Source organism: Streptomyces sp. NPDC001093 (genome assembly GCF_040298985.1).
In the GTDB taxonomy this organism is placed as follows: Bacteria; Actinomycetota; Actinomycetes; order Streptomycetales; family Streptomycetaceae; genus Streptomyces.
In genome coordinates, this window is sequence record NZ_JBEPBF010000008.1 from 1 (window position 1) to 54927 (window position 54927).

The following is a 54927-nucleotide window of genomic DNA, read 5'->3' on the forward strand; positions in this document are numbered from 1 at the left end:
GGCGCCGGAGACGGGCGGCGGCGGGGTGGGGGAGGGCTGCCGGTACGGGGCGGCGACCGTCGGGGCGGTGTACGGCGGCACCGGCAGCGTGGCCGCCCGGGGCGTGCCTCCCGCGGCGACGATCCGCAGCTCGTGTTCCGCCCGCTCGCCGTCCAGCCGCTCGGCGGGGTCCTTGCGCAGCAGCCCCTCGATGACCGGAGCCAGCGGACCGGCCCGGCGCGGCGGCGGCAACTCCTCGTCCACCACGGCACGCAGGGTGCTGATCGGGGTGTCGTACCGGAACGGTGAGACGCCCTCCACCGCCGCGTACAGCAGCACGCCCAGCGACCACAGGTCCGACTCCGGCCCCGGTGTCCGCCCCAACGCCCGCTCGGGAGCGAGGAATTCGGGTGAGCCGATCACCTCACCGGTCATGGTCAGCGCGGAGCTGCCCTCGACCGAGGCGATCCCGAAGTCGGTCAGCACCACCCGGCCGTCGTTGGCGAGCAGCACATTGGCCGGCTTCACGTCCCGGTGCAGCACCCCGGCGGCGTGCGCGGCCCGCAGCGCGGACAGCACCTCGGCACCGATGTGCGCCGCCCGCTGCGGCGACAGCGGACCCTCCGCCTCCAACTGGTCGGCGAGCGACAGCCCGCGCACCAGCTCCATCACGATCCAGGGCCGGCCGCCCTCCATGGCCACGTCGTACACCGTGACCACGTTGCGGTTGGCGACCCGGGCCGCCGCCCACGCCTCCCGCTCCAGGCGCGCGTACATCCGCTCCACGTCGGAGGAAGGCAGCCCGGCCGGGGCCCGCACCTCCTTGACGGCCACCTCGCGGTGCAGCACCTCGTCGCGGGCGCGCCACACGGTGCCCATGCCGCCCTCGCCCAGCGGGGACAGCAGACGGTAGCGGCCCGCGATCACACGTTCGCGGCCCGGCTCTTCGGACACGGGCGCCCCCAAGGCAAGTCGTGTGATTTCTCCCCGTCGCGTGATTCACCCCAAGTTAGCTCAGCCGAGGGCGGATGCGGCCCCTTTGAGCACCAAACCGGCGCCCAGAGCCATGACGACCAGCGCGGACGCGAGCGGTACGGAGCGGCGCACCAGCCCGGTCACCGGGTGGGCGGTCCAGCGCGGACGCCGCTCCAGCACCCGGCTCACCCCGGAACCCAGCCGCACCACGGCGAACCCGGCCGCGGTGAGCGTCAGCGCGAGCCCGGCGCCGTAGGCCACGACGAGCAGCAGCCCGAACCAGGCCTTCCCGAGCGCGGCGGCACCGACGAGCACCACGACGGCGGAGGGGCTGGGCACCAGGCCGCCGGCGAAGCCGAGCAGGAGGGTGCCGCGGAGGGTGGGGGCGGTCGGGTGGGTATGGGTGTGGGTGTGGCCCCCGTGCGTGTGCGTGTGGCCCCCGTGGCTGTGGGTGTGCCCGGGATGGGGGTGAGGGTGGCGGGTCGGCCACACCCTCCGTACGAGGTTCGCGCCGGCCGCCAGCACCAGGGCCCCGCCGGCGATGCCCAGCCAGGCGATCACCGAGGGCGTGGCGGCGGAACCGGCGGTGACGAGCAGGCCCAGGGCGACCACGCCCAGGGTGTGGGTCACGGTGACCGAGGCGGCCAGCGGCAGTACGTCCCGAAGCCTCGCCCGGCCCCCGCGGGCCGCCGCTGCCGCGGCCATCAGGGTCTTGCCGTGGCCCGGCGCGAGCGCGTGCATCGCGCCCAGGACGACCGCGACGAGCAGCGCGAGCGCGGCGAAGCCGACGGTGAGGTCGTGGCGGGCCACCAGGTCGTCCAGCGCGCGGGTCCAGCGGTCGGCGCCCCGCGGCAGGATCGCGGCCCCCGGTTCGGCCTGCCGCTCCTCGGCGAGGGCCGGGCCGCCGGGGCGCAGGCGTACGGAGGCGGTGGTGGTGTCGGCCGGCGAGGACAGCAAGTCCTTCGGATACGTGGTCAGTTCGTGCGAGACCGATGTCCCCGGTACGTCGGTCCCGGTCAGTGTCATCCGGTCGCCGCGCGCGGTGATCTCCCGCCAGCCGGGTCCGCCGGTGGCCTCCGCGCTGTGGAAGCCGAGGGTCACGGTGGCGCCGCGGGGGAGCGGGGCGGTCAGCCGGCACTCCACCCGGAGGGTGTGCAGCCCGGCCTGACCGGGACGCAGTCGCGCCGAGGAGCCGACGGCGGTCAGCGTGGCCGTACGGCCGTCGACCGTGAGCCTGCTGTCCTCGGCGGCCCGCGCACACCGCTGCCGGGCCCACTGCGCCGTGCCCAGCCGCTGCAGGTCGGGCCCGGCCTGGGTCGCCGGGATCTCGGCGAGGTCCTCCACATGGTCGATGCGGAGCTGCCCGGGAGCGGCGACCAGGCCGTCGTAGCGGTTGACGGTGAAGTTCCCGAGCGGATGCGCGCTCGCCGGGCCGGCCGGCAGCAGCGCGAGCGCGCTCATGGCGAGGAGCAGGAAGGGGAGGCGGAGCTTCACTTCGTCGCCTCCAGGGCCGTGCGGGCCTCGGCCGCGCCGAGCGGGGAGAAGCCGGGGTTCAGGCGCAGGGCCGCGGTGAGGGAGGCGCGGCCGGCCGGGCGGTCGCCCGTGGCCAGCTCGATCACGCCGCGGTGGTACAGGAAGGCGGCATTGCGGTAACCGGTGGCGGTGGCCTGGCGGGCGTACGGCAGCGCCTCGGCGTCCCGGCCGTTCACATGCAGCGCCCAGGCCAGCGCGTCCGCGGTGTGCACGGTGTGCCGGCGGGCCCATTCGGCGCGGGCCGCGCGCAGGGCGGCCGCCTTGTCGCCGTGGTCCGCGGCGGCCAGCGCGGTGTCGAGGTCGGCGTTGACTCCGTTGGCCTTGGCCAGGGCGATCCAGGCGTCCACGAGGGCGTACTGCCGCCGCGCCCGCGCCTGGTCGCCGGCCGCGCCCCGCGCCTCGTACAGCTCGCCCAGTTCGACCAGCGGACCCGGCAGCGGATACCGGGACACCACGGTCTCCATCCCCTTGATCGCCGCGGCGCGGTCCCCGCTCGCCGCCTGCGCCCGCGCCCGGCCCTCCAGCGCGGGCAGGTAGGTGTCGTCGGCGGCGAGTGCACGGGCGTAGTACGCGAGGGCGGTCCGGTAATCGCCCTGGTTCCAGGCGAGTTGGCCGAGCTGGGCGGCCACGTACGCGATGTCGCCGGGCGACGTGGCGCCCGCCAGTGCCTGCTCGAGTACCCGGCGTGCGGTCGCCACGTCGCCTCGCAGCTCATGCACATACGCGTACCGCGTGAAGACCGGCACCCCCGGTTTGCGTGTGTCGGCGGTCTCGGCGGCTTTCCACGCCTCCGCATACCGGCCGAGTTCGACCAGGCCGTCGATGCGGGAGGACAGCGCGCGCTCGCTGTACGGGTTCTGCCGCAGCGCCCGGTCCGCGTACGCCAGGGCGTCCTTGAAGTCGTGCCGGGCGGCGGCGAGGGCGGCGCGGCCGGCCAGCGCCTGGTCGTTGTCCGGGGCCAGCGCGAGGGAGCGGCTCAGCGCCCGCTCCGCCTGCGGGTAGCGGGCGGGATCGCCCTTGGTCCGCGCCTGCTCGACGTAGGCCAGGCCCAGCGTCGCCCAGCTTCCGGAGTCCTTGGGCTGGGTCCGCAGATGCGCCTGGAGAGCGGCGATGCTCGCGTCCAGGTCACCGCCGCCGAGCACCCCGGGGTCCACGGCGGCGGAGGCCGCCGGCACGGTGACGGGCGCCCGACCGGCCCCCAGGGCGATGGCCCCGCCGGTCAGCGCGACCGCCAACAGGGCGGCGCACCCCACGAGTTGCGCGCCCCGCCACCGCCGCCCCGCAGCGGCGAACCGCCGAACGGCCGCCACGCGCTGGTCGGGGCCGGAGACGACGGAGGGCGCCTCCGAGGGCTCATCTGGCGCGGGTTGCGGGGAGTCGGCGGGTGAGGGTTTTGCGGGGCGGTGGGTGATGTCCTCGGCGGAGGGGGAGCGGGAGCCGCTGACGGCGGGCTCTGCGCGGCCGGGGGTGGCGCGGTCGTCGACGCTGCCCGCCCGCCCGTCCATCGCCTCCTGCCCGGCGCCGTTTTTCCGCTCGCTGTCGCCCTTCCGCCCTGTGCTGCCCTTCCGCCCGTCCATGGCGTCGTCGTCCTGTCTGCGCGGGCCCATGCCGTCTCCTGCGTGCCTCGGTCGTGTCGGATGGCGCGGCCCGCCGTGGGGGAGGGGAAGATGCGGGCCGCGCCGGTCTGGGTGGGGGCGGGGGTCAGTACGGGCGGCGTATGCGCCGGCGCCACCAGCCCACGGCGGTGCCGAGGAGCAGGATTCCGGCCGCGCCCGAGGCCGCCGACGCGGCGATCAGCACGGTGTTGCCGGAACCGGAGCCACCGGAGGACCCGGCCGGTTGCAGGGCGTCGCCCAGCTGGCTGCGGACGTCCGTGCCCGCCGTCGTGCCCTTGGCGAGCGGGCCGCGTGAACCCGAGGTGGGCTCGGCGACGTACGGGAAGTACTTCTCGAAGCCCTTGTCGTTCTGGTCCACCGCGTCGCCCAAGTCGTTCTTGGAGCCGACCAGTTCGCCCTCCATGACCTGCAGTGCCTCGTCGACCACGTCGTCGGTGAGCCGGCGCCCGTTCGGGAAGCCCGCGTTGTCGCCGTCGAGGACGCCGAGCCGCTTGGGGTGCATGGCCGGCTTGATGGAGGTGTTCAGGCGCAGTTCCTCCGAAGGGCGCACGTTCGGGGGCTGGTTGAGGCCCTTGACGCCCTTCAGGAACACGTCGACCAGGTCGTTGCGCGGCTCGCTCGGCGCCTTGATCTTGTAGATCGACTCGATGAGCTTCGGCAGTTCGGGGTGGGTGACGTTCTTCAGGAACTGGGCGTCGTACGCGGGCTGCGAGGCGTTGAACCTGTCCTTGTCCTTCTGTGGGTTCACCACCTCGTTGACCAGGGGGTTGCCCAGGCGGGAGACCTGTGTGTAGTAGCCCTGCGCGTTGCGGCGCTGGGTGGTGGACCAGATGCCGACGACCGGCTGCCCCGCCGACTCCCGGATCAGGTCGTTCGGCACCTGCAGGGCGATGGTGTTGACGTTGTAGCCCTTCAGGGTGTCCCGGCCGACCTCGCTGAGGTTCCCGCCGTACAGCAGGTCGAAGACGCGCAGGTCCGCGAAGAACGGGTCGTCCGCCTGCCCGGCGAAGGTCGCGGCGCCGCCGGCCGTCTTGTACACGGCCTGCGCGCGCAGTTTGCCGTAGTCCGGCATGGACGCCTTGCCGACGTCCGACGGTGCCACCGGCACCTTGTCCGCGAGTCTGGTCCTGTACGCCTCGCGCCCGTGCTTCAGCCGGATCAGATCGATGTCGTACGTCTGCGTGACGTTGAGGTTGGGGTCGTCGAGGCTCTTCACGGCACCCGTGTTGTACAGGAACGTGTTGCCGTTCCTGGTGTGCGTCTTGAACGTGTAGCGGAACACCATGTCGTCCTGCGCGTCACCGTTGCTGTCGACATGGATGTCGTACTGGGCGTCGTCGGCGAAGGTGTAGAAGTTCGGCCCGCCCGCCGGCTCCTCGAACGGGATCCAGTTCGCCACGATCGTCGTCGTGTCGGGCTTGTCCGGGCTGACGAACGCGTACAGGTCGGTGTTGTCGTACTGCGGGGTCCCCGAGATCAGCGGGGCCTCCCGGTGGGAGGAGGCGGAGGCCGCCCCGGGTTCCAGCGTGGCGACGCCGGCGGCCGCGAGCCCTCCGACCGCCAGCGCACCGCACAGGAGCGCGGCCAGGCCCGTACGTCCCCCGTTGCTTCCGCAGAGGGGACTCCTGGAGAAGAGAGGTGTCATGCGTCCGTCCTCAGTGCCGAACTTGCCTTTGACGGACGGGTCTTCGGAGCGGGCCCGCCGGACGGATTGGTCGGACGGAGAAAATCCGCGGAAAAAACTTCGGGCCCGTCCCGACCCGCGTTTTCGGCCCGCTGATCCGTATCTCCCGCGGGAGGTGTGCCTACGTGCGGATGCGAGGGGTGCGCGGAAGGGCCGGCTGCGGCCACGGAGAGGGGGCCCGCATGCGGGCGGACGAGCTGCTGGTGCTCGTCGCGGGCGGCGACCAGAGGGCGTTCGAGGACCTGTACGCACTGGTGTCCGGGCCGGTGTACGGGCTCGTACGACGGGTGGTGCGTGACCCGGCACAGTCCGAGGAGGTCGCCCAGGAGGTGCTGCTGGAGACCTGGCGCTCGGCCGCCCGGTACGACCCCGGCCGGGGCAGCGCCCTGTCCTGGATCCTCACCCTCGCCCACCGCCGCGCCGTCGACCGGGTGCGCAGCGCCCGCGCGGCCGGCGAACGCGAGCAGCGGGAGGCCCTGCGCAGCGGGGAGCCCGCCTTCGACCAGGTCGCCGAGGAGGTCGAGGCCGGCATGGAACGCGAGTGGGTGCGCCGCTGCCTGCGCCGGCTCACGGACCTGCAGCGGCAGTCCGTGACCCTCGCCTACTACGACGGCTACACCTACCGTGAGGTGGCCGAGCGGCTCTCGCTGCCGCTCGGCACGGTCAAGACACGGATGCGCGACGGGCTCACCCGGCTCCGCGAATGCCTGGGAGGCGCCGCATGAGCATCCTCGGCAAGCTGCTGCGCCGCGAGGACCTGCACTCCCTCGCCGCGCCCTACGCTCTCGACGCCCTGGAACCCGGCGAGCGGCGCCGGTTCGAGAAACACCTGCAGGGCTGCGACCGGTGCGCCGCCGAGGTGCGGGAGCTGGCCGAGGACGCGGTGCGCCTCGCCTGGTCCACGGCCGCCCACGCGCCCCCCGACCTGCGCCGCCGCGTGCTGGCCGCCGTACGCACCATCCCGCAGGAGCAGGCCCGGACCCAGGCCCAGGCACCGGCCCGGGAGCGCACGCCCCAGCTGCCGCCGCACGTCTGGGGCACCCAGCCCCCGCCGGGACGCACCCGTACGCCCCGCACGCGCCCCCTGTTCGTGCCGTTCGCCACGGCCACCGCGGCGGCGGCCCTCGTCGTCGCCTCGCTCTTCGCCGTGCAGGCGCAGCGCACCGAGGACCGGCTCACCGCGGAGAAGGCCCGGGGACGTGAGATCGCCCACGTTCTGGCCGCGCCCGACGCCCGCGCCACCACCAGCAAGGACGCACGGGGCCGCGCGATCGGAGTGATCGCTTCCGCCTCGCAGGGAGAGGCGGTCGTCACCCTCAGCGGATACGGCAGCCCGCCCGCCGGCCGCGTCCGCCAGCTCTGGCTCATGCGCCCCCGGGCGCAACCGCGCTCCCTCGGGCTCCTCGCGGGCGACACGCCCTTGGTCGCGAGAGGTCTCGCCACCTCCTCGACGTCACTCGCCGTAACCGTCGAGCCTGACGGTGGCTCAGCCCAGCCCACCAGCCAGCCCATTGTCCAACTCACCCTGAAATCGGTCGGATTCGGAGAGTAGTCAACGTGGGATGGTCAACCTCCTTGCAGGGAAGGTGAATCCCGTGGACGCGATACACGCGTGCCCCCCTGGGGCGATAGGGTTACTCTGCCCGGGCCGGGTGGACTCGTACGGGTGGGGAGTGACATGGAGCAGATAACAGTGCGCAGCAGGGCCAGGGTCCCTGCGATCACCTGTGGCAGCAGCGCGACCAGTTCGCGCCTCGACCGCCATCTGTCGGTGCTGGCGGGTCCCGCCATACCGCAGCGCGAGACGGTCGAGGCGACCTCGCTGATGCGCGAGCTGACGGCGCGTGACACCGCACAGCAGCGCAGCGACCGGGGCAGGCGGGTCAGCCGCGTCTCCCTCTTCGCACCGCTGCGCCGGCTGCGCCGCTCGCTGTTCGGCGGTCACTGAGCGGCTGCCGGCCGGCTGCTGACCGGCCACCGAGCAGCCGCTGACCGGCCGTCGAGCCACCACCGAGCCGCCGCCGACCCGGCCACACGCGGCCCCTGGACCCCTTCCGGGTCGCCGGCGCTCAGGCCGCCACACCGTCCCGGCGCATCGCCGCGATCTCGTCGTCCGTCATCCCCACGGCACGCAGCAGCGCCCCGGTGTGCTGCCCGAGCGCGGGCACATCACCCATCCGTGCCTCGTCCCCGCCCGGCAGCGTGATGGGAGGCAGCAGCGCCTTCAGCGGCCCGACCGGCGAACCCACCTCACGCCACCGCTCCCGGGCCGCCAGCTGCGGATGCCCGGCCAGTTCGTGCAGATCACGCAGCCGGGCGCAGGCGATGCCGGCCTTCTCCAGCCGGGCCAGCGCCTCCTCGGCGTCCAGCGCGCCGAGCGCCCGCGCCACCAGCTCGTCCGTCTCCTCCCGGTTCGCGACCCGTGACGCGTTCGTCGCGTACGCCGGGTCCGTCCCCAGTTCCGGGCGGCCCATGACCTGTTCGGCCAGCCGCCGCCACTCCCGGTCGTTCTGCACGGACAGCAGCACCCGCCCGCCGTCCGCCGTCGGATAGGCGTCGTAGGGCGCGATGACGGCGTGCGCGAGGCCGGTGCGCGCCGGGGGCTCACCTCCATGCATCGCATGGTGCAGCGGATGCCCCAGCCACTCGGCGAGCGCCTCCAGCATCGACACCTCCACCGGCCCGCCCCGGCCCGTCGTCCCCCGCCGCACGAGGGCCGCCAGCACGCCCGAGAACGCGTACATGGCCGCCGCGATGTCCGCCGCCGGGACGCCCGCCTTCACCGGCTGCTCCGGCGTCCCGGTCACCGACACGAGCCCCGCCTCGCACTGCACGAGCATGTCGTACGCCCGCTTGTCCGCGTACGGCCCCGAGGAGCCGTACCCGGAGATGTCCACGGCGACCAGCCGCGGATGCGCCGCGCACAGCGTGGCCGCGTCGAGACCGAGCCGGGCCGCCGCCCCGTGGGCGAGGTTCTGCACGAACACGTCCGCGTCGGCGATCAGCCGCCGCACGGCATCCAGGCCGCGCGGGTCCTTCAGGTCCAGCGCCAGGGACTCCTTGCCGCGGTTGCACCACACGAAGTGCGAGGCGAGACCGCGGGCCGCCGTGTCGTAGCCGCGCGCGAAGTCGCCGCCGTCGACGCGCTCCACCTTGATGACCCTGGCTCCCAGGTCGGCGAGCTGCCGGGTCGCGAAGGGCGCGGACACGGCTTGTTCGACGGCGACGACGGTGATGCCCGCAAGAGGCAGGGGCTGGCTGTCCATGGGCTGTTCCATGACCGGATCATGGCCCGTGACCGGCGGGTTTGTCAGCAGCCCGTCAGCGGCCACCCCGGCCGTACCGGCGCACGGCGAGCGGCAGGAACACCGCGGTCAGGACCAGGCACCAGGCCAGCGATCCGGCCACCGGGTGCGCCACCGGCCAGGCGGAGTCGCGCGGGGCCGTCGCGTTGCCGAACAGGTCCCGCAGGGCGGTCGTCACCGCGCTGATCGGGTTCCACTCGGCGAGGGTGCGCAGCCAGCCCGGCAGGTTGCCGGTGGGGATGTAGGCGTCGGACAGCAGCGGCAGCACGAAGGAGGAGGCCCCGAGCTGCCCGGCCGCGTCCTCGCTGCGGGTGAGCAGCCCCAGCCAGATCCCGGCGCAGGTGCAGGCGAACCGGAAGAACAGCAGCAGCCCCACCGCGCCGGCGGCGTCGATCGCGGACCCCTCGACCCGCCAGCCCACCGCGAGCCCCACGAGCAGCAGGGGCACGGTCCCCGCGGCCGTCACGACGAGGTCCGCGAGCGCCTGCCCGAGCGGTACCGCGGCCCGGCTCACCGGCATCGTGCGGAACCGGTCCATCACGCCCCGGTGGGTGTCCGCGGCGGCCTGGAACATGCCGGTCATCAGCCCGCCCGCGGCGGTCGCGACCAGCAGCCCCGGCACCAGGAAGGACCGGTACTCGCGGCCGGGCATGGCCAGCGCGCTGCCGAACACATAGCCGAAGAAGAGCAGCATGTTGACCGGCATCATCTGGGTGAGGATCGCCAGCCCCGGACTGTTGCGGACCCGGCGCAGCTGCCGGCCGGTCATCGCCAGTCCGTCGTGCGTCAACGCGGGCACACTCATGCGGCAAGCTCCTTGGTCCGCGTCGACTCTCCGGTGAGCTGGAGGAAGACGTCGTCGAGGGTGGGCGGGCGCAGGCTCACGTCGAACAACGGCACGCCCGCCGCGTCGAGTTCGCGCACCAGGCGGGGGAGCGTCAGGGTGGAGTCGGTGGTGACGGCGCCGACGGCGTTGCGCTCGCGGTCGAACACGGGCTCGCGGCCCGTGAGCCGGTCCAGTACGGCCGCCGCCTTCGGCAGGGCGTCGCCGTCGGTGACCACGGCCTCCGCGTAGGACCCGATGAGCGCCTTGAGCTCGGCGGGCGAGCCGGTGTGCGCGACCCGGCCCCGGTCCACCAGGGCGATGTCGTCCGCGAGCTGGTCCGCCTCCTCCAGGTACTGGGTGGTCAGCAGCACGGTCGTACCGTCCGCCTGCAGCGCGCGCACCGCCTGCCAGATGCGGGCGCGGCTGGCCGGGTCGAGTCCGGTGGTCGGCTCGTCGAGGAACAGTACGTCGGGGCGGCGGACGAGGCTCGCCGCGAGGTCCAGCCGGCGCCGCATGCCGCCGGAGTAGGTCGAGGCCTTGCGGCCGGCGGCCTCGGCCAGTCCGAAGCGCTCCAGCAGCTCGTCCGCCCGTGCGGCCGGCCCGCGCACCCGGTGCAGCCGGGCGAACAGCCGGAGGTTCTCCCGGCCGGTGAGGTCGCCGTCGACCGAGGCGTACTGCCCGGTCACGGCGATACGGCGGCGCACGGCGTCCGCCTCGCGGACGAGATCGTGCCCGGCGACCCGCGCCGAGCCGGCGTCCGGCCGCAGCAGCGTGGTCAGCAGCCGCACGGCCGTGGTCTTCCCCGCACCGTTGGGCCCGAGCAGCCCGCAGACCGAGCCCTCGGCCACGGCCAGATCGAGCCCGTGCAGGGCGTGCACAGCGCCGAAGCGCTTCTCCAGCCCCTCACTAAGTACAGCGTACGTAGTTGTCATGCCGCGACCCTACCGCACTACGTACGCTGTACGGAACTAGGATGGTGGCCGAGGTGATGACCGATGGCAGTCCGAGGGGCCGTCCCCGAAGTGATCTGGGCGCGCCCCGAGCGCACCGGCCGGGGTCCGAAGCCGGCGTACACCCGCGACGACATCGCGGCGGCCGCCGTCCGGATCGCCGACGAGCGGGGACTCGACGCGGTGTCGATGCGGCATGTCGCGGGCGAGGTGGGCTGCGGCACGATGTCGCTGTACAACTACGTCCCCCGCAAGGAGGACCTGTACGAGCTGATGATGGACGCGGTCAGCGCGGAACACGTCCCGTGGGAGCCGAGCGGCGACTGGCGGGCCGACATGCTCCGGGTGGCCCGGGACACGCGGTCGCTGATGCGCCGCCATCCCTGGGTTCCGCGGCTGATGTCCCCGGTGTACGGCTTCAGCCCGCACGCCCTGCGGTACCTGGAGCACTGCCTGGCCTGCCTGGATCCGCTGGAGGCGTCGTACGGCACCAAGCTGGAGCTCATCGCGATGCTGAACGGCGTCGTGACGGCCTACGTCCGCAGTGAACTCGACACGGCCGAGCGGGTCCGGGCACTGCCGTGGTCGGAGGACGAGGAGAACGCGGTGCGGATCGCCTATCTCGGGCGGCAGGTGGCCTCGGGTGCGTATCCGAGGATGGCGGCGGCGTTCGCGGAGGACGCGGGGCCGATCGACCTGGAGGCGGTGTTCGAGCGGGCGTTGGGGAGGGTGCTCGACGGCTTCGACCCCGGATGCGCCGGCGGGTGAACCGCGGACGACTCGGCTCGCGCCCGGATCGAGGACGTCGCACGGCCGGACGCGCTCCCAAGCCCCGCTAGATCAGCGCGAACTGGCCCTCCGGGCCCTCCTCGTGGTGGTCCAGGACCGAGGCGGGGCGGCGGGAGGACTCCGGGGCCGGGAGGACGCCCGCCTCCCGGAGGCCGGTCGCCGTGATGGAGGTCGTCACCTTCAACTCGGCGCGCTGCGGCCCCAGTTCCGCCAGCAGGGCCAGGACCGTGATCAGTTCCAGCAGTTCCGACGTCCAGGTCTGCGGCCAGCCGGGCGGGCGGATCGCGGCCAGGGTGCCGGGTTCGGCCGGTGCCGTACGGGCGGTGAACCAGGACTCCAGGACCCGGACCCCGGCCACCTCGTAGTCCCAGGCCTCCGGTGGTACGGGGGAGATGCGGCCCTCGTCGACGTGGAGGGTCTCGTCGTCGGCGTCGTAGAGAAGAGCGACGGGCCGGGCCGGCAGGGGTGCGCGGACGTAGGGGCGGCGGCCGCCCGGCAGCTTGGGGCGTTCGCCGTCACGGCGCATCAGCCACAGCATGCGGCGGCCCAGTTCGACCCCGGTCGACCACAGGTCCGGGTCGTCGGTGAGCGGGACGGTCAGCGCGGGAGTGGTGGCCGCCAGGATCCAGGAGAGGACGTCGACCGGAGTGGGGGACTCGCCCAGGCGGGCGGCGAGGTGGGCCGTGAGGCCCGGCGCGAGGTTCGGTTCCCTGCCGCCGGGGCGGCGGTACAGCGGGCGGACGCGGCCGGTGCGGAGGGAGGGCAGCAGCGAGGTCGCCAGGAGCGGGCCGGCCTCGTCCCCCGTCTCCACCGTGAAGACCTGGTGCGCGTCCGCCACCCGCCACAACTCCGGGCGCGCGGCGTCGATCAGCCGGTGGTCCGGGATCAGCCACTGCGCGTCGAAGGGCGCCGCCAGGACGCGGACCGGCTCGGCGCAGGGGCCCTCGGCGCGGGCCAGCCGCTCGGTACCGGTGGCCTGGCCCGGGAGTTGGCCCACCGCGGAGTTCGGCGTGCGGGCCCGGGTCGGCTCGAAGAGGGCCTCGCGGTCCGGTCCCTCGGCCTTGAGCAGGGCCTCCCAGCGGGCCTTCAGGGAGCCGGGATCGGGTGCCGTCGGCCAGGTGCGGCCGGGCCGCAGCGGTGCGACGGACCACGGCATGAGGTCCGCCAGCAGCGGAGCGTCGTCGTGCGTCACGCAGGGCATGGTACGGCCTGTCCCCGGCCCGGTATCAGGTCGCGTCCAGGGTGACCGTGAACGAGAACCGGTCCCCCCGGTACTGGATCACCGCCACATCCAGCACCCTCCCACCGCTGTCATACGTCACCCCCGTGTAGTGCAGGATCGGACTGAGCAGCGGCACCTGCAGCAGCCGGGCGGTCTCCGGGTCCGCGAGCCGCGCCTCCACCGTGTCCGTGATGCGGCTGATGTCCGCCCCGACCACGTCCCGCAGCACCTTCGTCATCGGCCAGCGGACCAGGTCCTCCAGGTCGATGCGCGCGGCGAGTCCGGGGCGGACGTGGTTGACGGCGTGGTTGGTCGGCTCGCCGGTCTTCTCGTCGCTGCGGAGGCGGTGGTACGTCATCACCTCCGCGAGGTCCGGGAAGTACTCGGTGACACCGGCCGGCACCGGTGTCATGCCGTGGTCCAGCAGCTCGGTGGTCATCCCGGACTGCTGGGCCACGATCGCGTCCACCGAGCCCAGCAGCCGGACGGGCGCGCCCCGCCGGACGCCGGGCTCGATGAACGTGCCGCGCCGACGGTGACGGCTGATCAGCCCCTCGTCCTCCAGCTCCTTCAGCGCCTGCCGCATGGTCAGCACGCTCACGCCGTAGTGCTCCGCCAGCTGCTCCTCGGTGGGCAGCCGCAGCGGGTCCTCGGGAGAGCGGCCGAGTATCGAGGCGCGCAGCGACTGCGACACCTGGTACCACAGCGGCAGCTTGCGGTTCAGGACGATCGAATCCGGGGCGAAGGAGGTCACTCGGCTATCCGTACCTGTCGATGAACGTCAGGCGCAACAGAGGCGTCATGCGCGGAAGTGGCGCTCGAGCCCCTGCCACACGTCGTCGTAGCGCTGCTGGAGGTGGTCGGCTCCGGCCGCGTGCGGGGTGAGGGTCACCGGCCAGCGGGTCTCGAACATGAAGGCCAGACCGTCGTCGATCCTCTGCGGCCTGAGCTCGGCCGCGCTGGCCCGGTCGAAGGTCTCCCGGTCCGGGCCGTGCGCCGACATCATGTTGTGCAGCGAGCCGCCGCCGGGCACGAAGCCCTCCGCCTTGGCGTCGTACGCGCCCTCGATCAGGCCCATGTACTCGCTCATCACGTTCCGGTGGAAGTACGGCGGCCGGAAGGTGTCCTCGCCCACCAGCCAGCGCGGGGCGAAGACGACGAAATCGACGCCGGCCAGGCCCGGGGTGTCCGACGGGGAGGTCAGGACCGTGAAGATCGAGGGGTCCGGGTGGTCGTAGGAGATGGTGCCGATCACATTGAAACGGCGCAGGTCATAGACGTACGGCACATGGTTGCCATGCCAGGCGACCACATCGAGCGGGGAGTGGTCGTAGGTGGCCGTCCAGAGGTTGCCGCAGAACTTGTTCACCACCTCCACCGGGCCCGCCACGTCCTCGTACGCGGCGACCGGTGCCTGGAAGTCCCGGGCGTTGGCGAGGCCGTTGGCGCCGATCGGGCCGAGGTCGGGCAGCTGGAAGGGCGCGCCGTAGTTCTCGCACACATAACCCCGCGCGGTCGGGCTCTGCCCGCCATCGGACGCAGTGTCCAGCAGCTCCACACGGAAGCGCACCCCACGGGGAATCAGCGCCACCTGTGCCGGCTCCACGGCGAGGCGGCCGAACTCGGTGTGCAGGAGCAGCCCGCCGCGCTCCGGGACGATGAGCAGTTCCCCGTCGGCGTCACTGAACACGCGCTCCATGGAGGCGTTCGCGTGGTACAGGTGCACGGCCATGCCGGTGCGCTGGGTGGCGTCGCCGTTGCCGCCGAGCGTCCACAGGCCGGCGAGGAAGTCGGTGCCGGCCGGCGGCTCGGGCAGCGGGTTCCAGCGCAGCCGGTTGGGGTCGGGCACGGTCTCGGTGAAGGGGGCCGTGCGGAGCGCGCCGTTGCCGGCGCGGGTGAACGCCGGGTGCGCGGCCGAGGGGCGGATGCGGTAGAGCCACGAGCGGCGGTTGTGCGCCCTCGGCTCGGTGAAGGCCGTACCGCTCAGCTGCTCCGCGTACAGCCCGAGCGGCGCGCGCTGCGGCGAGTTGCGGCCCTCGGGCAGGGCGCCCGGCACGGCCTCCGAGGTGTGTTCGTTGCCGAACCCGGTCAGATACGACAGTCCCGCGGCGGTCTTCCGCGCGTCCCCGCTCATGATCGCTCCCTTGCGCTCCTGATCGCGCTGTTGATCGCGCTCCCGATTCCTATGCAACACCGTAGGAATAGGTGGGGGCGGGCGCAAGAGGGCCGCGGCACTCCGTCGGCGAGCCGACCGCGCGTACTCCGTCAGGGGGACCCCGTGGGGCGGACGGAACCAGACTTCAGGCGGATTCGGGGGACCGGAGGGTTGTTCTACTCTCCAGGCATGCCGAGGACGTCATGGATCCGCAGGACGCTCGCCGCGCTCGCGGCGGGCGTCCTGCTGCCGCTCGGCGCGGCGGCCTGCGCGTCCGGGCACACCCACGACGGCACGGTCTCGCCCTCGCCGGTCGGCAAGGTCCTGGACGACACCGACTCCACCGGACGGCATCTGCGCGAGGTCGGCAGGAAGGGCGCACCGCAGGTCGGTGTCGAGGTGACCCCGGACTCCGGCGGCGGCTGGGACGTCCGGCTGACGTTCCACCGCTTCCGCTGCTCCGCACCCGGTGCCGGGCCGGCGGCGGTCGGCGGGCGCGGGCTCGTGTACCTCTTCGTCGACGGCCGCGGGATCACCCGGCTGCGCTCCCGCGAGTACCACCTGCCCGACGGTCTCGTCCCGCACGGCACCCACCATGTCACCGCCCGCCTGTACGCCGACGACGGCACGGTGTGGGCCGTACACGGAATGCCGGTGCAGAGCAGCGCCGACATAACGGTGTCGGACGCGCGGACGGCGTCGGGCGAGCGACCGGGCGGCGCGGCCGCCCCGGCCGCCGGGAAGTGAGTGCACCGGCCACTCTTCTCCGTACGGGAGGGCGAGGTTCACCGGATCCCGGCGGAGAGGCATCATGAAGCCCGTGCCCCACGCGACATCGCTCCGCCGCGCGCCCGTCCAGCGGCGCAGTGCCGAACGGCTGACCAGGATCCTCGACGCCTGCGCCGAACTCCTCGACGAGGTCGGCTACGACGACCTGAGCACCCGCGCGGTCGCCCTGCGCGCCGGTGTGCCCATCGGCTCCGTCTACCGCTTCTTCGGCAACAAGCGGCAGATGGCCGACGCCCTGGCCCAGCGCAACCTGGAGCGGTACACCGAGCGGGTGACCGAGCGGCTGAAGAAGACCGACAGGGGCGACTGGCGGGCCGCGATGGACGCCGTCCTGGACGAGTACCTGGCCATGAAGCGCACCGCACCCGGCTTCTCCCTGGTCGACTTCGGCAACCAGATACCGGTCGGCGCCCGCCACGCCGAGCCCAACACCCGCGTCGCCGACCGCCTCACCGACCTGCTCTCCGGCTATCTCGGCCGTACCCCCGACGACGACCTGCGCCGGGTCTTCCTGGTCGCCGTGGAGAGCGCCGACGCCCTGGTCCAGCTGGCCTTCCGGACCGACCCGGACGGTGACGAGGCGATCATCGCCGAGACCCGGGAGCTGCTGCGGGCGTATCTGGCCCGCGTCCTCGACTGACCTTCGGCGGTCATCGTTCACGTGAAGAGACCTCCCCTCCATGCATACCGGTCGGTATGCTCACCCCGAGCCACTCCGCGCTCGCCCGGCACCGCCGCCGACCTCCGGGAGGACCCGTGTCCCGCACCGCCCTGCGAATCTGCCCCCTGTGCGAGGCCACCTGCGGGCTGACCCTCACCATCGAGGGCACCCGTGTCACCGGCGCCCGCGGTGACCGCGAGGACGTCTTCAGCAAGGGCTTCATCTGCCCCAAGGGCGCCTCCTTCGGGGCCGTCGACTCCGACCCCGACCGGCTGCGCGGCCCGCTCGTGCGCCGGGACGGCGAATTGTGCGAGGCCACCTGGGAGGAGGCCTTCGACGCGGTCGCCGCAGGGCTCCGCCCCGTCGTGGAGACCCACGGCGCGGACTCCGTCGGCGTGGTCCTCGGCAACCCCAACGTGCACACCGTGGCCGGCGCCCTCTACCCGCCGGTCCTCCTCGCCGGACTGCGCACCCGCAGCCTGTTCACCGCCTCCACGGTCGACCAGATGCCCAAGCACGTCTCCAGCGGGCTGCTCTTCGGCGACGCGAACGCCATCCCCGTGCCGGACCTGGACCACACCGACCACCTGCTGCTCATCGGCGCCAACCCGCTGGAGTCCAACGGCAGTCTGTGCACCGCCCCCGACTTCCCGGGCAAGCTCAAGGCGCTCAAGGCCCGCGGCGGCCGGCTGACCGTGGTGGACCCGCGCCGCACCCGTACCGCGCGGCTCGCCGACCGGCACCTGGCGATCCGCCCCGGCACCGACGCCCTGCTGCTCGCGGCCATGGCGCACACCCTCTTCGCGGAGGACCTGGCCGGCCTCGCCGACCTCGCCCCGCACGTCCAGGGCCTCGACGAACTCCGGGAGGCCATACGGGACTTCACTCCCGAGGCCGTGGCCGAGGCCTGTGACATCGACGCGCCGACCATCCGTACCCTCGCCCGCGAACTCGCCGCCGCCCCCACCGCCGCCGTCTACGCCCGCATCGGCAGCTGCACCGTCCCGCACGGCACCCTGGCCAGCTGGCTGGTGGACGTCCTCAACATCCTCACCGGCAACCTGGACCGGCCCGGCGGCGCCCTCTTCCCGCAGGCCGCCACCGACAGGACGCCCCGCCCGGCCGGTCCGGGCCGCGGTTTCACGCTCGGCCGCTGGCACTCCCGGGTACGGCAACTGCCCGAGGCCAAGGGAGAGTTGCCGCTCTCCGCGCTCGCCGAGGAGATCGACACCGCGACCGACGAGGGCGAGCCGGTCCGTGCGCTGATCGTCGTGGCCGCCAACCCGGTGCTGTCCGCGCCCGACGGCGACCGCCTCGACAAGGCCCTGGACTCCCTCGACTTCATGGTCAGCGTCGACCCGTACCTGAACGAGACCTCCCGCCACGCCCACGTCGTGCTGCCCCCGCCCCCGCCCTCGCAGAGCCCGCACCACGACTTCGCCTTCAACACCCTCGCCGTGCGCAACCAGGTCCGCTACACCCGCCCCGCGGTCCCGCTGGAGCCCGGCCGCATGGCCGAGAGCGAGATCCTCGCCCGGCTGATCCTCGCGGTCACCGGCATGCACGGCGCCGACCCGGCCGCCGTGGACGCGATGGTCGTCGACCAGACCCTCGGCAAGGCCGTCCAGGAGAAGCACTCGCCGGTGTACGGCCGTGACCCGAAGGAACTCGCCGGGCAGCTCACCGGAGAGACCGGCCCCGAGCGGCGGCTGGACATGATGCTCCGCCTCGGCCCGTACGGCGACGGCTTCGGCGTACGGCCCGACGGGCTGACCCTGGCCGGGCTGCTCGCCCGACCGCACGGCATCGACCTCGGCCCGCTGCGCCCGCGTCTGCCGCAGCCGCTCAGGACCCGCAGCGGCAAGGTCGAACTGCTGCCCGAGCCGATCGCCGCCGACCTGCCCCGGCTGCGCCAGGCCCTGCGCGAGCGGCCCGAAGGCCTCGTCCTCGTCGGCCGCCGCCACCTTCGCTCCAACAACAGCTGGATGCACAACGTGCCCGCCCTCACCGGCGGCTCCAACCGCTGCACCCTGCACATCCACCCCGAGGACGCGGCCCGGCTCGGCGTCCGGGACGGGGCGGACGTGCGCGTGCGGGGCGCCGGGGGAGAGGTGGTGGCACCGGCCGAGGTCACCGACGCCGTACGACCCGGGGTCGTGAGCCTGCCGCACGGCTGGGGCCACGACCGTCCCGGCACCCGCCTCGGCCACGCCGCCACCGCCCCCGGCGTCAACGTCAACCAGCTCCTCGACGGCAGCCTGCTGGACCCGCTCTCGGGCAACGCGGTGCTCAACGGCGTACCCGTCGAACTCGCCGCAAGCCTGTGACCCGCCCTCTCTGGACGTTCGCGTTGCGCCACACGAGCGAAATCTGACGGCACGCCGGGTGTCGATGCGTCAGTAGTGGTGGACATCGAGCACAGTCCCATCGAAAGAACGATTTGTATGAAAATCGTCTGACTCGGAGGAATGTGCATGCCCACCACAACCTCACCACGTGCCTTCCGCTCCCGTGCCGGCGCCACCGTCGTCCTCACCGCCCTCGCCGCGGCGGGTGCGTCGTGGGTGGCGCCGACCGCTGCGGCCCAAGGGGAGAACGGCGACATCAGGGTGCACAGCGTGGGCGTTCCCTACGGTGTGACGAAGGACGAGCCGACGGTCTGCAGGTTCTACCTGGACGCCGTCAACTTCGACATCCTGCCCAACATCCCCTACATCATCCAGGCCCAGCCCCCCCTGCCCAGCGCCGCCACCGTCACCGGCGTCATCCAGCTCGCCGGCGGCGCCGGACACACCGACGCGATCGGCCTGACCGACGGCCAGTACAAGCTCACCTGGGTCGCGGCGGGTGCCGTCAAGGAGAAGCTCTTCCGCGTCAACTGCCATGACCGGCACGAGGAGGGGCACGACGAGGGGCACGGTCCGAACGGGCAGATCGAGGACCACCGCGACCACGACCACAGGGACCAGGACGGCCCGGGCTGGGGCAGGAGGGACGACTTCGATCCGCCGAGGGGCGGTGTGCACGCGGGCGGCGGCGGACTCATGGACACGGCCGCCGCGTACTCGCCCGTGGCCGCCGCGGGTGCCGTGGGTCTGATCGCGGTCGCCGGTGGCGTGTACGTCCGCCGGAACCGCCGCCGGCCTCATGGCGCCGCGTAGACGGAGAAGAAGGCCCTGGTACCGGACCCGCGCCTACCGCCTCTCCAGGACCGCCCTGCTGGTGGCCGTCCTGGTGACGGTGGGCGGCCGGTGCGGGGGCGGGCACGCCGGCCCCGGCCGGTCGGGCGACCCGGACGCGGTGGCGGCCGCCGGCGGACCGGGCGGCAGCGGGAAGGCGTCCTGCGAGCCCCCTGCCGGGCCCCCGCCCGGCCCGCTGCCCCGGTCCCGGCCGACGTCCTTGCGCATCCCCTCGCTGGGCATCGACGCACCGATCACGGCCATCGGGCTCGACAAGGAGCGACAGCTGGAGACCCCGCCCGTGGACAAGCCCAAGCTGATCGGCTGGTACGAGGGCGGCCCCACGCCGGGCGAGTCCGGCACCGCGATCGCCGTCGGCCACCGGGACACCAGGACCGGCCCCGCCGTCTTCGCCGCGCTCGCCCAGGTGAAACCCTGCCAGGTCATCGAGGTCGGCCGCGCCGACGGCCGTACCGCCGTCTACACCGTGGACGGGATGAAGGTCTTCGACAAGGCGGGCTTTCCGGACAAGCAGGTCTACGCGCCGACCGACCGACCGGAACTCCGCCTGCTGACCTGCGGCGGCTTCTACAGCCGGCGCACGGGCTACACCAGCAACGCGGTGGTCTTCGCGCACCTGACCGCGACCAGGTGACGGGACGGGCCGTGCGATGTCTTCCCCCCGCCCGCCACTTTCCGTTAACTTCCGTGACCGACAGGCCCCGTTCGACCCGCGGGGTCTTCGGACCACGGAGCAGCGGCGCTCCGGACAGCCCCCGAGGGCGGCACGCATGACACGCGCCATCGCACTGCACGACGTGAGCAAGGCCTACGCACGCGGCCCGCGCGTGGTCGACGGGCTCTCGCTGGACATCGCGCCCGGCGAGTTCCTGGTCCTGCTCGGCCCGTCCGGCTGCGGCAAGTCCACCGTGCTGCGGATGATCGCCGGCCTGGAGGACATCGACGCGGGCGAGCTGCTGCTCGACGGTGAGTACGCCAACCACTGGCAGCCCTCCGAGCGGGGCATGGCCATGGTCTTCCAGAACTTCGCCCTCTATCCGAACATGTCCGGCCGCGACAACATCGGCTTCCCGCTGCGCATCGAGGCCCCCGGCGCCGACCCCGCCCCGCGCGTCTCGGCCACCGCCCGCATGCTGGGCATCGAGGACCTGCTCGACCGCTTCCCCAGCCAGCTCTCCGGCGGCGAGCGGCAGCGCGTCGCCATGGGCCGGGCCATCGCCCGCCACCCCTCCGCCTTCCTGATGGACGAGCCGCTGTCCAACCTCGACGCCAAGCTGCGCAACCACCTGCGCGCCGAAATATCCCAGCTCACCCGCGAGTTGGGGGTGACCACGGTGTACGTCACCCACGACCAGGCCGAGGCGATGTCCCTCGGCGACCGGGTCGCCGTGCTGCGCGGGGGAGTGCTCCAGCAGGTCGGCACCCCGCGCCAGGTCTACGCACTGCCCCGCAACGTCTTCATCGCCGCCTTCATCGGCACCCCGCGCATCAACCTGCTGCGCGGCCTGGTGCGCGCCCCGCTGGACGGCGCCATGACCATCAGCCTCGGCAAACAGGCCCTCCGGCTGCCCGAACCGCTCTGTCTGGACCACCAGTTGCTGCGCGTGCAGCAGGGCCGCGAGGTCATCGTGGGACTGCGCTCGGAGGCGGTGCGCATCGCCAGGCACAGCTCCGCCCGGCCGGGGGAGGTGGCCATCACCGGTCTGGTGGAGCACGTGGAGTTCCAGGGGCACGAGATCCTCGTCCACTTCAACACCGGCTCCCGCCCCGCCGTCGTACCCGAACTGGAGGCCCCGCGCCCCGCCGCCCGGCCGGCGCGACGGCGGCGCAGGGAAGGCGCGACCGTGCTGGACCGGCTGCGGGAACGGGCCGGTTCACGGCGCGCCGGGCCGGTGGTGGTGCTCGAACACCCCGGGGACACCGCGCCCGAACCCGCGCCGCCGGAGGGCCGGCTCCCCGGCGACCTGGTGGTGCGCACCACCCCGGACCTCCGGCTGCACCACGGCATGCAGGTCCCGCTCCTCGTCGACCTCGCCCATCTCTTCGTCTTCGACCAGCAGGGCGACCGCATCTGCCCGTCCCCCGACCGGCTGCCCGACCTGGACGAGTGAGCTGCCCCACCTGCACGAGTGAGCATCGGCCGCCCCGGCGATGATGTCCTGGTACGTCTGGCGCCAAAAAACTAACGTCGCTAGTTTGTGTGCCGGACGACCCAGACCCGCCGGGAGGCAGCAGCATGAAGGCACACGACGGCCTGTACATCGACGGCGCCTGGCGCCCCGCCGAGAACACGGAAGTCATCGAGGTCGTGAACCCGGCCGACGAGCAGGTCATCGCCAGGGTCCCGGCGGGCGGTGCCCTCGATGTCGACACCGCCGTGCGCTCGGCCCGCGCCGCCCTGCCCGCCTGGGCCGCCACGCCGCCGGCCGAGCGTGCCGCGCGCCTCACCGCCCTCCGCGACGTCCTCGTGGCCCGCAAGGACGAGATCGCCGAGACGGTCACCGCCGAGCTGGGCGCCCCGCCGCAGTTCTCGCAGGCCGTGCACGCGGCCGTGCCGATCGCCGTCGCCGGTTCCTACGCCGAACTGGCCGCGACCCACTCCTTCGAGGAGAAGGTCGGCAACTCCACCGTGCTGCACGAGCCCGTCGGGGTGGTCGGCGCGATCACCCCCTGGAACTACCCGCTGCACCAGATCGTCGCCAAGGTCGCCCCGGCGCTCGCCGCGGGCTGCACGATCGTCCTCAAGCCCGCCGAGGACACCCCGCTCACCGCCCAGCTGTTCGCCGAGGCCGTCCACGAGGCGGGCGTGCCGGCCGGTGTGTTCAACCTGGTCACCGGCCTCGGCCCGGTCGCAGGCCAGGCCCTCGCCGAGCACCCCGGCGTGGACCTGGTCTCCTTCACCGGCTCCACCGCGGTCGGCAGGCAGATCGGCGCGGTCGCCGGCGCGGCCGTCAAGAGGGTGGCCCTCGAACTCGGCGGCAAGTCCGCCAACGTCATCCTGCCGAGCGCCGACCTCGCCAAGGCGGTGAACGTCGGCGTGGCCAACGTGATGTCCAACTCCGGACAGACCTGCAGCGCCTGGACCCGCATGCTGGTCCACCGCGACCGGTACGACGAGGCCGTCGAGCTGGCCGCCGCTGCGGCCGCCAGGTACGGCGACCGGATCGGCCCGTTGGTCAGCGCCAAGCAGCAGGCGCGGGTGCGCGGCTACATCGAGAAGGGCGTCGCCGAGGGCGCCCGCCTGGTCGCCGGCGGCCCCGAATCCCCGCAGGAGAAGGGCTACTTCATCAGCCCCACGGTCTTCGCGGACGTGACCCCGGAGATGACCGTCGCCCAGGAGGAGATCTTCGGCCCGGTCCTGTCGATTCTGTCGTACGACGACGAGGAGGACGCCCTGCGCATCGCCAACGGCACGGTGTACGGCCTCGCCGGCGCCGTCTGGGCGGGCGACGAGGCCGAGGCGGTGGCCTTCGCCCGGCGCATGGACACCGGCCAGGTCGACATCAACGGCGGCCGGTTCAACCCCCTCGCCCCCTTCGGCGGCTACAAGCAGTCCGGAGTCGGCCGGGAACTCGGGGCGCACGGACTCACCGAGTACCTCCAGACCAAGTCCCTCCAGTTCTAAGGAAGTACGCGAGCCATGGCCGTACGAGCCGCCGTCCTGCCCGCCATCGGCGCACCCCTGGAGATCACCGGCATCGAGCTGCCCGACCCGGGTCCCGGACAGGTCCGGGTCCGCCTCGCCGCCGCCGGTGTCTGCCACTCCGACCTGTCCCTGTCCAACGGCACCATGCGCGTCCCGGTCCCGGCCGTCCTCGGCCACGAGGGCGCCGGCACGGTCGTGGCCGTGGGCGAGGGCGTCGCCCGTGTCGCCGAGGGCGACCCCGTGGTCCTCAACTGGGCTCCGTCCTGCGGGAGTTGCCACGCCTGCACGCTGGGCGAGGTCTGGCTGTGCGCCAACGCCCTGAACGGCGCCGCCGACGTCCATGCCCGCACCGCCGACGGCACCGACCTGCACCCCGGCCTCAACGTGGCCGCGTTCGCCGAGGAGACGGTCGTCTCCGCGTCCTGCGTGCTGCCCCTCCCGGAGGGCGTGCCGCTGGTGGACGCCGCCCTCCTCGGCTGCGCCGTCCTCACCGGCTACGGCGCCGTCCACCACTCGGCGAAGGTCCGCCCGGGCGAGACGGTGGCCGTCTTCGGCGCGGGCGGGGTCGGCCTCGCCACCCTCCAGTCGGCGCGCATCGCGGGCGCGTCCAGGATCATCGCCGTGGACGTCTCCCCGGCGAAGGAGGAGCTGGCCCGCGCGGCCGGCGCCACCGACTTCGTCCTCGCCTCCGAGAACACCCCCCGTGAGATCCGCGCCCTCACCGGCAGGCAGGGCGTCGACGTCGCGGTCGAGTGCGTGGGCCGCGCGGTGTCGATCCGCGCCGCCTGGGACTCCACCCGCCGGGGCGGCCGTACGACGGTCGTCGGCATCGGCGGCAAGGACCAGGAGGTCACCTTCAACGCGCTGGAGATCTTCCACTGGGGCCGCACCCTGTCGGGCTGTGTGTACGGCAACACCGACCCCGCCCGCGACATCCCGGTGCTCGCCGAGCACGTGCGGGAGGGCCGTCTGGACCTCTCCGCGCTGGTGACGGAGCGCATCGCCCTGGAGGGCATCCCGGCCGCCTTCGAGAACATGCTCGCGGGCAAGGGCGGCCGGGCGCTGGTGGTGTTCTGAGGGTCAGGTGACCTTCTCGGGTCGCGGCTCCGCACCGGCCGCGACCCGGACCGTCCGGCCACCACGGGCCCGGGACCGCGACACCGCCACGCCCGCGAGACACAGCACACCGCCGCCCAGCGTGAGCGCGCCCGGCACCTCGCCGAGCACCAGCCACGACATCAGCACCACCAGTGCGGGCACGGCGTACGTCGTCACGCCCATCCGGCTGGCGGTCGTGCGGGCCAGGGCGTAGGCCCAGGTGGTGAAGGCGAGGGCGGTCGGGAAGACGCCGAGGTAGACCATGTTCAGGGTCGCCGACGCGGGTGCGTGCGCGACCTCGTGCACCAGCTGCCCGGCGAACGGCAGACAGGCCACCGCTCCGACCAGGCACCCGAACGTCGTCACCTGCAGGGCACTGGCGTGCCCCAGGGCCGGCTTCTGCGCGACGACGCCGGAGGCGTACGCCACGGCGGCGAGGAGGCACAGCACCACGCCGAGCAGCGAGTTGCCGCCGCCGCCCGACATCGACAGCCCCACGGTCACCGCGCCCGTGAACGACACGGCCATCCCGGCCAGCAGCCGCGGCGGCATCGGATCACCGAGCAGCCGGGCGCCGAGCAGGGCGATCAGCAGCGGGCCGACGTTCACGACGAGGGCGGCGGTACCGGCGTCCACCTGCTGCTCGCCCCAGTTCAGGACGGCCATGTAGAAGCCGAACCAGAGCAGCCCGGAGAGCAGGATGCCGCGCCAGGCGGCCCTGGGCGGCAGCCCCTCCCGGCGTACGGCCCATATGACACCCAGCGCAAGGGCCCCCGACGCCAGCCGCCCGAGGGCCAGCGCACCGGGGGAGTACTCCTGCCCCGCACTCCGGATCGCCACGAAGGCCGACGCCCAGAGGACGACGGTGACGACGGCGGCACCGGCGGGCAACAGGCGGTGGCGTGGGACGGCGTTCATCATGCTCCCGAGGTTAGGTGGAGGACATTGTCTTGGCTGGCGGAAAACGGACAGGGCGCCTGCAGCGCCCCGAACTCAGCACAGGGCGCTGGAAGGAATACCGAGCAAGGCGGACAACTCCCGCTCCCCCGACGGAGTCACCTTCACCGCCCGCTCCGACCCGATCCGCACACACCACCCCACCTCCAGCGCATGCCGGCACAACGCGGCCCCCGCCGCTCCCGCGAGATGGGGCCGCCGTTCGGTCCAGTCCAGGCACGTACGGGCCAGCGGACGCCGGCTCGAGACGTCCAGCGGAATCCCCGCCGTACGGAACCACTCCACGCCCGCGTCCGTGAGCGCGAACCCGGTGTCCTGCCGCAGCAACCCCCGAAGGGTCAGCGCGTCGGTGACCGCGATCCCGAGCCGCCCGGCGAGATGGTCGTAACAGGTACGCCCCCGAGCCATCGCGGAGCCGGCACTCGATTCGCGCAGCGTCCGCGGAGGGCGCCGTACCGCCGCCGGAGGCAGCCGCGCGGCGAGGTCCTCGACGAGCTCCGCCGCGCGCGCGTCGGCGAGCCGCACATACCGGTGGCGGCCCTGCCGTTCCTCCACGAGCAGGCCCCCGGCCACCAGCTTGCCCAGGTGCTCGCTGAGCGTCGACGCGGCGACCCCCGCGTGCCGGGCCAGCTCACCGGCCGTCCAGGCCCGCCCGTCGAGCAGGGCCAGCAGACACGCGGCCCGGGTCTCGTCGGCGATCAGGGCGGCGAGCGCGGCGAGGCCGGCGGCCTGCGGATCCTTGGCGGTCATACCGCCCAGCATGCGACACGGACACTTCGGCCCCCACCGAATTATCGCTGCACGCTCTGCTGTACCTGCTGCCGTACCTGCTCGTACTGCTGCGCCAGCCCGTCCAGCAGCGCCGTGAGGCCGGTCTCGAAGGCCCGCTCGTCGATCTTCTCCTGCTGCTCGGCGAGCAGATGGGCCTGGCCGAGGTGGGGATAGTCGGCCGGGTCGTACGCACTCGCGTCGTCCACGAAGCCCCCGGCGAACGAACCGAGCGCGGAGCCCATGATGAAGTACCGCATCAGCGCGCCGATGGAGGTCGCCTGGGCCGGTGGCCAGCCGGCGTCGACCATCGCGCCGTACACCGCGTCCGCGAGCCGCAGGGCGGCCGGGCGGCGGCCCGGGCCCCGGGCCAGCACCGGGACGATGTTCGGGTGGTCGCGCAGGGCGGCCCGGTAGGAGACGGCCCAGTCGTGCAGCGCGGTGCGCCAGTCCCGGCCGTCCTCGAACATCGACAGGTCCACCAGACCGCTCACCGAGTCGGCGACCGCCTCCAGGATCTCGTCCTTGGTGCGGAAGTGGTTGTAGAGCGAGGGCCCGCTCACCCCCAGTTCGGCGGCGAGCCGGCGGGTGGAGACGGCCGCCAGGCCCTCCCGGTCCACGAGTTCCCGGGCCGTCTCGACGATCCGGTCGGTGCTGAGGAGGGGCTTGCGCGGTCGGGCCATGGCGCACATAGTAGGGCTGCGGAAAGAAACTAGCAGTGCTAATTTAAATGTACGGCTTTCAAGATCCGTCGATGGATGTCTTCTGTGTGGGGTGATCGCGTGGTGAACCTGGAGCTGAGCGAGGAGCAGGCCGCCGTACGGCAGCTCGCCCGGGACTTCGTGGCGCGCGAGATCGCCCCGCACGTCGTCGCCTGGGACCGTGCCGAGGAGGTCGACCGGGGCATCGTGAAGAAGCTCGGCGAGGTCGGCTTCCTGGGGCTGACCATCGACGAGCGGTACGGCGGCTCCGGCGGCGACCACCTCGCCTATTGCCTGGTCACCGAGGAGCTGGGCCGGGGGGACTCCTCGGTCCGCGGGATCGTCTCGGTCTCCCTCGGGCTCGTCGCCAAGACGATCGCCGCCTGGGGTGACGAGGAGCAGAAGCGGCGCTGGCTGCCGGGGCTGACCGCGGGCGAGTACGTCGGTTGCTTCGGTCTCACCGAGCCCGGCACCGGCTCCGACGCGGGCAACCTCACCGCCCGTGCCGTACGTGACGGCGACGACTATGTCATCAACGGCACGAAGATGTTCATCACCAACGGCACCTGGGCCGATGTCGTGCTGCTCTTCGCCCGCTCCACCGACGCCCCCGGCCACAAGGGCGTCTCCGCCTTCCTCGTGCCCGCCGACACCCCCGGGCTGACCCGCCGCACCGTCCACGGCAAGCTCGGCCTGCGCGGCCAGGCCACCGCCGAACTCGTCCTTCAGGACGTGCGGGTGCCCGCGTCGGCGATGCTGGGGGAGGAGGGCAAGGGCTTCTCCGTCGCCATGTCCGCGCTCGCCAAGGGGCGGATGTCGGTGGCGGCGGGCTGTGTCGGGATAGCCCAGGCCGCGCTGGACGCCGCCGTGCGGTACGCCGGCGAGCGCGAGCAGTTCGGCAAGCCGATCGCCCGCCACCAGCTGGTGCAGGAGCTGATCAGCGACATCGCCGTGGACGTGGACGCCGCGAGGCTGCTCACCTGGCGCGTCGCCGATCTGATCGACCGCGGCCGGCCGTTCGCCGTCGAGTCCTCCAAGGCCAAGCTGTTCGCCTCCGAGGCCGCCGTCCGCGCCGCCAACAACGCCCTGCAGGTCTTCGGCGGTTACGGCTACATCGACGAGTACCCGGCCGGCAAACTCCTGCGCGACGCCCGCGTGATGACCCTCTACGAGGGCACCAGCCAGATCCAGAAGCTGCTCATCGGGCGTTCCCTGACCGGGGTTTCGGCGTTCTGAGCACGTCCCGGACCCAGGTCCCTGAGTACGTGTCTGAGTACTTCGGCGGATGTGGCGCGGGCCGCGTCCGCCGATGCTTCTGCCATGAGTGACACACCGGTCAAGCAGCAGAGCACGGCCGCGTTCTACGGGCAGGCCGTCGCCTCCTTCTCCATCGCCATGGCGGCCACGGCCGTCGGCATCTACCAGCTGGACACCAGCGCCTGGGTCCGGGCCTTCCTCGCCATCGCCGTCCTCTACCTGGTCACCTCCGCCTTCACGCTCGCCAAGGTGGTCCGGGACCGCCAGGAGGCCGGGCAGATCGTCAGCCGCGTCGACCAGGCGCGGCTGGAGAAGCTGCTGGCCGAACACGACCCCTTCGAGAAGCTCTGACCGGCTGCGCTAAGCGCTCGCTCACCGTCGGCGGTATGGTGGTGCTCCTGCCATCGAGAGGGGCGAGCGAGCGATGAGTACGGCGGAGGAGACGACCGGCGGCGAAGTGGAGCCGTGGGAAGAGGTCACCCCGGACGCGGCCCGGCGGCTGCTCGTCGCCGCCGTGGAGGCCTTCGCCGAGCGCGGCTACCACGCGACGACCACCCGCGACATCGCGGGCCGGGCCGGCATGAGCCCGGCCGCGCTCTACATCCACTACAAGACCAAGGAAGAGCTGCTCCACCGGATCAGCCGGATCGGCCACGACAAGGCCCTCGACATCCTGCGCACGGCCGCGCGCCGGGAGGGCACCGCGACCGAGCGGCTGGCCGACGCCGTCAGCTCCTTCGTCCGCTGGCACGCGGGGCGGCGCACCACCGCCCGGGTCGTGCAGTACGAACTCGACGCCCTCGGCCCCGAGGCCCGCGCCGAGATCGTCGCGCTGCGCCGCCAGGTCGACGCCGAGGTGCGCGGGATCATCGAGGACGGCGTGGCCTCGGGCGAGTTCGACGTGCTGGACGTGCACGGCACCACGCTCGCCGTGCTGTCCCTGTGCATCGACGTGGCCCGCTGGTTCACCGTGGACGGCCCGCGCACCCCCGAGGAGGTCGGCGCGCTCTACGCCGACCTCGTGCTCCGGATGGTCGGGGCGAAGTAGGGGCCCCTGGTCTCAGATGTAGTACCGGGCGACCGACTCCGCGACGCACACCGGCTTGTCGCCGCCCTCGCGCTCCACGGTGAAGGCCACGGTCACCTGGACACCGCCGGTGACATCCTCGACGCCGGTGATCCTGCCGGTGGCGCGCAGCCGGGAGCCGACGGGGACGGGGGAGGGGAAGCGGACCTTGTTGGTGCCGTAGTTCACGCCCATCGTCACGCCCTCGACCCGGATCAGCTGCGGGCCGAAGAGCGGGAGCAGGGAGAGCGTGAGATAGCCGTGGGCGATGGTGGTCCCGAAGGGGCCCGCCGCGGCCTTCTCCGGGTCCACGTGGATCCACTGGTGGTCGCCCGTGGCCTCGGCGAACAGGTCGATGCGCTTCTGGTCGACCTCCAGCCAGTCGCTGTACCCCAGCTGCTCGCCGACGGCCGCCTTCAGCTCGTCGGGGGAGGTGAAGGTCCTCGGTTCTGCCATGTTCCCGGCCTCTCGCTCGCATCTCGCTCACGTCTCTAAGCAACTGCTTAGCATGGTCGTGTGAGGGGCGCCTGTCAACGATCGGACCGGCATCGGGCGACTAGGCTCTGAGGGGTGCCCCAGCTTCCCGAGAAGATCCACGAGCTGACCGTCGGCCAGTTGTCCGCGCGCAGCGGCGCCGCGGTGTCCGCCCTGCACTTCTACGAGTCCAAGGGCCTGATCACCAGCCGCCGCACGTCCGGCAACCAGCGCCGGTACAGCCGCGACACCCTGCGCCGGGTCGCCTTCGTACGGGCCGCGCAGCGGGTCGGCATCCCGCTGGCCACGATCCGGGACGCCCTGGCCGAGCTCCCCGAGGAACGCACGCCGACCCGGGAGGACTGGGCACGGCTGTCGGAGAAGTGGCGCTCGGAGCTCGACGAACGCATCAGGCAGCTGAACCGTTTGCGCGACCACCTGACCGACTGCATCGGCTGCGGGTGCCTGTCCCTGGAGAACTGCGTGCTGTCCAACCCGGACGACGTGTTCGGCGAACGGCTGACGGGGTCGCGGCTGCTGGCGGAGGGGCGCTGAGTTCCGGGGAACCGCAGCGCCGCTGCCTCACTCGTACTCGGTGCCGCCCTTACGCGTCAGGTACGCCGGACTGACCGCCTTCGCGATCGCCCGGCCCCCGGTCACCGCGCTGTACCGCTCCACGGCGGGCCGTATCACCACACCCTCCCGCAGATGCAGCCCCCGCCCGGACACCGTCTCGCGCCCGCTCGCGAACTCCCGCACCCGCTCGATGCCGTACGGCCCCGCGTACAGCCGGGGCACCACCGCCAGCTCCCCCTCCAGCAGCTCCGCCGCGTCCAGCCAGCGCACGGCGCCGTCGATCTCCGCCGAGACGTCGAACGCCGCGTACCCCAAGGTGTCCCGCCGCCCGTCGGCGCCGTACGACAGGTCCTGCACCCCCGCGCCGTACACCTCCCCGAAGATGCCGACGCGGCGCGCCCCGAGCCGCTCGGCCAGCCGGGCGGCCACCTCGGCGACCCCATGCCCGCGCACCGCCCGCCAGTACAGGTTGCCCGGATCCTCCTTCAGGGCCAGCGACCTGGCGCCGAAGCCCTTGGAGGAGACGTACACCCGCCCCTCGTCGGCGACATACGTCAGCAGGCAGGCCGAGCCGTGGAGCTTCTCCGTCAGGACTACCGGCTCGCCCGGGGTGAAGATGTCCGGGTAGCGCTGGATGTTCTCGATGTCGACCCACGGCAGCAGGCCGGGAGCGGACTCCACCTCGCCGTTCATGGTCGGCGGGATCGGCGGCACCCACTTGGTGATGCCCAGCCGCTCCGCGAAGTCCGTCCCCTCGGCCGCCGCCCGCGCCAGGTCGACGTCCGCCAGTGCCTTCGGCCGGCACACGATGCCCTGCGACAGCTCGCCGCGCAGCCGCACCGCCTTGACCCGGTTGGCCTCGCCGCCCGCCAGCCGTCCGGTCAGCCCCAGCTCCTCGATCAGATCGGCCGGGAGCACGGACTGCTCGGGGACGTAGACGGCGGCCTCGCCGGTGCGGTACGCCCCCTTGGCGACGACGGCCCGGTACAGGCCGACCTGGGCCAGCTCGAGCGCGTCGGCGTTCGGATGCTCGTGGACGGTCAGCACTTCGGCGGTGACCCGCAGGGTGGACATGGGACTCCCCGTGTTCATCGGTTCGGTTTCATCGGCTCCACTGTCCGGGCCGGAATCCGGTGGAGCGAACGGATTTGCGGCTGGTAGCGTCGGCCCCTTCGGCCGGCCCCGGCGCCGTGCACGGAGTATCGAATGGGGCCCAACTCCCCTGCGACCTCCGGCACTTGCCGACCGACGGTCCTGGCCGGCCGAGCAGGCCTTTGCCGTCGGGGCGTTCGTGCTCGCCTGGTGAGAGGACGTGCTCGCGGCGCCCGAGCCGCCGTACCCGGCCGAGTACGTCTTCGACACGTGCGCCTCGATCCTGCACGCGGCTGCGCGCCCAGGGCGGGCCGGACCTGGCGATCCCAGCCCGGCTCGTCGGCCTGTCCTACGACGACCGCCGCCACGACCCGTACTGGACCAGCCCCTCCGCGACCAGCTGGGCATTGCCTGCCGCCCGTCGGCCGTCCGGCAGGAACAGGGTGTCCTCCAGACCGATCCGGGTGGCGAGGCCCAGCCGTCCGGCCAGCCGCAGCACCGGCCAGGTGCCACCCTCCTCGCCGTGCAGGAGCACCGGCCGGCCGTGGGCCGTGCCCAGCCCGGCCAGCAGGGTCCGCGCCGAGGCCTCGGCGGTCGCCGGGTCGGGGTCGGTCACCTCCGCCAGCACGCGGAGCACCCTCGGCCCGAGCGGCGAGGCCGCGAACCGGGCCGCGCCGTCGGTGCCGGACCAGATGCCCGCCTCGACGCCCACGCCCATGGCGATGAGCTGTCCGGCGACCGCTTCGGCGCCCGGCTCATGCCAGTTGACCGAGGCGAAGTCGGGCAGCACGGACCAGCCGCGCACCCGGGCGAGCCGGGCTTCGGGATCGGGCTCCGCCCAGGCGCCGGTCGTCACCCCGACCGGCACCGGCACCCGCGCCCGGATCGCCTCCAGGGCCGGAGCGAGGACGCGCGGGGAGAGACTGTCGTGTCCGCACGGCGTCTTCGGGTGGACGTGGACCGAGGTGGCCCCGGCCGCCACGGCCTCCGCCGCGCAACGGGCCATCTCCTCGGGGGACATCGGCAGCCCCGCACCCTCGGCAGCCGAACGGCTTCCGTTGAGACACACCTGCATCATGCTGTCGATGGTGCCTGCCACCGCTGACAACGGCCCCCCGGTCCCCGCACCGCAGGGGGGCGCGGCATCCCCCACGCACCCCCCGGACATGCCCCCCGTTGGTACAGCACTGCTCAGGCCGACATCAGCAGCCGCCCCCGCCTCGCGAACTCCAGTGCCTGCGGCGTCAGTACCGGACGCGGCACGAGGATGCCGCAGTCCGTGCAGACCGGGCCGGACGACGGCTCGTGGTCCAGGCCGTACCGCCAGACCAGGCGGTCGGCGCCGCACACCGGGCAGCCCGAGCCCGGCTCGCGCTCCAGGGCGGCGATCAGCCGGCGCAGCACCTCGGCCAGCGGCGCGCCGGGGTGGACCCGCGGATTGTCGCACCAGGCGACCCCGAACCCTCCCCAGGTCAGCCGGTGCCAGTCGTCCACACTGCCGGGCCGGCGCAGCCCGTCGTGCTTCTCCTTCCTGCGCCGCTCGGTGAAGTCGGTCTCATAGGCGAGCCAGACGGACCGGGCCTCCTCCAGCTCCTCCAGTGCGGCCACGAGCCGCGCCGGGTCGGGGGAGCGGTCCTCGGGGCCGAAGCCCGCCCGGGAGCACAGATGGTCCCAGGTCGCCCGATGCCCGTAAGGGGCGAACTTCTCAAGGCACTTGCGCAGTGAGTAGCGCCGCAGTGCCAGATCGCAGCCCGGATCGCGTACCTGTCTCGCCAGACTCCGGAAACCGGCCATCGCCCTGCACCTCCGTCACACCTGCACCTGCACTTCGGTCACTTCGGCGTCGTCGCACGGACGTCGCCGAATAGACGTATCGACAGGCGATTCGGCTCCATCTCTTCGCGTGCTGTCTTCTGCTTCCTGCTTGCGGACTCCGGAAAGTGACGCATGTTCATCTTTAAAGCTGGGGATACCGGCGGTAACGTTCGGCCACCTCTGTCGCTAGGAGCTGCCATGCCACGGCGAACCCCACGTATCACCCTTGACAGACTGAGAACGTCCCGCCGCTTCAACGGGTTCCTGAAGACGGCGTCCATATGCGTTCTCGTCGCCGGACTTCTCTCTCCCCTCACCCAGACCGCGTCCGCCGCCGCGGCCACGGCCTCGAACGACTACTGCGGCGGCCAGTGCTCGGACATCCTTCCGCCCGGCGAGAACGGCAACGCCACGCTCGCCCAGATCCTGCTCAACCAGGCCTTCGGCACCCAGCCCTCGCACGCCGAGGACCAGCTCGGCCCCTACGCGGGCCTGGCCGGCGGCTACAAGGGCCTCACGGACGCCTCGATCAACAACTTCTTCAACGACGCCTCCTTCGGCGTCCCGTCCGACCAGGTCGCCTCCACCGAGCAACCGGGCGGACGCGGTGACGTGACGATCGTCCGGGACAAGAAGTCCGGTGTGCCGCACATCACCGGCACCACCCGCTACGGCACCGAGTACGGCGCCGGGTACGCGGCGGCCGAGGACCGGCTGTGGCTGATGGACGTCTTCCGGCACGTCGGCCGTGGCCGGCTGACCTCCTTCGCCGGCGGCGCGGCCGCCAACCAGGGCCTGGAGCAGCAGTTCTACCGTAACGCCCCCTACACCGAGGCCGACCTGCAGGCGCAGATCGACAACGCCGTGGCGAAGAACGGGGCCCGCGGCCAGCAGGCCCTCGCCGACGTCAAGGCCTATCTCGACGGCGTCAACGCCTACATCGACGCCTCCGACAGCGGCCGTTACTTCCCCGGCGAGTACGACCTGACCGGCCACAAGGACCCGATCACCAACTCCGGCACCATCGACCACTTCAAGGTCACCGACCTGGTGGCGCTGGCCTCCGTGATCGGCTCGCTGTTCGGCGCCGGCGGGGGCGGCGAGGTCAGCAACGCCCTGTCCCTGCTCGCCGCCCAGGCCAAGTACGGCGTCGAGGAGGGCACCAAGGTCTGGGAGTCCTTCCGCGAGCGCAACGACCCCGAGGCCGTGCTGACCGTCCACGACGGCGGGAGCCTCCCCTACGGCGGCAAGCCCGCCGACGCCAAGGGCGAGGCGCTGCCCGACGCCGGCTCGGTCACCCAGGAACCGCTGGTCTACGACCGTACGGGCAGCGCGGCCACGGTGGCCGCCAAGAGCACGTCCGCCACCGCCGCCAAGGCCACACTCGGCTCGGCCAGGCGCGGGATGTCCAACGCCCTCGTCGTGAGCGGCAAGTACACCGCGAGCGGCCACCCGATCGCCGTCTTCGGACCGCAGACCGGCTACTTCGCCCCGCAGCTGCTCATGCTCCAGGAGATCCAGGGCCCGGGCATCAGCGCCCGCGGCGCCTCCTTCGCGGGCCTGAGCATGTACGTCGAACTCGGCCGCGGCCAGGACTACTCCTGGAGCGCGACCACCTCCGGCCAGGACATCATCGACACCTACGCCGTCGAGCTGTGCCAGGACGACTACCACTACCTGTACCACGGCACCTGTACGGCGATGGACAAGGTCGAGCAGAAGAACTCCTGGTCGCCGACCATGGCCGACAGCACGCCGGCGGGGTCGTACACCATGCGGGTGTGGCGGACGAAGTACGGCCCGGTCCAGTACCGGGCGACCGTCGGCGGCAAGAAGGTCGCCTACACCACCCTGCGCTCCTCGTATCTGCACGAGGCCGACTCGATCATCGGCTTCCAGATGCTGAACGACCCCGGCTTCGTCAAGGGCCCGCAGGACTTCCAGAGCGCGGCCCAGCACATCAACTACACCTTCAACTGGTTCTACGCCGACTCCCGGCACACCGCGTACTACAACAGCGGTGACAACCCCGTCCGGGCGGCCGGCGTCGACGCCGAGTTCCCGGTCTGGGCGCAGCCCGCGTACGAGTGGCAGAACTGGGACCCGGCCACCAACACCGCCGACTACACCCCGGCCTCCGCCCACCCCAACTCCGTCGACCAGGACTACTACGTCTCCTGGAACAACAAGCAGGCCAGGGACTACACGACCGCGTCCTGGGGCGACGGTTCGGTGCACCGCGGCAATCTGCTGGACGACCGGGTGAAGAAGCTGGTCGCGGCCGGTGGGGTGACCCGGACCCAACTGGTGCAGGCCATGGCGGACGCGGCCCTCGCCGACCTGCGCGCCGAGGACGTGCTGCCGAAGCTGCTCAAGGTGATCGACTCCTCGGCGGTGACCGACCCCACGGCCGCCGCGGCGGTGAGCAAGCTGCAGGCGTGGGTGGACGCGGGCGCCAGGCGCACGGAGACGTCCGCGGGTTCGAAGACCTACGCCGACGCCGACGCGATCCGCATCCTGGACGCCTGGTGGCCGCTGCTGGTCAAGGCGGAGTTCGAACCGGGCCTCGGCAGCGACCTGTACACGGCCTTCACGAACAACCTGTCGGTCGACGAGGCCCCGTCCGCCGGTCACGGCCCGACCGGCTCGCACGCCGGAAGCTCCTTCCAGTACGGCTGGTGGAGCTATGTCGACAAGGACATCCGGGCGGTGCTCGGGGAGAACGTGCAGGGCGGGCTCGCCGAGAAGTACTGCGGCGGCGGCAGCCTCGGCGCCTGCCGGGACGCCCTGATCAGCACCCTCGACCAGGCGGCCGGGACGACCGCCGCCCAGGTCTACCCGGGCGACAGCCTGTGCTCGGCGGGCGACCAGTGGTGCGCCGACTCGATCGTCCAGCGCACCCTGGGCGGCATCAAGCACGGCAACATCAGCTGGCAGAACCGGCCGACGTTCCAGCAGGTGGTGGAGTACACCTCGCACCGGTGAACCGATCGGGGTGAGGTGGGCGGCGGGTCACGCGATGCGGCCCGCCGCCAGCACCAGCCGTGCCAGTTCGGGGTGCACGATGTCGCTGTGCGCCCCAGCCGGCGGGCCGCCGTGGCAGACGACCGCGGCCGCGTCGACGTTCACGCACCCCGACGCGGGCAGCGGTCCGGCGAGGGCCGCCGCGAGGTCCAGCCGGGCGGTGCCCGGCACCGCCTGCACCCCGTCGTGGCCCAGGGCGCCCCACTCCGGCCCCAGCACGGCCGCGATCTCGCTGCCCGCGCACGAGCGGTCGTCCCCGGCGAGCCGGGAGGCCAGCGGATAGAACGTGCCGAGTGCCGCGTCGAAGTGCGAGTAGCAGCACACCAGCGGGCCGTCGATCCGCCGCTGCCGGTCCTTGAGCGCCCCCGCCTTGCCCGGGTCCTGCGGCAGCCGGTCCGCGAACGCGTAGTGCGAGAAGGCGCCTTGAAGGAGCGTCACGGACTTCACCGTGCCCACCCCGTCCGGCAGCCCGCGCAGCGCGAACGACACCAGCCGCCCGCCGAAGCTGTGCCCGACCAGGTGCACCCGCACCCCGGGCGCCGCCTGCGCCAACTGCCCGATCACCGGCCCGAGTCCGTGCTCGCCGACCGTCCCGCCCCGCCGCTTCATCGTGTAGTACGTCGCCTGTCGCAGCAGCTCCTTGGCGCCCTCCCAGGGGTTCGGGATGCTGAAGTCGGCCGGTGCGCCGGGCGACCGGACGGCGGCCAGCGCCTCGGCGAACGCGGCGCAGGCGGTCGCCGGGTCCTCGGTGAACACCACCGGCTCGCCCTCCTGTCCGGTGTCGGCGACCCCGGACCGCTCCCCGTCCACCAGCAGCCGCACCAGCCGCCCGAACTCGGCCAACCGGCCGTCGCCGTCCGGTCGTTCGTCCAGCATCCGGGCCAGCTGGTCGATCACCGGGGCCCGCCCCGGGAAGACCGCCGACAGGGCACTCCGGGTGTCCTTGTCCAGCGCCGGACCCGGTGCCGGCTGCGCAGCCACGGCCGCCACCGACTTCGGGAAGTCCGGGATCGGCTCGTCGCTGAACCGCATCGACGGCCAGATCACGCCCACGTATCCGAGCCGGGCCCGTGGCGCGAGCGCGGGGACCGGTGCGAAGAAGCGCCGGTACAGCGCGGTCGCGCCCGAGCGGTCGTTGTTCCAGCCGTGCGCGAAGACGATCAGGTCACGGACACCCTGTGCCGTGACCTGCGCCACCAGCTGGTCGCGTTCGGGGCCGTCCACGTCCCCGTCCGCGTCGAAGGTCAGCTCCCAGTAGGGAGTCACGCTCATCCCGGGATCCGCCATGCCAGGCTCCCTCGTCCCGCCGGAAACGGTGCGTCACGATGTGGTGCGCACGCATCGTCCTGCGCGGGCGCGGCGTTGGCCATACACCGTGCCTCACCTGTACAGGAGATATTCCTTCGCACCCGCCGGAACGCGGCCAGCTCCTCCTGCCAGGCGCCGGTCACCTCGTCGGTGGCCGCCCCCGCGTCGATCATCGTGCGTACCCGGGTGGAGCCGGTGAGCTTGTCGATCCAGTTGTCCGGCCGCCACGCGAAGCCGGCCCAGACCTTCCGCACGGTCACCAGCAGCGCGATCCCGGTGCGCACGGGGTCGTAGGCGGCCCGGTCCTGCACATGGATCTGCACCCCGCCGACCGTCCTGCCCTGGAACTTGGAGAAGGTGGGCGCGAAGTACGCCTCCCTGAACCGCACGCCGGGCAGGGCGAGTTCGTTCGCCGCGGCGGCCCAGCGGCCGTCGACGCCCTCGGCGCCGAGCAGCTCGAACGGCCTGGTCGTGCCCCGGCCCTCCGACACGTTGGTGCCCTCGAACATGCAGGTGCCGGAGTAGACGACAGCGGTGTCCGGGGTCGGCATGTTCGGGCTCGGCGGCACCCAGGGCAGCCCCGAGGCGTCGTAGAACTGCGTGCGCCTCCAGCCCGTCATCAGTACGGTGTCCAGCGCGACCGGACTGCTCAGGAACTCCCCGTTGAACAGCCGCGCGAGCTCCGCGACGGTCATCCCGTGCGCCTGCGCGACCGGCTGCCGGCCGACGAACGTGGCGAACTCCTTGTGCAGGACCGGCCCCAGCGCCTCCCGGCCGGTCACCGGGTTGGGCCGGTCGAGGACGACGAACCGCTTGCCCGCGAGCTGCGCGGCCTCCATGCAGTCGTAGAGCGTCCAGATGTAGGTGTAGAAGCGGGCGCCGACGTCCTGGATGTCGAAGACGACCGTGTCGACGCCGGCGGCGGTGAAGATGTCGGCGAGTTGCCGCCCGCTCTTCAGATAGGTGTCGTAGACGGGCAGGCCCGTCGCCGGATCGTCGTACCTGCCCTCGGAGCCGCCCGCCTGAGCGGTGCCCCGGAAGCCGTGCTCGGGACCGAAGACCGCCGTCAGCCGCACGCGGGGGTCCTGGTGCATGACGTCGACGATGTGGGCGGTGTCCCTGGCGATGCCGGTGGGGTTGGTGACGATGCCGACGCGCCGGCCCTTCAGCAGGGAGTAGCCGTCGGCTGCGAGTCTTTCGAACCCGGTGCGCAGCTCCGTACGGTGTGCGGGCGTGGGGGCAAGGGCGGCCATGGGTGCGGATGCGAGCAGGGTGCGTCGGGACAGATGCATGGCTAGAGGTTGGTGCGGTGGCCCTTCCTTCACACATACCGACCGGTTAGTCTGGCCCGGTCAGAGCCGACGCGCGCCGCGCGAAGTCGTGTCGAGGGAGACCGATGGTGGAAGCCGTACAGGATGCGGGAGTGGTCGTCACCGGGGCCGGCGGGGGAATCGGGGCCGCGCTGGCCCGGCGGTTCGCCGTCGAGGGCGCCCGGGTCGTCGTGAACGACCTGGACGGCGAGCGGGCCAAGGCGGTGGCCGGGGAGATCGGCGGGATCGCCGTGCCGGGCGACGCCTCCGCGATCGTCGGCGACGCCCGTGACGCGCTCGGCGGCACCATCGACGTCTACTGCGCGAACGCCGGTGTCGCCTTCGAGGACGGCGGCGAGGGCGGGCCGCTCGACGAGAGGTCCTGGGCGACCGCCTGGGACGTCAACCTCATGGCGCACGTCCGCGCCGCCCACGCGCTGCTGCCGTCCTGGCTGGAGCGGGGAGCCGGGCGGTTCGTGTCCACGGTGTCGGCCGCCGGGCTGCTCACCATGATCGGCGCGCCCTCCTACAGCGTCACCAAGCACGGCGCCTACGCCTTCGCCGAGTGGCTGTCGCTGACGTACCGCCACCGGGGCCTGAAGGTGCACGCGATCTGTCCGCAGGGCGTGCGCACGGACATGCTGGCCGCCACCGGCAGCGCCGGGGACCTGGTGCTGCACCCGACCGCGATCGAACCGGAGGCCGTCGCCGACGCCCTGTTCCGGGGCATCGAGGAGGACCGCTTCCTGATCCTGCCGCACCCCGAGGTGGCCGAGTACTACCAGGCGCGGGCCACCGATCCGGACCGCTGGCTGAGCGGCATGAACCACATCCAGCGCAAGTGGGAGGAGACCAGGTGAGCGCCTCCCGATACGCGGCACGCCCCTGGCTGACCCTGCTCGACGACGCCCAGCGCGGCCCGGTCGACCCCGCCGACTCCCTGGTGCACGCCCTGCGGACCGCCGTCGCCGAGGCGCCCGAGCGCACCTTCCTCGCCTACTTCGACGCCCGGCTGAGCTACCGCGAGGTGGACGAGCTGAGCGACTCCGTCGCCGCCCACCTCGCCGCGCGCGGGCTGGAGCGCGGTGACCGGGTGGCGGTGCTGCTGCAGAACTCCCCGCACTTCGTGCTCGCCGTCCTCGGCGCCTGGAAGGCCGGCGCGACCGTCGTCCCGGTCAACCCGATGTACAAGTCGGCTGAAATGGGCCACATCCTGCGGGACGGCGAGGTCGCCGCGCTGATCTGCTCCGACCGGGCCTGGGAGGGGTACCTGCGCCGGACGGCGGCCGAGGCGCCGCTGCGGATCGTGCTCACCGCAAGCGAGTTGGACTTCCAAACCCGCAACGACGCGCGCGTGCTCGGTTTCGAGCGGCTGCCCCAGGCGCCGGACGCGGACGACCTCGTGGCCGTCGCCCGCCGGGGCGGCAAGGTGCCCGAGGGCCGCGACCCGCGCCCCGACGACATCGCGCTGATCAGCTACACCTCCGGCACCAGTGGCACCCCCAAGGGCGCCACCAACACGCACGGCAACATCATGCACAACGCCGAGCGGCAGCGGACCGGGCTCGCGCTGCCCGAGGCGCCGGTCTACTACGCGCTCGCGCCGCTGTTCCACATCACCGGCATGGTCTGCCAGTTCGGTGCCTGCCTGAACAGCGCCGGCACCCTGGTGCTCGCCTACCGCTTCGAGCCCGGCCTCGTCCTGGAGGCCTTCGCCGAGCACCACCCGCACTACACGGTCGGCCCGTCCACCGCCTACATGGCGCTCGCCGCCCACCCGGACGTCACGCGCGAGCACTTCGCCTCCTTCGTGAACATGTCCTCCGGCGGCGCGCCCGTGCCCCCGGCCCTGGTGGAGAGGTTCCGCGAGCGCTTCGGGCCCTACATCCGCGTCGGCTACGGCCTCACCGAGTGCTCGGGCCCCTGTGCCGCCGTCCCGCCCGGCCTGGAGGCACCCGTGGACCCCGTCTCCGGGACGCTGTCGGTCGGCGTGCCCGGCGCCGACACGCTCGTGCGGATCCTCGACGAGCAGGGCGCGGAGGTGCCCTTCGGGGAGCAGGGCGAGATCGTCGTACGAGGACCCCAGGTGATCCCCGGCTACTGGCGGCGCCCGGACGCCACCGCCGAGTCCTTCCCGGACGGCGAGCTGCGCACCGGCGACATCGGCTTCATGGACGAACAGGGCTGGCTCTACGTCGTCGACCGCAAGAAGGACATGATCAACGCGTCCGGCTTCAAGGTGTGGCCCCGCGAGGTCGAGGACGTGCTGTACACCCACCCGGCGGTGCGCGAGGCGGCCGTCGTCGGCGTCCCCGACGGCTACCGTGGCGAGACCGTGAAGGCGTACATAAGCCTGCGTCCGGGCGCCGTGGCGGCCCCGGATGAACTCGCGGTGTACTGCAAGGAGAGACTGGCCGCCTACAAATACCCCCGGCAGGTGGAGATCCTGCCCGACCTGCCCAAGACGGCAAGTGGGAAGATCCTCCGGCGGGAACTGCGTTCCCGCGTGCAGGGCCTCGCGCAGGACCTCGTGCAGGACCTCGCGCAGGACATTCGGTAAGCATCATGGAAAGGCAGGTGGCGGCAGTGCCCAGGACGACGGACGGAGACGGGACGCCCGTTCCGCAGCGGCTGCTGGCCGCCGCCACCCGGCTCTTCGCCGAGCAGGGCTACGACCGCACTTCCGTGCAGGAGATCGTGGAGGCGGCCGGCGTCACCAAGGGGGCGCTGTACCACTACTTCGGCTCCAAGGACGACCTCCTGCACGAGGTGTACGCGCGCGTGCTGCGCATCCAGCAGGAGCGGCTGAACCACTTCGCCGGGATGGACGCGCCGGTGGAGGAGCGGCTCAGGGCCGCGGCGGCGGACGTGGTCGTCACGACGATCGACAACCTCGACGACGCGATGATCTTCTTCCGGTCCATGCACCACCTCAGCCCGGAGAAGAACAAGCAGGTCCGCGCCGAGCGCCGGCTCTACCACGAACGGTTCCGCGCGCTGATCGAGGAGGGCCAGAAGGCGGGCGTCTTCTCCACGGCGACCCCGGCCGACCTGGTCGTGGACTACCACTTCGGCTCCGTCCACCACCTGTCCACCTGGTACCGCCCGGACGGCCCGCTCACCCCGCAGCAGGTCGCCGACCACCTCGCCGACCTGCTGCTGCGGGCGCTGCGGCCCTAGTCTAGGGCGGAACGAACGGCACGAGTAAGGGGCGGCCGCCCGAGCGGCCGCCCCTTACCTGTGCTCACTTACAGGTACTTCTTCAGCTCCCGCCGGGCCAGCGACCGCTGGTGCACCTCGTCCGGGCCGTCGGCCAGCATCAGGGTGCGGGCGCTCGCGTACAGCTCGGCCAGCGGGAAGTCCTGGCTCACCCCGCCCGCGCCGTGGAGCTGGATCGCGCGGTCCAGGATGCCGACCACCGCACGCGGCGTGGCGATCTTGATGGCCTGGATCTCGGCGTGGGCGCCCTTGTTGCCGACGGTGTCCATCAGCCAGGCCGTCTTCAGCACCAGCAGCCGCAGCTGCTCCACCGTCACCCGCGCGTCGGCGATCCAGTTCTGGACCACACCCTGCTGGGCCAGCGCCTTGCCGAACGCCGTACGGGCGACGGCCCGCCGGCACATCAGCTCGATGGCCCGCTCGGCCATGCCGATCAGCCGCATGCAGTGGTGGATCCGGCCGGGGCCGAGCCGGGCCTGGGCGATGGCGAAGCCGCCGCCCTCCTCGCCGATGAGGTTGGTGACCGGTACGCGCGCGTGGTCGAAGACCACCTCGGCGTGGCCGCCGTGCGAGTGGTCCTCGTAGCCGAAGACCTGCATGGCGCGCTTGACGGTCACGCCGGGCGTGTCGCGCGGGACCAGCACCATGGACTGCTGGCGGCGGATGTCGGCGCCGTCCGGGTCGGTCTTGCCCATCACGATGAAGATCTTGCAGTCCGGGTTCATCGCGCCGGAGATGTACCACTTGCGGCCGGTGATGACGTACTCGTCCGAGCCGTCGGAGGCTCGCTCGATGTGCGTGGTGATGTTGGTGGCGTCCGAGGAGGCCACCTCCGGCTCGGTCATCGCGAACGCCGAGCGGATCTCACCGGCCAGCAGCGGCTCCAGCCACTGCTTCCGCTGCCGCTCGTCGCCGAACTGCGCCAGCACCTCCATGTTCCCGGTGTCGGGCGCGGCGCAGTTGGTCGCGGTGGGCGCCAGCTGCGGGGAGCGGCCGGTGATCTCGGCGAGCGGCGCGTACTGGAGGTTGGTGAGCCCCGCGCCGTACTCGTCGTCGGGCAGGAAGAGGTTCCACAGGCCCTGCCTGCGGGCCTCGGCCTTCAGCTCCTCGACCACGGCCGGGGTGTCCCACGGCGAGGCCAGCGCGGCCCGCTGCTCCTCCGCCACCGCCTCGGCCGGGTAGACGTACTCGTCCATGAAGGTGAGCAGCTTGGCGCGCAGTTCCTCGGTGCGCGCGTCGAACGCGAAGTCCATGAGCGGTCAGCCTTCCTGAAGAGTGGTCAGTCCGTGGCCGATGAAGACGGGCACGAGGTCGCCGATCCGGTCGAAGCCGCGCCCGACCGTCTGGCCCAGCGTGTACCGGTAGTGGATGCCCTCGAGGATCACGGCGAGCTTGAACCAGGCGAACGCCGTGTACCAGGAGACGCCGGAGACGTCCCGCCCCGAGCGCTCGGCGTACCGCTCGATCAGCTCCCGCGGGGACGGGTGTCCCGGGGCCTCGGCGGTGGTGGAGACCGGGGAGTCCGCCATGCCCAGCGGCTGGCTGTACATCACGAGCAGCCCCAGGTCGGTGAGCGGGTCGCCGAGGGTGGACATCTCCCAGTCGAGGATCGCCCTGATCTCGTCGTCGTCCCCGATCAGCACGTTGTCGAGCCGGTAGTCACCGTGTACGACGGCGGGCGCGGGGGAGCGCGGCAGCTCCCGGCCCAGGGCCGCGTGCAGTTCGTCGATGCCGGCCAGTTCGCGGTTGCGGGAGGCGTCCAGCTGCTTGCCCCAGCGGCGCAGCTGGCGGTCCAGGAAGCCCTCGGGGCGGCCGAAGTCCTCGAGGCCCACCGCGGCGGGGTCGACCGCGTGCAGTTCGACCAGCGTGTCCACCAGGGACAGCACCGCGTTCCGGGTGCGCTCGGGGCCCAGCGGGGCGAGCTGCTGCGCCGTGCGGTACGGGGTGCCCTCGACGAACTCCATGACGTAGAACGGCGCCCCGAGCACCTCCTCGTCCTCGCACAGCAGCACCGGACGCGGCACCGGTACCCGGGTCGGGTGCAGGGCGTTGATCACGCGGTGCTCGCGCTTCATGTCGTGCGCGGTGGCCAGGACATGGCCGAGCGGGGGCCGGCGCGCGACCCAGCGGGAGGTGCCGTCGGAGAACGCGTAGGTGAGGTTCGACCGTCCGCCCTCGATCAGCCGGCCGGTGAGGGGGCCGGTCACCAGACCGGGGCGCTCGCGATCGAGGTGGGCGCGCAGCCGGTCCAGGTCGAGTCCGGGCGGGTGGTCGGCGCTCATGCATCACTCCTACGAACGGGTGAACAGGACGCAACCCATGATGCCGACCGGTCGGTATGCCGTCCAGTGGATGTACCCGTCAGGAGGTGAAACGTGACCGGAGCCACGATAGGCCGACGGCTCCCCGGCGCGCTGCCCGGGAAGCCGTTGGCCGCTGTCCCGTGGGTTCCGTCCGCTCTGTCGCGTCGGTTCCGTCCGCGGTCAGTGCTCGTCCCAGTGGCCCTCGTGCTCGGCGTGCCGGTGGCCGCCGTGCAGGTAGTCGATGTGGTCGCCGTGCGCCACCTGGGCGTGTCCGCACTCGTCGTAGTGCAGGTGCTCATGGCCCTCATGGACCGTGTGCCCGGCCGGCTCGCACTCGTCCCAGTGACCCTCGTGCTCGCGGTGCAGATGCCCCTCGTGCGCGTAGTCCAGGTGGTCGCCGTGCGGCACGGCGTTGTGCCCGCAGCCCGGACCGTGGCGGTGCGTGCCGTGTCCGGTGTGTTCCCGGTGCAGGGTGGTCATGGTGCTCACCTTCGTACCGCTTGCGTGCTGTGCGAGTACCCCGGAGGGTCGAGGGCATGAAGGCCATCAGCTACCGCCACTACGGCGGACCGGAGGTGCTGGAGTACGGCGAGGTGCGCGACCCCAAGGTCGGCCCCGACCAGGTCCTGGTCGAGGTCCGTGCCGCGGCCGTCAACCCGGTCGACTGGAAGTGCCGCGAGGGGTACCTCGACGCGGTCCTGGACGCCGTCTTCCCGGTGATCCCCGGCTGGGACGTCAGCGGGGTGGTCGTCCGGCCCGGTGCCGCGGTCACGGAGTTCGCCGCCGGCGACGAGGTCATCGGCTACTGCCGCGAGGACTTCCTCTCCCGCGGCACCTTCGCCGAGTACGTCGCCGCGCCCGTGCGCACCCTGGCCCGCAAACCCCGCAACCTCTCCTTCGAGGAGGCCGCCGGCCTCCCGCTCGCCGGGCTCACCGCCTACCAGGTGCTGGTCAAGGCGCTGGAGGTGGGGCGCGGCGAGACCGTGCTGGTCCACGCGGCGGCCGGCGGGGTCGGCTCCCTCGCCGTCCAGATCGCCGCCCACCTCGGCGCCCGGGTCATCGGTACGGCGAGCGAGCGCAACCACGACTATGTGCGCGGCCTCGGCGGCGAGCCGGTGACCTACGGTGAGGGCCTGGCCGGACGGGTGCGCGCGCTCGCCCCGGAGGGCGTGGACGCGGCCTTCGACACCGTCGGCGGCGACACCCTGAGGACCTCGGCCGACCTGCTCGCCCCGGAAGGCCGGCTGGCGTCGATCACCGACCCGCAGGTGGTGACCCACGGCGGCCGCTACTGCTTCGTCCGCTCGGACGCCGAGGACCTGAGCGCGCTCTCCCGGCTGGCCGAGCAGGGGGTCGTCTCGGTGCACGTCCAGGAGACGTTCCCGCTGGAGCGGGCGGCGGACGCGCACCGGCTGAACCAGGAGGGCCGCACCCGCGGGAAGATCGTGGTCACCGTGGACCGGAACCGCGGGGAAGGCCGGGCGGGTTAGACGACCAGCGCGGCCGCGCACAACGCCAGCGCCACCGCGCACAGCGCCGCCGCCGTCGCGTGCCGGGGAGCGAGCGCGGGCGGGCGGGGACCGGTCGCGAGGGCCCGGATCCGGCGGTGGGCCACCGCCAGAAAGCCGAGGAACAGCACACAGCACAGGGCGCAGACGGTCACTCCGGTGGCCGAGACGCCGCCGTGCAGGGCGGTCCTGACGGCGAGTACGGCGGCCACGGTGGCCGACAGGGTCGTACGGCGCCAGGCCAGCCGGGTGCGTTCCGGCTGCAGCCCCGGGTCGCGCCCGGCCGTGCTCACCCCGCCCATCCGGCGAGCACCACCACGACCATCGCCACGGCCACCACCGCGACGACCAGGCCCAGCAGCGCCGGGAACCGGGACGCGGGCAGGTCCTCACCGCGCCGCATCGCCCGCTCGCAGCGCACCCAGTGGTTCACCGCGCGCAGGGAGCACAGCACCCCGGCGCCGAGCAGCGCGAGCGCGAGCCCTACCCGCCAGGGCCAGCGCAGGTCCGGCAGGAACTGGTCCACCGCGAATCCGCCGCCGATCAGTGCGAGCGCCGTGCGCAGCCAGGCGAGAAACGTGCGCTCGTTGGCCAGCGAGAACCGGTAGTCGGGCGTGCCGCCCTCCGCCCGCACCTGCTCCGGCGCGAACCACAGCCGGATGTTCCGTACGAATTCGCTCACGCGGCCGACCCTACCGGTCGGTCACCGACCCGCCCGAAACGCCCGCAGCCTCTGGTACGCCGCCAGCCCGTCCGGCACCCACTCCCAGTCGCCGAGCCGCCGCTCGACCTCCTCCTCGGGCAGGAAGTCGTGCCACTGGACCTCCTCCGCCTGCGGCCGCACGGGCAGCTCGCAGCGCACCTCGTACACCGCCGACCACCAGCTGTTCCCGGCCCCGTCGTCGTACAGGAACTTGAAGAGATACTCCGGCCGGGGGAGCCCCGTCACGCCCAGCTCCTCCTCCGCCTCGCGCAGCGCGGCCTCGTCGTAGGACTCGCCCGCTCCGACGACGCCGCCGACGAACATGTCGTACAGCGCCGGGAAGACCAGCTTGGTGGCCGTGCGCCGGTGGACGAAGAGCCGGCCGTCCGCGTCCCTGGCCTGGACGAACACGCACCGGTGGCGCAGTCCGCGGGCGTACGCCTCACCGCGGGGACACTGGGCGACGACCCGGTCCTGCTCGTCGACGATGTCGAGGATCTCGTCAGCGGGGTTCATGCGAGCCATCCAAGCAGAGGGCTCCGCGCCGCTGGAGGTTCCGTCGCGCCGCATGGCGTCGCCGAGTGCGGTCCGAGGAGCACGATGCCGGTGACCACCGCCGCGAGCCCGGTCGCCTCCCGGGCCGGTGCGCCGGTGTCCGGTGTGGGGCCGGTTGCCGGGGAAGTCGATGTCGGGTGAGGGGTTCGGTCGCGCCGTGCGCGGTGGGGCCGTGTCGGAGGGGCTAGCGCCGCTGGAGGTCGCGGGCCGAGGGGTGCGGCTCGGTTGCGCCGCATGGCATCGCCGGGTGCAGTCCGAGGAGCACGATGCCCGTGACCACCGCCGCGAGCCCCGTCGCCTCCCAGGCCAGTGCCCCGGTGTCCGGTGTGGGGCCGGTCGCCCGGGGAAGTCGATGTCGGGTGAGGGGTTCGGTCGCGCCGTGCGCGGTGGGGCCGTGTGGGAGGGGCTAGCGCCGCTGGAGGTCGCGGGCCGAGGGGTGCGGCTCGGTTGCGCCGCATGGCATCGCCGGGTGCAGTCCGAGGAGCACGATGCCCGTGACCACCGCCGCGAGCCCCGTCGCCTCCCAGGCCAGTGCCCCGGTGTCGGTGCGCAGCCGGTCGCCGAGGAAGCCGACGCCGCAGAGGATCCCGGCGAGTGGCTCGGCCGCGGTGAGGGCCGGCAGCGACATGCGCAGCGGGGCCGTCTCGAAGGCGCTCTGCACCAGGACCAGACCGGTGACCCCGCAGGCCAGCACGCCGTACGGCTGCCAGCCGGTGAACAGCTCGGTGAAGCCGCCCTCGGAGAAGCGGGTGCCGCTCACCCGGGTCAGCGCGTCCTGCACGCCGTACAGCAGCCCGGCGGCGGTGGCCAGCAACACCGGGCCCCAGCTCAGCCGGGAGCGCTTGCCGTACGTCGTGAGCACCAGGGCCGCGCCGACCATCGCGCCGACGATCAGCCAGTGCCGCAGCGGATCGGAGATGGCGTGGCCGGCCCGCGGCTCGCCCGCCATGATGAACGCGCTCACCCCGCCCGCGAGCAGCAGCAGCCCCGCCCAGCCCTGGCGGCCCAGGGGCTGCCTGGTCTGGTGCCGGGACAGAGCGAGGGCGAACAGCAGGTTCGTCGCGAGCAGCGGTTCGACCAGGGAGATCTCGCCGTTGCCGAGGGCGATCGCGCCGAGCACCATGCCGGCGATCATCAGGCCGAGCCCGCCCAGCCAGCGCGGCACCCGCATCAGGTCGAGCAGCAGCCGGAAGGACAGGAAGTCGCTCAGCGGTGCCTTCTGCGCCGCGTTCTGCTGGAGCACGAACCCGAAGCCCAGACAGCAGGCAGCACTCACGGCGAGAAGGAGAACCAGAACGGACACGCTGCGTACCTCGATCATCCGGCCGGACCACGGGTGCGTAGTGGCCGACTGTAGCGCCCCCGGGACGGCATGGACCCGGAAGTGCGCGGAACAGGGCGGTTGACCCGCCATGCTCCGGGGCCGGCCGGCCCGGCGCCATGGCGTACGCCACAGCGGACCGTCGGGTACCCCCGCCCGGGCCCCGGCCCACCTGCGCGAAGTTCACCAAGTTCCCTATGCGTAACGGTAGTTGAAGCCGGGAACAGCCCCGTTCCGCTTGACGCAAACCTTGGCTGGGGGTTTGCTGTGAGTGATCGGTCGATGGCAGCCCGAGAAACAGGAAGTCCCGCGGTGCCCCCTCTCCCACCCCTGCTCGGCGCTCGCCGGGACCCCACGGACCAGTCCGGCGACACCGCCCCGGACGACTCCGGCGCTGTCGACCGCGGTGTGGACAGCGACTTCGACGGCAGCTTCGACGACTCCTTCGACGACTCCTTCGACGACGCCGAACTGCACACCGCGCGCGCCGCGTTCACCCAGGGCCGGCGCCAGGCCGCCCGCTCCCTGCTCCGGCACACCGGCGACGACTGGGACCGCCGCGGCCACCGCCTCACCGTGCTCGCCGGGGAACCGTACGCCGTGGCCTGGGCCCGCGACTGGCTGCATGCCGAACCCGGCTCCGCCGACGCCGCCGCGCTGTACGCCCTCGCCCTGGTCCGGCGCGCCCTGCGCGGCAAGGAGGACCCCGACCGGGCCCGCGAGGCCTGCGCGACCGCCGCCGCGCACGCCCCCGACGACCCCACCCCCTGGCTCGGCTCACTCCTGCTGGCCCGCACCCTCGGCCCGGAGCGCGAGGTGTTCGCCGCCTTCGCCGAGCTGCGCCGCCGCCACCCCGAGCACCACCACGCCCACCATCTGCTCCTCGCCCGCCTGGCCGAACGGCCCTCCGGCGGCCGGGCCGCCGAGGACCACGAGGTGTACGACCTCGCCGAGCTGGCCGCCGCCGAGGCCCCGGCCGACTCCCCGCTCGCCGTCCTGCCGGTCGTCGCCTACGCCGAGCGCTACCGCGTCCTCGCCGCCACCGGCCTGGCCCCCGCCGACCCCGCCGCCTCCGGGCACTGGTCCGGCCCCCGGGCCCGCCGCATCCTGCGCTCCTGCTTCGACTGGTGGCTGGAGTGGGAACACGACGAACACCCCCGCCGGCACATCGACCTCAACCACCTCGCCTTCGCCCTGTCCTGCGCCGGCCGACCGGCCGAGGCGGCGGCCCTTTTCCGGCGCATCGGCCGGCACACCAGCCGGGCACCCTGGTCCTACGTCCACCGCGACCCCCGCGCGGCCTTCCGGGCGGCCCGCGCCCACGCGCTCGGGCACTGAACGGCGCGCCGTTGCGCCGCGTACGTAAGAAGTGATTACAGAACCCTGACCACTGACCGCATGCCCTGGCCCCCCAGGGCCCCGAGTGCTCGAATGAACGCGTGAACTCCGAACCATCCGAGGAGCGGGACGGCACCCCCATAGGCCGCCGCGTCTTCCTCGGCACCCTCGGCCTGGGCGCGCTCGGCCTCGTCGCCGCGCCCACGCTGCAACGCGGCCTGGAGGGCTTCCTCGGCGCCGTCGCCGGCAAGGACCCCACGGGCCTGACCGGCCTGCTGCCCAACGGCGGCGGATTCCGCTACTACTCCGTCGCCGCCTCGGTCCCCCAGCTGAACGCCGCCGACTACCACCTGAAGATCGGCGGCCTGGTCGACCGCCCGCGCACCTACACCCTGGCCGATCTGCGCGCCCTGCGGCAGACCCGGCTGGTCAAGGACGTCCAGTGCGTCACCGGCTGGCGGGTCCCCGGCACCCCCTTCGAGGGCGTACGCCTCTCCGACCTGCTGGACGCGGCCGGGGTGCGCCCCACCGCGAAGGCGATCCGCTTCACCTGCTTCGACGGTACCTACACCGAGAGCCTCACCCTCGACCAGGCCCGCCGCCCCGACGTGCTGGTCGCCCTGCGCATGCAGGACAAGGACATCTCCCACGACCACGGCGGCCCGGTCCGCCTCTATGTCGCCCCCATGTACTTCTACAAGTCGGCCAAGTGGCTCTCCGGGATCACGGTCACCGACCGGGTCGAGCCCGGCTACTGGGAGAACCTCGGCTACGACGTCGACGCCTGGGTCGGCCGCTCGAACGGACGGACCGATGAGCCTACGAGCTGATGCCCCGGCCCCGCCCGGCGCCCGTGTCCGCCGCTTCAGCCGGGCCGAGCGCTGGGTCCACCGCACGACGGCAGCGCTGATGGGGGTCTGCGTGGTCACGGCCGCCATCCTCTACATCCCCCAGCTGGCGATCATGGTCGGCCGCCGCGAACTGGTCGTCCGCATCCACGAGTGCGCCGGGATCGCCCTCCCCGTCCCGGTCCTGCTGGGCCTCGCCTCCCGCGCCTTCCGCGCCGACCTGCGCTTCCTCAACCGCTTCGGCCCGCACGACAAGGTCTGGCTGCACGCCGCGCTGGTCCGCGACAAGCGTCGCGGCTCCCGTCCGGCGGGCAAGTTCAACGCCGGCCAGAAGATCTACGCCGCCTGGATCGCCGGCGCCACCCTGGTCATGCTCGGCACCGGCCTGCTGATGTGGTTCACCCACCTCGCCCCGCTGATGTGGCGGACCTCGGCGACCTTCGTCCACGACTGGCTCGCCCTGACCATCGGCGTGGTCCTGGCCGGCCACATCGGCATGGCCCTGGGCGACCCGGAGGCGAGAAAGGGCCTGCGCACGGGGACGGTGAGCAGGGAGTGGGCGAAGCGGCAACACCCGCTGTGGCGGCCCTAGTTCCCGAACTCCAGCAGCACCTTGCAGGACCGGTTCCGATCCGAGGCCAGCACCCACGCGTCCTCGGCCTCCCGTACCGGAACCACCGCGCTGACCAGCCCGTCGAACTCCCCCCGCGCGGCGAGCAGTTCCAGCGCGTCGTCGAACTCGGCGTCGAACCGGAACGCCCCCCGCAGCTCGACCTCCCGGCTCACCAGCAGGTTCCCGGCGAACGGCGACTGCCCGGGCGGGAGCATCCCGAGCTGTACGACCACACCCCCGCGCCGTACGCGCCGCAGGCAGGTGTCGAGCCCGGCCGCGGCCCCCGACGCCTCGACGGCCACGTCCACCTCGCCGGGCCACCCGGCATCACCCGGGTCGTCGGCCCGCACCAGCGTGTCGGCCCCGGCGACGGCCGCGTACCCCAGGGCCCGGGGCACCAGGTCGGTCACCGTCACCCGTGCCGCACCGGCCGCCTTCGCCGCCGCGACGACCAGGCACCCGATCGGCCCCGCCCCGGTCACCAGCACATGCCGACCGGACACGTGCCCGGCCCGCCGCACCGCGTGCAGCGCGACCGACAGCGGCTCGGCGAGGGCGGCCCGCCGCAGCCCGAGGCCCTCCGGCAGCACCCGCAGCTGCCCGGCCGGTACGGCGATCCGCTCGGCGAAGCCGCCCTGCACATGCGGAAAGCGGGCCGCGCTGCCCAGATACCGGGTGTCCCGGCACAGGTTCGCCCGTCCGTCGGCGCACTCCGGGCAGCGTCCGCACGGGGTGGCGGGGTGCACGGCGACGGCCGTACCCGGCGCGGGACCGCCGGCCCCGGCGCCGTGGGCCACCACCGTGCCCACCACCTCGTGCCCGAGCACCATCGGCTCCCGGAGCCGGAAGTCCCCGACCCCGCCGTGCCGCCAGTAGTGCAGATCGGAGCCGCACACCCCGCCGTAACGCACGGCCACCAGGGCCTCGCCGGGCCCGGGTTCGGGAACGGGCAGTTCCGCCACCCGCAGATCGCCCGCGCCGTGGATCACACAACCCAGCATTCCCGCAGCCCCTTTCAGAGCACAGCGCCCTTCACAGCACACTCGTCATGCCGCCGTCGACGTACAGGACCTGGCCGCCCATGAAGTCGGAGGCCGGCGAGGCGAGGAAGAGCAGGGCGCCCACCAGATCCTCGGTACGGCCCCAGCGGCCGGCCGGGGTGCGCCGGCGGACCCAGGCGCTGAACTCCTCGTCCTCCACCAGGGGCCGGGTCAGCTCGGTCTCGATGTAGCCGGGGCCGAGGCCGTTGACCTGGACGCCGTACGGTCCCCAGTCGGCGCACATGCCCTTGGTGAGCATCTTCAGCGCGCCCTTGGCGGCGGCGTAGGGCGCGATGCCGGGGCGTACGACCTCGCTCTGCAGCGAGCAGATGTTGACGATCTTGCCGTGGCCGCGTTCCGTCATCCGCCGGGCGGCCTCGCGGCCGACGAGGAACGCGCTGGTGAGGTTGGTGTCCAGGATCCGGTGCCAGTCGGCGTCGGTGAACTCCAGCAGCGGGGCGCGCAGTTGGATGCCCGCGTTGTTGACGAGGATGTCGAGCGGGCCCACCCGCTCCTCGATGTCCGCGATTCCGGCGGCCACGGCGGAACCGTCGGTCACGTCGAAGACCGCCGTGCGGACCCGGTCGCCGGGCAGCCCGGACGCGGCCTCGGCCAGCCGGTCCGGGTCGCGCCCGTGGAGGACGACCGTGCAGCCGGCCTCGGCCAGGCCCCGGGCCAGCGCGAGGCCGATGCCCCGGCTGGAGCCCGTGACCAGGGCGGTGCGGCCGCCGATGTCGAAGAGGGGGTGGGCCGTCATCGTCGTACCCCTCCTACAGGACCAGCGACAGCAGCAGGACCAGACCGCCGGCGACCACCGAGAGGATCGTCTCCATGATCGACCAGGTCTTGACGGTCTGCCCGACGCTCAGCCCGAAGTACTCCTTCACCAGCCAGAAGCCGGCGTCGTTGACGAAGCTGAAGAAGAGCGAGCCGGCGCCGATGGCCAGGACGAGCAGGGCGGTGTGGGTGGTCGACGTGCCGGCCGCGAGCGGCGCGATCAGACCGGCCGCCGAGACCGTCGCCACCGTCGCCGAGCCCGTCGCCAGCCGGATCGCCACCGCGATCAGCCAGGCCAGCAGCACCGCCGGGATCGACCAGTTCCTGGAGATGTCCAGGATCATATGGCCCACACCGGAGTCGATCAGCGTCTGCTTGAAGCCGCCGCCCGCGCCGACGATGAGCAGGATGCCGGCGATGGGCATCAGGCCCTTCTCGACGGTCTGCCGCAGCCGCTCCTTGCTGAACCCGGCGGGCCGGCCCAGCGTGAAGAAGCCGACGATCACGGCGGCGAGCAGGGCGATCATCGGGGTGCCGATGATGTCGAAGACCCGCTGGTTCATGTTCGTGGGGTCGTCGACGACGATGTCCACCAGCGCCTTGGCCAGCATCAGCACCACCGGCAGCAGCACGGTCGCCAGGGTCGCGCCGAAGCCGGGGCGGCGCTCCAGTTCCTCCGAGGGGCGCTGCGGGAGCATCCGTTCCGGTGCCGGGACGTCGACCCAGCGGGCCGCGGCCTTCGAGAACAGCGGACCGCCGACGATCACGGTCGGTATGGCGACGAGGATGCCGAGCGCGAGGGTCACACCCAGGTTGGCGTGGAGCGCGTCGATCGCGACCAGCGGGCCGGGGTGCGGCGGGATCAGGCCGTGCATCACGGACAGACCGGCGAGCGCCGGGATGCCGATGCGCATCAGGGAGTAGTTGCCGCGCTTGGCGACCATCAGCACGACCGGGATCAGCAGGACGATGCCGACCTCGAAGAACAGCGGCAGGCCGATCACGGAGGCGATGAGCACCATCGCCCAGGGCATCGCACGCCCGCCCGCCCGTCGCCCGCCGAATTTGGCGAGGATCGTGTCGACGATCTGGTCGGCGCCACCGGAGTCGGCGAGGAGCTTGCCCAGGATCGCCCCGAGCGCGATCAGGACGCCCACGCCGGCCACCGTGGTGCCGAGCCCGGTGGTGAAGCTGGTGATGGCCTTGTCGAGCGGCGCTCCGGCGACCGCTCCGAGCGCCAGTGACCCGATGGTCAGCGCCAGGAAGGCATGGAGCTTGAACTTGGTGATGAGCAGGACGATCACGGCCATGCCCACCAGGACGGCGATGCCGAGCTGGGCGTGTCCGGCGGAGGTGATCGGCGGAGGTGTGTCCGCTGCCAGCATCTCGACGCTGAGTCTGGTCACGGGTGTTCCCTTGCGTTACGGGGGGGACGGGGGTGGGTGTTACGCGGTGGTGTCGGGAAGCGCCTCGAGTGCCTTCACGGCTCGCTCGGTGATCTCCTGCGGGCTGCCGCCGACGTTCACGGCGACTCCCGCCTCGTCCGGCTCCAGGGGCTGCAGCGTGGCGAACTGGGAGTCCAGCAGCGCGGTCGGCATGAAGTGCCCCTGGCGCTGCGTCATCCGGTCCTCGATCAGCTTCCGGTCGCCGGTGAGGTGCACGAACACCACTCCGGGAGCGGCGGCCCTGAGCCGGTCGCGGTACGACCGCTTCAGCGCCGAGCTGCTGACCACCCCGCCCAGTCCGGCCCGCCCGTGCGCCCAGTGACCGATGGCGTCCAGCCAGGGCCACCGGTCGGTGTCGTCGAGCGGGATCCCGGCCGACATCTTGTCGATGTTGGCCTGCGGGTGGAAGTCGTCGCCCTCGGCGTACGGGACGCCCAGCCGCGCGGCGAGCAAGGGACCGATCGTGGTCTTGCCCGTCCCC

At 72.8% G+C, this 54927-nt stretch carries 53 protein-coding genes and 2 pseudogenes (1 of these 55 only partly in view); 24 read left to right on the top strand and 31 right to left on the bottom strand.

The annotated features are described in order from the left end of the window. From ABT288_RS06300 to ABT288_RS06315, 4 genes are all read right to left on the bottom strand, one after another. A partial coding sequence (locus ABT288_RS06300) for a serine/threonine-protein kinase (RefSeq protein ID WP_351603331.1) occupies positions 1-933 on the bottom strand: 933 nt, incomplete at its 3' end. A gap of 60 nt (positions 934-993) precedes the next feature. Continuing rightward, positions 994-2415 carry a nickel transporter gene (locus ABT288_RS06305; protein ID WP_351603560.1) on the bottom strand — a complete coding sequence of 474 codons (1422 nt, stop codon included), beginning with the start codon at positions 2413-2415 and terminating at the stop codon, positions 994-996. 29 nt (positions 2416-2444) lie between these two features. Continuing rightward, positions 2445-4094 (bottom strand): tetratricopeptide repeat protein, encoded by a 1650-nt coding sequence (locus tag ABT288_RS06310; protein ID WP_351603333.1) that lies wholly within the window; start codon positions 4092-4094, stop codon positions 2445-2447. 94 nt (positions 4095-4188) lie between these two features. Next, positions 4189-5748, bottom strand: coding sequence for a DUF4331 domain-containing protein (locus tag ABT288_RS06315; protein WP_351603335.1), 1560 nt, complete (start codon positions 5746-5748; stop codon positions 4189-4191). A 221-nt stretch (positions 5749-5969) separates the two neighbouring features. Here ABT288_RS06315 and ABT288_RS06320 point away from each other — a divergent pair, with 221 nt between their 5' ends. The 3 genes from ABT288_RS06320 (at position 5970) to ABT288_RS06330 (ending at position 7735) form a co-directional block, all read left to right on the top strand. After that, positions 5970-6512, top strand: a complete 543-nt coding sequence (locus ABT288_RS06320) for a sigma-70 family RNA polymerase sigma factor (protein WP_351603337.1) — start codon at positions 5970-5972, stop codon at positions 6510-6512. Further along, complete coding sequence (locus ABT288_RS06325; RefSeq protein WP_351603339.1) at positions 6509-7339, top strand: anti-sigma factor; 831 nt, start codon at positions 6509-6511, stop codon at positions 7337-7339. The genes ABT288_RS06320 and ABT288_RS06325 overlap by 4 nt, the downstream gene beginning before the upstream one ends. Before the next feature lie 126 nt (positions 7340-7465). After that, positions 7466-7735 carry a hypothetical protein gene (locus ABT288_RS06330; protein ID WP_228618522.1) on the top strand — a complete coding sequence of 90 codons (270 nt, stop codon included), beginning with the start codon at positions 7466-7468 and terminating at the stop codon, positions 7733-7735. 121 nt (positions 7736-7856) lie between these two features. Here ABT288_RS06330 and ABT288_RS06335 read toward each other — a convergent pair whose 3' ends face one another. From ABT288_RS06335 to ABT288_RS06345, 3 genes are read right to left on the bottom strand one after another with little or no spacing between them, the layout of a single operon-like run. Then, entirely contained in the window at positions 7857-9053 is a 1197-nt protein-coding gene (locus ABT288_RS06335; RefSeq protein WP_351603562.1) for a CaiB/BaiF CoA transferase family protein, read from the bottom strand. 55 nt (positions 9054-9108) lie between these two features. Beyond that, a complete protein-coding gene (locus tag ABT288_RS06340) occupies positions 9109-9897 on the bottom strand; it encodes an ABC transporter permease (RefSeq protein ID WP_351603342.1) in 789 nt (262 codons plus the stop codon). Beyond that, complete coding sequence (locus ABT288_RS06345) at positions 9894-10850, bottom strand: ATP-binding cassette domain-containing protein (RefSeq protein ID WP_351603344.1); 957 nt, start codon at positions 10848-10850, stop codon at positions 9894-9896. The genes ABT288_RS06340 and ABT288_RS06345 overlap by 4 nt, the downstream gene beginning before the upstream one ends. 63 nt (positions 10851-10913) lie before the next feature. Here ABT288_RS06345 and ABT288_RS06350 point away from each other — a divergent pair, with 63 nt between their 5' ends. Then, a complete protein-coding gene (locus tag ABT288_RS06350) occupies positions 10914-11636 on the top strand; it encodes a TetR/AcrR family transcriptional regulator (RefSeq protein WP_351603346.1) in 723 nt (240 codons plus the stop codon). A gap of 67 nt (positions 11637-11703) precedes the next feature. Here the strand turns inward: ABT288_RS06350 and ABT288_RS06355 are convergent, their stop codons facing one another. The 3 genes from ABT288_RS06355 to hmgA are packed head-to-tail and all read right to left on the bottom strand — an operon-like array spanning position 11704 to position 15013. Beyond that, entirely contained in the window at positions 11704-12858 is a 1155-nt protein-coding gene (locus ABT288_RS06355) for a type ISP restriction/modification enzyme (RefSeq protein WP_351603348.1), read from the bottom strand. Positions 12859-12883: 25 nt separating this feature from the next. Continuing rightward, the gene (locus tag ABT288_RS06360) at positions 12884-13633 is read right to left on the bottom strand and encodes a GntR family transcriptional regulator (protein ID WP_351603350.1); all 750 of its coding nucleotides are present in this window, start codon (positions 13631-13633) and stop codon (positions 12884-12886) included. Positions 13634-13678: 45 nt separating this feature from the next. Further along, on the bottom strand, positions 13679-15013 hold the full coding sequence (hmgA, locus tag ABT288_RS06365) for a homogentisate 1,2-dioxygenase (RefSeq protein WP_351603352.1): 1335 nt from the start codon (positions 15011-15013) through the stop codon (positions 13679-13681). A 210-nt stretch (positions 15014-15223) separates the two neighbouring features. Here hmgA and ABT288_RS06370 point away from each other — a divergent pair, with 210 nt between their 5' ends. From ABT288_RS06370 to ABT288_RS06405, 8 genes are all read left to right on the top strand, one after another. Next, positions 15224-15781, top strand: coding sequence for a hypothetical protein (locus ABT288_RS06370; protein ID WP_351603353.1), 558 nt, complete (start codon positions 15224-15226; stop codon positions 15779-15781). Positions 15782-15845: 64 nt separating this feature from the next. Further along, positions 15846-16463, top strand: coding sequence for a TetR/AcrR family transcriptional regulator (locus tag ABT288_RS06375; RefSeq protein ID WP_351603354.1), 618 nt, complete (start codon positions 15846-15848; stop codon positions 16461-16463). Between the two features lie 116 nt (positions 16464-16579). Continuing rightward, positions 16580-18811, top strand: a complete 2232-nt coding sequence (locus ABT288_RS06380) for a molybdopterin oxidoreductase family protein (protein WP_351603356.1) — start codon at positions 16580-16582, stop codon at positions 18809-18811. Positions 18812-18958: 147 nt separating this feature from the next. Continuing rightward, positions 18959-19645: a hypothetical protein gene (locus ABT288_RS06385; protein ID WP_351603358.1), complete on the top strand. Its 687-nt coding sequence runs from the start codon at positions 18959-18961 to the stop codon at positions 19643-19645. Continuing rightward, positions 19632-20318, top strand: a complete 687-nt coding sequence (locus tag ABT288_RS06390) for a class F sortase (protein ID WP_351603360.1) — start codon at positions 19632-19634, stop codon at positions 20316-20318. Before ABT288_RS06385 ends, ABT288_RS06390 begins: the two co-directional genes overlap by 14 nt. A 136-nt stretch (positions 20319-20454) precedes the next feature. Continuing rightward, positions 20455-21795: an ABC transporter ATP-binding protein gene (locus ABT288_RS06395; protein WP_351603362.1), complete on the top strand. Its 1341-nt coding sequence runs from the start codon at positions 20455-20457 to the stop codon at positions 21793-21795. Positions 21796-21920: 125 nt separating this feature from the next. Continuing rightward, positions 21921-23309, top strand: coding sequence for an aldehyde dehydrogenase family protein (locus ABT288_RS06400; protein ID WP_351603364.1), 1389 nt, complete (start codon positions 21921-21923; stop codon positions 23307-23309). Positions 23310-23324: 15 nt separating this feature from the next. Continuing rightward, positions 23325-24407: a Zn-dependent alcohol dehydrogenase gene (locus tag ABT288_RS06405; protein ID WP_351603366.1), complete on the top strand. Its 1083-nt coding sequence runs from the start codon at positions 23325-23327 to the stop codon at positions 24405-24407. Positions 24408-24410: 3 nt separating this feature from the next. Here ABT288_RS06405 and ABT288_RS06410 read toward each other — a convergent pair whose 3' ends face one another. The 3 genes from ABT288_RS06410 to ABT288_RS06420 all read right to left on the bottom strand — a co-directional run bounded on the left by ABT288_RS06410 (position 24411) and on the right by ABT288_RS06420 (position 26836). Continuing rightward, entirely contained in the window at positions 24411-25349 is a 939-nt protein-coding gene (locus tag ABT288_RS06410) for a DMT family transporter (protein WP_351603368.1), read from the bottom strand. Positions 25350-25421: 72 nt separating this feature from the next. Then, entirely contained in the window at positions 25422-26135 is a 714-nt protein-coding gene (locus tag ABT288_RS06415; RefSeq protein ID WP_351603370.1) for an ArsR/SmtB family transcription factor, read from the bottom strand. Between the two features lie 41 nt (positions 26136-26176). Then, positions 26177-26836, bottom strand: coding sequence for a TetR/AcrR family transcriptional regulator (locus ABT288_RS06420; protein ID WP_228618549.1), 660 nt, complete (start codon positions 26834-26836; stop codon positions 26177-26179). A gap of 102 nt (positions 26837-26938) precedes the next feature. On the opposite strand from ABT288_RS06420, the gene ABT288_RS06425 reads away from it, so the two are divergent. The 3 genes from ABT288_RS06425 (at position 26939) to ABT288_RS06435 (ending at position 29159) form a co-directional block, all read left to right on the top strand. Continuing rightward, complete coding sequence (locus ABT288_RS06425; RefSeq protein ID WP_351603564.1) at positions 26939-28090, top strand: acyl-CoA dehydrogenase family protein; 1152 nt, start codon at positions 26939-26941, stop codon at positions 28088-28090. Between the two features lie 84 nt (positions 28091-28174). Beyond that, positions 28175-28462, top strand: a complete 288-nt coding sequence (locus tag ABT288_RS06430; protein WP_351603373.1) for a YiaA/YiaB family inner membrane protein — start codon at positions 28175-28177, stop codon at positions 28460-28462. Positions 28463-28535: 73 nt separating this feature from the next. Further along, positions 28536-29159 (top strand): TetR/AcrR family transcriptional regulator, encoded by a 624-nt coding sequence (locus ABT288_RS06435; RefSeq protein ID WP_351603375.1) that lies wholly within the window; start codon positions 28536-28538, stop codon positions 29157-29159. A gap of 12 nt (positions 29160-29171) precedes the next feature. On the opposite strand, the gene ABT288_RS06440 is transcribed toward ABT288_RS06435, so the two are convergent. Then, complete coding sequence (locus tag ABT288_RS06440; RefSeq protein WP_351603376.1) at positions 29172-29633, bottom strand: MaoC family dehydratase; 462 nt, start codon at positions 29631-29633, stop codon at positions 29172-29174. Between the two features lie 114 nt (positions 29634-29747). Between ABT288_RS06440 and soxR the strand changes: the two genes are divergently transcribed. Then, positions 29748-30206 (top strand): redox-sensitive transcriptional activator SoxR, encoded by a 459-nt coding sequence (gene soxR / locus ABT288_RS06445; protein ID WP_351603378.1) that lies wholly within the window; start codon positions 29748-29750, stop codon positions 30204-30206. Between the two features lie 27 nt (positions 30207-30233). Here the strand turns inward: soxR and ABT288_RS06450 are convergent, their stop codons facing one another. The 3 genes from ABT288_RS06450 to ABT288_RS06460 form a co-directional block, all read right to left on the bottom strand. Beyond that, positions 30234-31301: an RNA ligase (ATP) gene (locus ABT288_RS06450; protein WP_351603379.1), complete on the bottom strand. Its 1068-nt coding sequence runs from the start codon at positions 31299-31301 to the stop codon at positions 30234-30236. Between the two features lie 367 nt (positions 31302-31668). Then, entirely contained in the window at positions 31669-32397 is a 729-nt protein-coding gene (locus ABT288_RS06455) for a 3-keto-5-aminohexanoate cleavage protein (protein ID WP_351603380.1), read from the bottom strand. Between the two features lie 113 nt (positions 32398-32510). After that, complete coding sequence (locus tag ABT288_RS06460) at positions 32511-33113, bottom strand: hypothetical protein (RefSeq protein ID WP_351603381.1); 603 nt, start codon at positions 33111-33113, stop codon at positions 32511-32513. A 219-nt stretch (positions 33114-33332) separates the two neighbouring features. On the opposite strand from ABT288_RS06460, the gene ABT288_RS06465 reads away from it, so the two are divergent. Then, positions 33333-36119 carry a penicillin acylase family protein gene (locus ABT288_RS06465; RefSeq protein ID WP_351603383.1) on the top strand — a complete coding sequence of 929 codons (2787 nt, stop codon included), beginning with the start codon at positions 33333-33335 and terminating at the stop codon, positions 36117-36119. Between the two features lie 27 nt (positions 36120-36146). Here ABT288_RS06465 and ABT288_RS06470 read toward each other — a convergent pair whose 3' ends face one another. Both ABT288_RS06470 and ABT288_RS06475 read right to left on the bottom strand, forming a co-directional pair. Beyond that, positions 36147-37445 (bottom strand): serine-threonine protein kinase, encoded by a 1299-nt coding sequence (locus ABT288_RS06470; protein ID WP_351603385.1) that lies wholly within the window; start codon positions 37443-37445, stop codon positions 36147-36149. Between the two features lie 93 nt (positions 37446-37538). Continuing rightward, positions 37539-38758, bottom strand: a pseudogene (locus ABT288_RS06475) (exo-beta-N-acetylmuramidase NamZ family protein). Positions 38759-38862: 104 nt separating this feature from the next. Between ABT288_RS06475 and ABT288_RS06480 the strand changes: the two are divergent. Genes ABT288_RS06480 through ABT288_RS06490 form a run of 3 tightly spaced genes read left to right on the top strand, consistent with a single transcriptional unit; the run spans position 38863 to position 41956 of the window. Further along, positions 38863-39636 carry an SDR family oxidoreductase gene (locus tag ABT288_RS06480; protein WP_351603389.1) on the top strand — a complete coding sequence of 258 codons (774 nt, stop codon included), beginning with the start codon at positions 38863-38865 and terminating at the stop codon, positions 39634-39636. After that, positions 39633-41336 carry a class I adenylate-forming enzyme family protein gene (locus tag ABT288_RS06485; RefSeq protein WP_351603391.1) on the top strand — a complete coding sequence of 568 codons (1704 nt, stop codon included), beginning with the start codon at positions 39633-39635 and terminating at the stop codon, positions 41334-41336. Before ABT288_RS06480 ends, ABT288_RS06485 begins: the two co-directional genes overlap by 4 nt. Positions 41337-41362: 26 nt before the next feature. After that, positions 41363-41956 carry a TetR/AcrR family transcriptional regulator gene (locus tag ABT288_RS06490; protein ID WP_351603393.1) on the top strand — a complete coding sequence of 198 codons (594 nt, stop codon included), beginning with the start codon at positions 41363-41365 and terminating at the stop codon, positions 41954-41956. A 68-nt stretch (positions 41957-42024) separates the two neighbouring features. On the opposite strand, the gene ABT288_RS06495 is transcribed toward ABT288_RS06490, so the two are convergent. From ABT288_RS06495 to ABT288_RS06505, 3 genes are all read right to left on the bottom strand, one after another. Next, positions 42025-43248: an acyl-CoA dehydrogenase family protein gene (locus ABT288_RS06495; protein ID WP_351603395.1), complete on the bottom strand. Its 1224-nt coding sequence runs from the start codon at positions 43246-43248 to the stop codon at positions 42025-42027. A 6-nt stretch (positions 43249-43254) separates the two neighbouring features. Continuing rightward, positions 43255-44277 (bottom strand): phosphotransferase family protein, encoded by a 1023-nt coding sequence (locus ABT288_RS06500; protein ID WP_351603397.1) that lies wholly within the window; start codon positions 44275-44277, stop codon positions 43255-43257. A gap of 201 nt (positions 44278-44478) precedes the next feature. Then, positions 44479-44778, bottom strand: coding sequence for a hypothetical protein (locus ABT288_RS06505; RefSeq protein WP_351603399.1), 300 nt, complete (start codon positions 44776-44778; stop codon positions 44479-44481). 56 nt (positions 44779-44834) lie between these two features. Here ABT288_RS06505 and ABT288_RS06510 point away from each other — a divergent pair, with 56 nt between their 5' ends. Next, positions 44835-45788 (top strand): NADP-dependent oxidoreductase, encoded by a 954-nt coding sequence (locus ABT288_RS06510; protein WP_351603401.1) that lies wholly within the window; start codon positions 44835-44837, stop codon positions 45786-45788. Here ABT288_RS06510 and ABT288_RS06515 read toward each other — a convergent pair. The 5 genes and pseudogenes from ABT288_RS06515 to ABT288_RS06530 form a co-directional block, all read right to left on the bottom strand. Beyond that, entirely contained in the window at positions 45785-46108 is a 324-nt protein-coding gene (locus tag ABT288_RS06515) for a DUF202 domain-containing protein (protein ID WP_450858397.1), read from the bottom strand. The genes ABT288_RS06510 and ABT288_RS06515 overlap by 4 nt on opposite strands. Further along, positions 46096-46488 (bottom strand): YidH family protein, encoded by a 393-nt coding sequence (locus ABT288_RS06520; protein WP_351603405.1) that lies wholly within the window; start codon positions 46486-46488, stop codon positions 46096-46098. Before ABT288_RS06520 ends, ABT288_RS06515 begins: the two co-directional genes overlap by 13 nt. Positions 46489-46509: 21 nt before the next feature. Then, the gene (locus ABT288_RS06525; RefSeq protein WP_351603407.1) at positions 46510-47025 is read right to left on the bottom strand and encodes an NUDIX domain-containing protein; all 516 of its coding nucleotides are present in this window, start codon (positions 47023-47025) and stop codon (positions 46510-46512) included. A 223-nt stretch (positions 47026-47248) separates the two neighbouring features. Next, a pseudogene (locus ABT288_RS50115) lies at positions 47249-47386 on the bottom strand (DMT family transporter); the annotation flags it as partial. Between the two features lie 84 nt (positions 47387-47470). Further along, the gene (locus ABT288_RS06530; protein WP_351603409.1) at positions 47471-48367 is read right to left on the bottom strand and encodes a DMT family transporter; all 897 of its coding nucleotides are present in this window, start codon (positions 48365-48367) and stop codon (positions 47471-47473) included. Between the two features lie 330 nt (positions 48368-48697). Between ABT288_RS06530 and ABT288_RS06535 the strand changes: the two genes are divergently transcribed. From ABT288_RS06535 to ABT288_RS06545, 3 genes are all read left to right on the top strand, one after another. Continuing rightward, on the top strand, positions 48698-49723 hold the full coding sequence (locus ABT288_RS06535; protein ID WP_351603411.1) for a hypothetical protein: 1026 nt from the start codon (positions 48698-48700) through the stop codon (positions 49721-49723). A gap of 101 nt (positions 49724-49824) precedes the next feature. Next, positions 49825-50553, top strand: a complete 729-nt coding sequence (locus ABT288_RS06540; protein WP_351603413.1) for a molybdopterin-dependent oxidoreductase — start codon at positions 49825-49827, stop codon at positions 50551-50553. Continuing rightward, positions 50537-51163 carry a cytochrome b/b6 domain-containing protein gene (locus ABT288_RS06545; protein ID WP_351603415.1) on the top strand — a complete coding sequence of 209 codons (627 nt, stop codon included), beginning with the start codon at positions 50537-50539 and terminating at the stop codon, positions 51161-51163. The genes ABT288_RS06540 and ABT288_RS06545 overlap by 17 nt, the downstream gene beginning before the upstream one ends. Here ABT288_RS06545 and ABT288_RS06550 read toward each other — a convergent pair. The 4 genes in view from ABT288_RS06550 to ABT288_RS06565 are tightly spaced (at most 39 nt apart) and all read right to left on the bottom strand, a layout consistent with a single transcriptional unit that may run on beyond the window. Next, a complete protein-coding gene (locus ABT288_RS06550; protein WP_351603417.1) occupies positions 51160-52185 on the bottom strand; it encodes an L-idonate 5-dehydrogenase in 1026 nt (341 codons plus the stop codon). The two genes, ABT288_RS06545 and ABT288_RS06550, sit on opposite strands and share 4 nt — an antisense overlap. A 31-nt stretch (positions 52186-52216) precedes the next feature. Further along, entirely contained in the window at positions 52217-52981 is a 765-nt protein-coding gene (locus ABT288_RS06555; protein WP_351603419.1) for an SDR family oxidoreductase, read from the bottom strand. Positions 52982-52994: 13 nt separating this feature from the next. Beyond that, the gene (locus ABT288_RS06560; protein WP_351603421.1) at positions 52995-54407 is read right to left on the bottom strand and encodes a GntP family permease; all 1413 of its coding nucleotides are present in this window, start codon (positions 54405-54407) and stop codon (positions 52995-52997) included. 39 nt (positions 54408-54446) lie between these two features. Continuing rightward, positions 54447-54927, bottom strand: the 3' portion of a protein-coding gene (locus tag ABT288_RS06565; RefSeq protein WP_351603423.1) for a gluconokinase. It continues 38 nt past the right edge of the window; the window shows 481 of its 519 coding nt (coding positions 39-519); its start codon lies off the right edge, out of view; its stop codon occupies positions 54447-54449.

Excerpts from the sequence above, each read along its gene's own strand:
- ABT288_RS06305 (WP_351603560.1), bottom strand. The coding sequence starts at position 2,415 with ATGAGCGCGCTCGCGCTGCTGCCGGCCGGCCCGGCGAGCGCGCATCCG.
- ABT288_RS06310 (WP_351603333.1), bottom strand. The coding sequence starts at position 4,094 with ATGGGCCCGCGCAGACAGGACGACGACGCCATGGACGGGCGGAAGGGC.
- ABT288_RS06315 (WP_351603335.1), bottom strand. The coding sequence starts at position 5,748 with ATGACACCTCTCTTCTCCAGGAGTCCCCTCTGCGGAAGCAACGGGGGA.
- ABT288_RS06320 (WP_351603337.1), top strand. The coding sequence starts at position 5,970 with ATGCGGGCGGACGAGCTGCTGGTGCTCGTCGCGGGCGGCGACCAGAGG.
- ABT288_RS06325 (WP_351603339.1), top strand. The coding sequence starts at position 6,509 with ATGAGCATCCTCGGCAAGCTGCTGCGCCGCGAGGACCTGCACTCCCTC.
- ABT288_RS06330 (WP_228618522.1), top strand. The coding sequence starts at position 7,466 with ATGGAGCAGATAACAGTGCGCAGCAGGGCCAGGGTCCCTGCGATCACC.
- ABT288_RS06335 (WP_351603562.1), bottom strand. The coding sequence starts at position 9,053 with ATGGACAGCCAGCCCCTGCCTCTTGCGGGCATCACCGTCGTCGCCGTC.
- ABT288_RS06340 (WP_351603342.1), bottom strand. The coding sequence starts at position 9,897 with ATGAGTGTGCCCGCGTTGACGCACGACGGACTGGCGATGACCGGCCGG.
- ABT288_RS06345 (WP_351603344.1), bottom strand. The coding sequence starts at position 10,850 with ATGACAACTACGTACGCTGTACTTAGTGAGGGGCTGGAGAAGCGCTTC.
- ABT288_RS06350 (WP_351603346.1), top strand. The coding sequence starts at position 10,914 with ATGGCAGTCCGAGGGGCCGTCCCCGAAGTGATCTGGGCGCGCCCCGAG.
- ABT288_RS06355 (WP_351603348.1), bottom strand. The coding sequence starts at position 12,858 with ATGCCCTGCGTGACGCACGACGACGCTCCGCTGCTGGCGGACCTCATG.
- hmgA (WP_351603352.1), bottom strand. The coding sequence starts at position 15,013 with ATGAGCGGGGACGCGCGGAAGACCGCCGCGGGACTGTCGTATCTGACC.
- ABT288_RS06370 (WP_351603353.1), top strand. The coding sequence starts at position 15,224 with ATGCCGAGGACGTCATGGATCCGCAGGACGCTCGCCGCGCTCGCGGCG.
- ABT288_RS06375 (WP_351603354.1), top strand. The coding sequence starts at position 15,846 with ATGAAGCCCGTGCCCCACGCGACATCGCTCCGCCGCGCGCCCGTCCAG.
- ABT288_RS06385 (WP_351603358.1), top strand. The coding sequence starts at position 18,959 with ATGCCCACCACAACCTCACCACGTGCCTTCCGCTCCCGTGCCGGCGCC.
- ABT288_RS06390 (WP_351603360.1), top strand. The coding sequence starts at position 19,632 with ATGGCGCCGCGTAGACGGAGAAGAAGGCCCTGGTACCGGACCCGCGCC.
- ABT288_RS06395 (WP_351603362.1), top strand. The coding sequence starts at position 20,455 with ATGACACGCGCCATCGCACTGCACGACGTGAGCAAGGCCTACGCACGC.
- ABT288_RS06400 (WP_351603364.1), top strand. The coding sequence starts at position 21,921 with ATGAAGGCACACGACGGCCTGTACATCGACGGCGCCTGGCGCCCCGCC.
- ABT288_RS06405 (WP_351603366.1), top strand. The coding sequence starts at position 23,325 with ATGGCCGTACGAGCCGCCGTCCTGCCCGCCATCGGCGCACCCCTGGAG.
- ABT288_RS06410 (WP_351603368.1), bottom strand. The coding sequence starts at position 25,349 with ATGATGAACGCCGTCCCACGCCACCGCCTGTTGCCCGCCGGTGCCGCC.
- ABT288_RS06415 (WP_351603370.1), bottom strand. The coding sequence starts at position 26,135 with ATGACCGCCAAGGATCCGCAGGCCGCCGGCCTCGCCGCGCTCGCCGCC.
- ABT288_RS06420 (WP_228618549.1), bottom strand. The coding sequence starts at position 26,836 with ATGGCCCGACCGCGCAAGCCCCTCCTCAGCACCGACCGGATCGTCGAG.
- ABT288_RS06430 (WP_351603373.1), top strand. The coding sequence starts at position 28,175 with ATGAGTGACACACCGGTCAAGCAGCAGAGCACGGCCGCGTTCTACGGG.
- ABT288_RS06435 (WP_351603375.1), top strand. The coding sequence starts at position 28,536 with ATGAGTACGGCGGAGGAGACGACCGGCGGCGAAGTGGAGCCGTGGGAA.
- ABT288_RS06440 (WP_351603376.1), bottom strand. The coding sequence starts at position 29,633 with ATGGCAGAACCGAGGACCTTCACCTCCCCCGACGAGCTGAAGGCGGCC.
- ABT288_RS06450 (WP_351603379.1), bottom strand. The coding sequence starts at position 31,301 with ATGTCCACCCTGCGGGTCACCGCCGAAGTGCTGACCGTCCACGAGCAT.
- ABT288_RS06455 (WP_351603380.1), bottom strand. The coding sequence starts at position 32,397 with ATGATGCAGGTGTGTCTCAACGGAAGCCGTTCGGCTGCCGAGGGTGCG.
- ABT288_RS06460 (WP_351603381.1), bottom strand. The coding sequence starts at position 33,113 with ATGGCCGGTTTCCGGAGTCTGGCGAGACAGGTACGCGATCCGGGCTGC.
- ABT288_RS06465 (WP_351603383.1), top strand. The coding sequence starts at position 33,333 with ATGCCACGGCGAACCCCACGTATCACCCTTGACAGACTGAGAACGTCC.
- ABT288_RS06470 (WP_351603385.1), bottom strand. The coding sequence starts at position 37,445 with ATGGCGGATCCCGGGATGAGCGTGACTCCCTACTGGGAGCTGACCTTC.
- ABT288_RS06480 (WP_351603389.1), top strand. The coding sequence starts at position 38,863 with ATGGTGGAAGCCGTACAGGATGCGGGAGTGGTCGTCACCGGGGCCGGC.
- ABT288_RS06495 (WP_351603395.1), bottom strand. The coding sequence starts at position 43,248 with ATGGACTTCGCGTTCGACGCGCGCACCGAGGAACTGCGCGCCAAGCTG.
- ABT288_RS06500 (WP_351603397.1), bottom strand. The coding sequence starts at position 44,277 with ATGAGCGCCGACCACCCGCCCGGACTCGACCTGGACCGGCTGCGCGCC.
- ABT288_RS06505 (WP_351603399.1), bottom strand. The coding sequence starts at position 44,778 with ATGACCACCCTGCACCGGGAACACACCGGACACGGCACGCACCGCCAC.
- ABT288_RS06510 (WP_351603401.1), top strand. The coding sequence starts at position 44,835 with ATGAAGGCCATCAGCTACCGCCACTACGGCGGACCGGAGGTGCTGGAG.
- ABT288_RS06515 (WP_450858397.1), bottom strand. The coding sequence starts at position 46,108 with ATGGGCGGGGTGAGCACGGCCGGGCGCGACCCGGGGCTGCAGCCGGAA.
- ABT288_RS06525 (WP_351603407.1), bottom strand. The coding sequence starts at position 47,025 with ATGAACCCCGCTGACGAGATCCTCGACATCGTCGACGAGCAGGACCGG.
- ABT288_RS06545 (WP_351603415.1), top strand. The coding sequence starts at position 50,537 with ATGAGCCTACGAGCTGATGCCCCGGCCCCGCCCGGCGCCCGTGTCCGC.
- ABT288_RS06550 (WP_351603417.1), bottom strand. The coding sequence starts at position 52,185 with ATGCTGGGTTGTGTGATCCACGGCGCGGGCGATCTGCGGGTGGCGGAA.
- ABT288_RS06555 (WP_351603419.1), bottom strand. The coding sequence starts at position 52,981 with ATGACGGCCCACCCCCTCTTCGACATCGGCGGCCGCACCGCCCTGGTC.